This is a genomic window from Mycobacterium intermedium (assembly GCF_002086275.1).
Classification (GTDB): domain Bacteria; phylum Actinomycetota; class Actinomycetes; order Mycobacteriales; family Mycobacteriaceae; genus Mycobacterium; species Mycobacterium intermedium.
In genome coordinates this window covers 1-57,671 of the sequence record NZ_MVHT01000021.1, presented here as the reverse complement: position 1 = coordinate 57,671, position 57,671 = coordinate 1, and the positions used below count along the sequence as shown (strand labels likewise).

The window sequence follows — 57,671 nt, the reverse complement described above, 5'->3', positions numbered from 1 at the left end:
GCGCAGCAGGGTCGTCTTCCCTGACTTGCTGTCGCCGAACACAATAAGCAACGGATTCTCGGCGAAGTCGAGCACCACCGGCGCCAAGTCCTCTTCGCGCTGTCCGATCACGACCTGGTCGGGACCGCGATACAGCGGACCGACGGCGTCGGGTGCGAGGTTGGTGGGCAGCAACCGCACCCGAGGAGCCGTCACGCCCGGGTAGCGGGCGTTGATCGCGGGAATCTGGTCCAGCTCGGGTTGCGCGAACAGGAAGTGCTCGGCCGCCATGGTCAGGCCGCGGCCCGGCTGGTCTGGCGGGACGGCGTCGGCCGGCCGGCGCAACGCACCGACCACCCGGACGTTGCTGTCCCGCGCATCGTGCAGCCGCAGCTCAAGGCGCAGCCCGAGCCCGTCGCGCATCGCCAGCGGCACTTCCAACCAGCTCGGCGTCGTGATGACCACGTGGATGCCGTAGGCCAGGCCCACGTTGACCAGTTCGGTTACCTTTGCCAGCAACGGGTTACGGGTGTTGAACTGATCGGTGTTGTCGCGGCCGAAGGCATACAGGTTGTCGATGACCAGGAAGACCTCGCCGTAACCGTCATCGGGCGTGTTGCCGTTGGTGTGCCCGTTCGAAGAGCCGTTGCCCGGCCGGTCGCGAAACACCTCGCGCTGCTGCCGCGACAGCAACAGCTGTTCCAACTCGCCGAAGGTGCGCCGGATGCGTTCGGGCTCCAGCGCCGATGCGACGCTGCCGACGTGCGCCAGGTGCTCCAGCGCGCGCAGTTGGCCGCCGCCGTAGTCCAGGCAGTAGAACGTGACGTCGCGCGGCGAGTGCAGATTCGCGGCCGAGAGGATGAACGTCTGCAGCGCAGTCGATTTGCCGGACTTGGGTCCACCGTGGATCACCAGGTTGCCGGCCGACGACGTGGCGTCGAACACCAGCGGGTCGCGGCGCATCTCGAACGGCTTGTCGATCTCACCGAGCGGCCAACGCCACTGATGTTGCGGTACGCCGGAGCGGGCGAGCACGGCGCTCAGCGGAATCGGCTCGTCCAGCGGCGGCAGCCACAACTGCGGCGCCTGCGGACCGTAGCGAGCCAACTGCTCGCCGATGGTCGCGATCAACTTCTTCGGCGGTCCAGCCAGTTCCTCTTCCTCGGCCTCGGCGATCACGGTGCCCGGATCGGGTTCCACCGCACCCGCGCTGAACAGCTTCGGTTCTGGAATGGACGGCACGACAAGGGCTTTGGCAACCTGCGGCGGTTCGTAGATGCCATCCACATAGGTGCTGCGGAACTTGATCGGCGTGGCACCTGGCGCGGGCACCAGGAAGCCGATGCCCTTGTGCTCCTTGCCCGATTCGATGTGGTACGCGTCCTCGACACCGATGATCTGGCGAGAAACGCCGGGGCTGGCCACCTTCAACCCGATCCGGTAGGAGGTGTTCTTGTCGATGTCCTTGATCTTGCCGACGTCGAGGGTCTGCGACGCGAACAAGATGTGGATGCGGAACGAACGCCCCTTGCGCGCCACATAGTCGAACAGCTCGGCGTATTCGGGATGGTCGGCCAACATCAAGGTGAACTCGTCGGCAACCACGAACAGCGTTGGGATCGGCGGCAAATCGTGTCCGGCCGCCCGGGCGTTCTCGTATTCCAGCACCGAGTTGAACGCACTGCCCTGAACCTGACGGCCGGCCTCGCGCAGCAGGATCTCGCGCCGGGCCACCTCGCCACGCAGCGTGTCGGCGAAGCGGTCGGCCAGCGACTTCTTCTCTGCCATATTCGAGATGACCGCGACGACCTGCGGGAAGTTGCGGAAGCTGTCGGCGCCCGCCTCACCCTTGAAGTCGGCGTAGATGACAATCAGCCGGTCGGCCGAGTGAGTGGTCAACAGCGACAGCAGAATCGACATCAACGTCTGCGACTTGCCGGAACCGGTCATACCGATCATCAGGCCGTGCGGTCCCATCCCGCCCTCGGCTTCGTCCTTGAGGTCGAACATCAAGGGCTCACCGGTGGCGGTGACACCGATCGGAACGCGCAACTCGTCGTCACGCCGCCGTGGCGCCCACAATGCGGGCACATCCAGCCGGGACGCGTCCGGAATCCCCAGCAGGGTGGTGAAACTCGCGCCACGGGTGGCCGCAGAGCGCAATCCGGTGTGCGTGGGGTTGGAGTCCCACCGGGACAGCCGGCGAGCGAGGTGTGCGGCTTCGTCCGCGCCGAACTGGTCGGCGGCGTCGATGTAGGGCTGCCAACCGCCGGTCTGCCAGCGTTCGATGGCACCGTCGCTGATGCGCAGGATCGGCTTTTCCGGGTCCGAATACTGTTCCCGGTGCGGCTCGGTCGCTGACAGGTGGATGACGGTGACACCCGCCCGCCCCACGGCCAGCGGGGACACCTGCAGGTCATAGTTCGGGTCGTCGACGATGATCAGCAAGTGCCGCAAGGCATCTGCGGGTTCGCCGGTAAACGCCGGTCGATCGACCAGGGCCGAGCCCAGCAGCTCGATCAGCTCGTCGGTGTCGGTGGACAGGTAACGCGCCGGGCCGACGCCGTCGACCTGGCCGGGAATGTCGACGTGCGGCAACCACTTCAGCCACGACCAGTCCGGGCTCTCCAGATCTCGACTGGCCAGCGCCACACCCAGCACCGTGGGGTCGTGCCAGGTCACCGCCTGGGCGATCCAGGCGCGCAACGCGGCCCGCGCTTCGTCTTGAGTGCTTCCAGCGCCGGGCAGGAGAGTGATCCGGGCCAGCTTGGTCACGTCAATTCCGGTCGGCACGTCCCGGACCGTGCGCTGGGTGTCGAGCAGGCTACGTAATGCGCTGTGCGACACCGGCTCCAAGTCGATCTCGTCGGCCGTGTCGTTGACCCGCAGCGGCGTGGCCAAGGGTGCGTCGTGCCGGCCGGCCCGCAGCACCAAGAAGTCGGGGTCGTGCGGGTCGCGTTCCCACTGCCGACGCGAGCCCGGTACGGCGGCCAGGGCGGCCGGTTCGGGGTGGGACCACTCCGCGGCCACCCGCTGCTCGGCAGCGGCGGCCCGGACGTTGTCCCGAACGACCGACAGGTAGCGCAGGTAGTCGGCCCGTTCGGCGTCGACCTCCTCGGTGCGCATCTTGTTGTCGTTGCCGCGGTAGAGGGCCGTCGCTGCCAACAGCAACACGAAGGGGAAGAACAACGTCTGCGGCGAGATCACCCGCATCCCGGTCGCGACCAGCGCAACGATCATGCCGACGATGAGGATCCCGATCAGGTAGGGCAGCGCCCGTCGCAGCAACGACGGCGGAATCACCCGGGGCAATTCCGGCGGGGCCTCGATCGTGATGGTGCCCTTGCGGACAGCGGGCGGCGCCAGTCTGCGGCGCGCTTCGAATACCAGTCTGCTCATCGTGGCGCTCCCTCAGCCGATACCGGACGACCGGGCTTGCTGTCAGCCGGCAGGCCGTCGTGAGCTAGCAACGCGTCGGCGCGCGACAGGGTCGGGCCGGACGCGAACAAGGACAAAATCGACCACGGGATGGCCACCGGTGGACCCTGAAGACCAAGGGCCTCAACGGTTTTGCCGTTCCCACCGGCTACGGATCCATCCGCCTCGGTGTCGATGCCGTACCGCACCCCGGTGTCGGACACCCAGAACAGTGACCCGGTGGGCGGTGCGGACGGGCCGCCGCCCACGGTCTGGGCAAAGTAGCCGGTGCCCGGCGCCAGCGCGACCCGGGAGGCCGTGCCGTTGTTGCCGCCGCCGACCAAGTCCACGGCGTGGATCGACTCGGGCACCGGCAGCGCCGAACCGGACAACAAGCTCAGCGAACTGGTGGCCGCCCCCGCCGGCTTGCTCCAATGGGCGCACGTGACGGGATCGCGGCCGGCATCGACGAGGGTCAGCTGCTGCCCGGGGTACCGCGCGGTGTCCAGCAACCGGGATACGGGTAGCCGGGCGATCTCGTCGGCGCCCAGTCGCGGCGGCTGTTGCAGGCCATAGGAATTGGTGTTGCGCAGGATCGCGGCCAGCACCGGCGAGATGGGCTGCAGGCCGTCCGGCAATACCGCGTAGTACAAGGAGTGTGCCGCGTCGGCGGACGGGTTGTGGTCGAGCGAGTACGCCGTCACCACCCCTCCGATCGGCGCCGGCACCGCGAAGCCTGCCGGGCTGCCGGCGTTCGGGATCACCGGCGGGGCAAGCGCCGGCGACTCGGGGATTGCGTTGAACAATCCGGCAGCGATCGGCCGCGGGGCGGGTATGTCGGCACCCAGACCGAGGGCGCCGGTGACCGCGTGATCGGCCAGGTCGATCCGGCTGCGCTTGCCGTCCCACAGCAACCACGTGCTGTTACCACCCAGGAACGAGGCGTCGACGAGGACCGCATGTCCGGCGGGTAACGCGCCCGCCCGGGCGCCCTCACTGTCCGGCTTGCCGGCAATGACCGTCACGCCCGTGCTGTGCACCGCACGCCCGCCCGCTCCGCTCACGGGGTCGCATACCGTCCACTCGGCGTCGTGGGTGGTGTTTTGCACCATCCGCTCCGGCGCGCCCGGGATACCAATGAGGCTGCCCCGCGGAAACTTGTCCAGCTCAGCGCTTTTCACCGTCGTCGGGTTAACCGGCTTGCCGGCGATGAGCCGGGCCGAGGTCAGGTTGAGCACCGGGTGCAGCCGGTCGCCGACGCGCACATACAGCGCGGCCGTGGAGCGGTCGGCGAGCACGGTGTTGTTTCCTACCTGCCCGTTGGGCCGGATCAGTGAGAACACGAAGCAGCCCGCCAGCCCGGTGATCAAGATCAGCACACCCATCAACACCGCCCGGGACTGGGTGCGCAACGGGTCGACCAACATCCGGGTGTCGTGCAGGGCAATACCCGAGGCGATGCGGCGCACGACGAACCGCCAGCCGGTGACCTGGTGGCGGGTGACGAAGCCGCGTCGGTATTCGATCTTGTCGGGATTCTGGTTCACCGGGGTCCGAGAGGTGAACGAACGGCGCTCTTCCTCTTGGTAGTCGCTCATGCCGGCACCGACAAACCAAGGCCGCGCAGCAGCGGGTCTACCGATCGGGCGACGTCCTGGGCCGTGATGGTCATCAGCTCCTCATCGGTGAACTCGCCGGTTCCCGCATGCTCGGAGTGGTCCAGCCGGAACTCACGTTCTTCCTCGGAACGTTCGACGATGTTGCGGACAAAGCGGCCGTTGCCGGCGATGTCCAGGCTGCGTCGCGCGACTCCGTTGGAGTCAGGTGTCGTGGACGTCGCCAACTTGGCGAACAATTTCTCCAGGTCTTCGAGGGCGGCCTCTTCGAAGAGGCTGTCTCGCTGTTCGGCCATCTTGTGCGCGATCTCCACCAATTCGTGTGACGTGTACGAGGGAAACTCGATGCTCCGGGTGAACCGTGACCGCAGACCCTCGTTGGTGTCGAGGAACTTGTCCAGGTCGGCGCGGTAGCCGGCGATGATCACCACCAGCCGATCGCGGTCGTTCTCCATCCGGGCCAGCAGCGTGTCGATAGCCACCAAGCCGAAGTCGTTCTTGGCGCCGGTCGACACCAACGCGTAGGCCTCGTCGAGGAAGAGGACCCCGTCCAGTGCGCTGTCGATGATGGCGTTGGTCTTGGCCTCGGTCTCGCCGATGTGCTGGCCGATCAGGTCGGCACGGTGTACCTCCCTGATGTTCTCCCGCTTCAGCAGACCCAGACCGCAATAGATCTTGGCGACCACACGCGCGATCGTGGTCTTGCCGGTGCCGGGTGGGCCGGCGAAGATCAGGTGGTGGGTGCGTTGGGCCACGGCGAGTCCGCGCTGCTTTCGCACCAGTTCCATGGCCACCGAACTCTTCAGCCGCGAGACCTGGTTCTTGACCTCTTCCAACCCGATGAATTCGGCGAGTTGAAGCTCGGCCTCGTGGAGCAGCGCCGCCTTGCGTTCGTGGGCCGCGGGATCGATGAAGTCCTCCGCGGTGGGTTCCGTGGCGGGGTCCCACGGGTCCGTGCGGGCCTCGATCCGTCCCGCGGTGGTGGTGACAATGCCGAAGCTGGGGTCGGAGAGCGCGTGCTCGATCTGTTCGTTCTCGGGGTGGGCCGCATACAGGTCCTGCAGCACTTCGGCTGCCGACTCCTCGTCGACGTGCGCGCGCAGCACCAGCGCCTTGGCCAGCGCACCGTCGACGGCCGCCACGGGCACCGGTCCGTCGGGCTCCTCGAGATACGACAACGCGGGAGCGAACATACCCAGCCGCGCCAGGGCGGTGCCCAGGGCGATCTTGGCCGCGTGCGAGAAGGCCTCGTCGAGGTTGGCGTCGTTGACGATCGGCGTCAGCAGCTTGACGACGTCCGACCAGCGCTCGGCCCGGTAGTTGATGACGACAGAGAGCCACCGCGCTTCGCGCCACCCCGGGCGGCGCTGCGAGATGGCGGAGACGATCTGATGGGCCTTGCCATACTCGGCCGGGCCACCGGCCGAAGCCAACGCCGCCGCGTACGCGAGATGGAAGTCGTCCGGTTCGGTGGCGCGGAACCGCAGGTACAAGCCCGTGTCGTAGAGGAAACCGAGCGCCCCGCTCTTCAGCTCGACGTGACGCTGCAACACGCCGGCCGTCGCCGACGTGCGAGAGACCGCCTCGAGTACCCGAACGGAGGTGTCGCCGGAGGCGGCCAAGCCGGTCCAGGCGTCGCATTGATCGTGCGCGATGCGGGTCAGAGCGGTGAACCCCGATCGCGCGGCCGACAAGTCGGCCGGCCGCTGCCGCTCGTAGACCGCGAGCCCCAAGGCCCGGCAACATGTGGCGAAGCGGCTGACTATGTCAGCGTCTACCTTGCCGTTTACCCGAGTCGCTACCGGCTGACCCGGAAGCACGCTGACATCACTTAGTTCCACGCCCCCGATGTCTCCTGAATCTCGTGCGGTCATTGGCCAAACTCGCCCGGACCTAGGCCAGAACCTAGCCCTGAAGTTAGCATTGCATAAGCTAACTTGTCGAGGCACACGATCCCCGCCAATTCCCTGCCAAATTGCCGTTTTTGCAGCATTGACCAGCGCATTACCGAATCACAGGGATCGACAGCGACCATGTGGTCATACGGACTTCTCCATCCCGGGCAGCGTACTTGACACCGCACCCTATTGAATATGGTTTTCATTATCAAGGTTTTGCTGGCGCCGCGCCGGCCGGACTCACAGAGTCATTGCTGATGCACGCCCCGGCGCGGTAAAAGTGCTCTTTAGGCGGCATAAACGGGGTTTGCCATTAACAGTCGGCACCCGGTCCGAAAAAGTTCCTTCGGGTTGCCGAACTTATTAGATATGCGTGAGCCTAATAGGCCCACATCCGTCTACTAGGGCTTGACGGCGGTGACCAGGGTGATGCGATCGAGCATGGAAGCGGGCTCGGAACCCGGATCGGGCAGTGCCCGACCTACCCCTGTTATGTAGTCCGTCAGCGGCGTACCGACCGCCGTCCAGCCCCGCGCGCCGAACCAGTCGGTGGCCGGCGCGTGCTGCTCGTTGTAGACCAATTGGAAGAACGGGCGTTGGTCGCCGTCGGGTGCGGCACGTTCCTCCTCGACCTTGGCGGCGAACTCGTCGGCGGGAAGTGGGGTGCCGTCCTCCACGGCCACGTGACTGCCGCGAGAGGCCAGACCATCGATTCCGCGGAAAAGTTGCTCCTGCGCCGCGGCCGGAAGATAGATCAGCAGCCCTTCGGCAATCCACGCCGACGGCTGAGCGGGATCGAAACCGCTATCCCGTAATGCCCGCGGCCAGTCGTCGCGCAGGTCGACGGCGATCTCGCGGCGCTCGGCGCGCGGCTGCACGCGGTGGGCGGCGAGGACCTCACTCTTGAAATCGAGTACCTGCGGGCGGTCCAGTTCGAAAACGGTGGTCCCGTCCGGCCACGGCAGCCGGAAGGCGCGCGAGTCCAAACCCGCTGCCACCACGACCACCTGTCGGGCGCCGGCATCGGCGGCGCGCTGGAAATAGGCGTCGAAGTATCTGGTGCGAGCGCCCTGGAAAGTGACGAAGTGGGCCCCGAAGTCCTCGCTCAGCAATTCGTGGTCGGGGGCCGTGCCGTCGAGCACGTCTGCCCAGGAACCCCCGACCGCGCGGCAGAACAGCTCTGCATACGGATCTACGGCCAGCGGATCGGGCTTCTGGGCTTCCAACGCGCGTGCCGTCGCCACGAAGAGCGCTGTCGATCCGACGCTCGTCGTGATGTCCCAGGTGTCACCTTCGCTGCGCACCCTGCCGACAGTACGCCGGGTTTTATCCGTCGCCGGGGGGTTCCGGCTTCCAGTTTCCTGGGAGCATGGGCAGCACCGGACCGCCGCCGAACTCGTTGTCGCGCATCGTGGTCAACCCGCCGGCCGTCGGCGCCGCTTCCTGCACCAGGGTGCCGGCGAAGCCGAGCTGTCGCGCACCTTGATCCGAGGCCGCCGACGCCAGCGCCGGTTCCCGGTCCGGCGGCATGGCCCAGTCCGGGTTCACGTCGACATCCATGAACTCGTGGTTGCGCTCCTCGACGGTCGAGCGCCTGCGTCGGCGACGACGGGCTTGTTCGCGCGCCGCAGCTGCCGCGCCCGCGGCGACCGCATCGGGCTCCGGTGCCTTCCGCTTGGCGCTGGCACTCGCGCCGGCGCTCATTCCCGAGCCGAACCCGATGCCCGGCGGGCCCACCAGGAAGGGGAAACCGAATCCCGCCGCCGGAGCGGGGGGCGGTGGGGGCGCTGCCGGCGCAGGGCCGGCAACCGTGCTGGTCACGGTGGTCGGGGCGGGGGCCGCCACGGTGGTTGCGACCGCGCCGACGCCGCCGGGTGCTGTCCCCGCGACGGCGGGCAGCGCGGGCGGTGCGGCGACCGGCGGTGCGAGGGCCGGTACGACGGCGGGCTGGATGGCGGCCAGGCCGGAGAGTCCGGCCAAGCCGGTGACGGCGCCCAGGTTGGCGATGGCGACGCCGAGCGCGGCCGTGACCAGCTGCGGCACCTGAACCACCTGCAGGGCCTGCGCTACGTGGGTCGGCCAGTCGAACTCGGCAAGCTCCACGACGTATTCGAACGCTGCGGCGGGGTTCGTGAAGAGCTGTTGGACAAAGGTTTCAAACTGCTGGCCGAATTCCAGCGAGCGTGCGACCCACCAGATCGGTTGCGATGCGTCCGTGATGTCGTGCATGGGCACACCATTCAGGGTGCCTTCCAGGGGGTCCCAGTTGATCTGCCCGTTGGTGAGCACGCGCAGCAGATTCGCGACGAGGTAGTCCAGCTGTGTCGGGTCCCCGTGGTCGTGGTCCTCGTGGCCTGCTTCATGTTCTTCGTGGTCGTGATCGTCCTCGGCGTGCACGATCTGGGGCGCCGGGGAGGTCTGCGGTGTCGCGGCGACGGCCGCATCGGAGACGGCTTCGTAGGTGGCCATCGCGGTGGCCGCCGCCACCCACATCCGCACGTAGTCGGCCTCGTTGACCGCAATGGGGATGGTGTTGATCCCGAAGAAGTTCGTCGCCACCAACACCCCGTGGATGACGTGGTTTGCGGCAAGCTCCGGCAGCGTGGGCATGGCCGCCAACGCGGTGGTGTACGCGGCGGCCGCGGTCTGGTGCTGCGCCGCCGCCTGGGCACTGGTCACGCTGGCCTGCGTCAGCCACATCAGGTACGGGACGTGGGCCGCCACATACTGTTCGGCACTGGGCCCCGCCCAGGCCCCGCCCTGCACCGCGCCCAGCAGTGCGGCAAGTTCGTCTGCCGCCGCGGTGTATTCGTTGCTGAGCGCGGACCACGCCGTCGCCGCCGCCAACAACGGGCCGGGCCCCGGGCCGCTGCTCAACAGCGCCGAGTGGACCTCCGGCGGCGACGCCATCCAGACCGGGGCCATCACGGCCGCCAGTCCGTCCGGCCAGCGAGGCGCCACCACATCCGAACCACTCCTCCGCCCGCGGTCACCAGCTTTGGAGGTTACTGAATGTGATAATCGTTTTCAATATCAGCAGGTGCTGCGCCCCGTCCGCTTACCGCCCGACCGTCCGTGACCCCGTAGCCGACGGTCGGACGCGCGAGTTGCATAATCACGTTTGCGGGGCCGGCCGGCAGGCCAGCCCATAGCCCGGGGTGTCCCCGAGGCGGCTCCGATGCTTCCTGCGTTGCGCTCGGGGCGGGTCGGATATGCCGCGTTTCGACATGCGGAACGGGCCGGTAGTCCGTCCGTTGCAACGTCATACCCCACCCTTTCGCAGCCCGCAAATTGTGAGAACGTGTGTTTCCTGATATTGTCGGGGCGTTGCTCAGGTGCCAAGATGGTCCCCATGGCTAATTCATCCGGGTTGGCTGGGAGTTCGAGCGCGCGGCCCTATCGAGGGGTTGAGGCCGCCGAACGACTCGCGGATCGCCGCCGGCGGCTTCTGGCCGCCGGCCTGGACATCTTGGGTTCTGAGCAGCAAGACATCTCTGCGCTGACCGTGCGCGCCGTATGTCGGGACGCAGGACTGGCATCTCGATACTTCTACGAAAGCTTCGCGGACAAAGACGAATTCATTGCGGGCGTTTTCGACTGGGTGATCGCCAAACTCGCCGTCAGCACGCAGGCGACGGTGGCGTCCTACCCAGCGCACGAGAAGGCCCGCGCCGGCATGGCCAAGGTCGTGCAGATCATTGCCGACGACGCTCGGATCGGGCGCATCCTGTTCAGCACGCAACTGGCCGACCCGGTGATTGTGCGTAAGCGAGCCGAGTCGACGGCGCTGTTCGCCATGCTGTCCGGACAGCTTGCGGTCGACGCTCTTCACGCCCCGGCAAATGACGCCCTCAAGGCGGCGGCACACTTCGTGGTCGGCGGCGTCGGTCAGACGATCAGCGCGTGGTTGGCCGGCGATGTCGACTTGCCACCGGAGGACCTTGTTGACCTGCTTGCGGCGGTTGTCGGCGGCCTGTCGGAACCGGCGCGACTGCTGTCCGGCGTCACGGGAGCGCTCACGGAAGAAGAGGTAGTTGCCATAGCCGCATCCCGGGATGCAAGAGCCACAGACGCTGCAGGGTAAGTCGCATGATGCGCTGCGCGCCGGTGATCAGCAGGATCGCCAGCGGCACCTCGATAAGCAAGGCGGTCCCCACCGACAGCCAGAAATCGGTGGGCCCGGCGGTCATCAGATCGAACCAGGCGTCGCAGATCAACAACACCCCACTGGTGAACGCCGTGAGGAGCAATAACTGGCGGCGCAAGTAGCCCAGCACAGCGGTGGCCGCCATGAATCCGACCAGCAGGATGTCGAAGCCGACCCAGGTGGCACGCCAATTGTGCGCAACATAGTTCGGCGGCAGAGTCAGCGCCAAATAGCCGATCCACGGGATCAGGGCAATAGATCCCGTGATGATCAAACCCAACCGGATGCGGCGCACCCGCGCGAATTCTGCCGGGTCGACAAGTTCGTCCAACGGTCGTTCCAGCCTCGCGATCAGGTCGCGTCGTTGCTCTTCGGAAAGCGCGGCGATCTGATCGTCGGTCAGGATCCCGTGGGTCACTCCCGGCCTAGCTGCTCGCGGCCGCCGCGGGTCGCCGGTCGGCCGCGGTGCGGGGCACAACCTGTGTGTCACTCTCGGTGAATTCCTTTACCCAGCAGGCAAACTCGAGCGTTATGCCGTCAGGATCCTGGAAGTAGAAAGAGCGCACGTACACCCCGGGATGCACGGTTGCCGAAACCTGTAGTTCGCTTTCGTCGTGATTGAGCACCGGGCCGACCCGAACGCCTTTGTCCTTCAACCGCTGCCGGTATTCGTCGAACTTCTCCGGCGGGACATGGAAGGCGAGGTGGTTGAGGCTGCTGACCGCGCTGGTGATATCGCCGATGCCCGGGATGGCGCCCGGCGACGAGATGCCCGGGACTCGGTCGGGGGCGTCCCTGAACCAGAAGAACGCGACGCAGTCACCGTTGCCCGCGTCGAAGAAGAAGTGCTGACCCTGGCCGAACGGCAGGTCAAGCGATTTGACCAGCGGCATCCCGAGGATGTTGGTGTAGAAGTCGACCGTTCGCTCCATGTCCGAACACACCAACGCGACGTGATTGATACCGCCGAGTTCGAATTCTTTGTTGGTGTTGTGCGGCTTGATCATTGCGACTCCCCTCGCAGCATGTGCAGCGGCCCCTAGGTTAAGATCTGAATCTAACATCAGATTCAAGTTTGTTCCAGGAGGTGCCGTTGACATCGGCATCTGAGGCGCCTGAGACACCTCCTGAGTCCGGGCTTGCCGGCCAAGTACCCACCTACCCGACCCACCGGGGCCGTCAGACCCAAGCGGCCATCGACGCCGCCGCGCGAACGGTCATCGCACGCAAAGGCATCCTGGCCACGACCATCGCCGACATCGCGGCCGAAGCGGGCCGCTCGGCGGCGTCCTTCTACAACTACTACGACTCCAAAGAGGCGATGGTCCGGCAATGGGCGCTGCGTTTCCGCGATGAGGCCAACGAGCGGGCCCGCGGCGCCATCCGCCACGGCCTGACGGATCGCGAGCGGGCGTACGAGGCCGCCGCCGCGCACTGGCACACCTACCGCCATCGACTCGCCGAGGTGATCAGCGTGTCGCAGTTGGCGATGATCAACGATGACTTCGCGCAGTACTGGGCCGAGATGTGTGCCATTCCCATCTCTTTCATCGCCGAATCGGTCCGGCGCGCCCAGGCGCGAGGCTTCTGCCCCGGCGACGATCCGCAGCTAGTGGCTCAAGCTATCGTGGCGATGTTCAACCAGTTCTGCTATATCCAGCTGAGCGGGTCGGACGAGCCCGACGATCAAGCCTGCATCCGAACCCTGGCCAACATCTACTACCGAGCCATCTACGGCGAGAAGGATCACTGAATTGACCAGCGTCACAAGAGAGTTCGTAGGTCTGCCGTCACCCACCGCCGCGCGCGCCGGCGCGGGCGGTCATCCCTGCCAAGGGCTCTACCACCGAGGCGCGGGGCACCAGCCCAAGGTGGCGATGATCGCGACGCACTACCAGATCGATTTCTCCGAGCACTATCTCGCCGACTTCATGGCCGCCCGCGGTATCGGCTTCCTCGGCTGGAACACTCGGTTTCGCGGCTTCGAAACCGATTTCGTTCTCGATCACGCCTTGGTCGACATCGGTGTCGGAATGCGCTGGCTCCGCGAGACGCAAGGCGTGGAAACGGTTGTGCTGTTGGGCAATTCCGGCGGTGGTTCGTTGATGGCCGCCTACCAGTCGCAGGCGGTCGAGCCGAATGTGACGCCGCTGGAAGGGATGCGACCGGCGGCGGGAGCCGACGAGCTTCTCCCCGCCGACGGGTATGTCGCCACCGCTGCCCACCTCGGGCGCCCAGATGTGCTGACCGCGTGGATGGACGGTGCCGTCGTCGACGAAACCGACCCCGTCGCAACTGATCCCGACCTCGACCTGTTCAATGAACGCAACGGCCCGCCCTATTCGGACGAGTTCGTCAGCCGCTACCGCGCTGCGCAGATCGCCCGCAACCACGCCATTACCGACTGGGCCGAGGCCGAGCTCAAACGCATTCGCGCCGCCGGTTTTTCGGATCGCCCGTTCTCGGTGATGCGGACCTGGGCCGATCCCCGCATGGTGGACCCCAGCCTGGAGCCCACCAACCGAACGCCCAACCTGTGCTATGCGGGCACGCCGGCGAAGGCCAACCGTTCCGCCCGCGGCATCGCGGCGGCGTGCACGCTGCGCAACTGGTTGGGAATGTGGAGCTTACGGGTGGCGCAAACGAGGGCAGAGCCGCACCTGGCCCGCATCACCTGCCCGGCGCTGGTGATCAACGCCGACGCCGACACGGGAGTTTTCCCGTCCGATGCCCAGCGCATCTACGACGGTCTCGCCAGCACCGACAAGGCACAGACCTCGGTCGACACCGACCATTACTTCACCACGCCGGGTGCGCGCGACGAGCAGGCCGACATCATCGCCGACTGGATAGCCAAGCGGTGGGCCTGAGGGTTCTCGCGCACTTTGTGCCCCGGGCGAAGGTGCTGGATTTTCTTGCCCCGGAAGCGGATTGGCTCGACGTTCGATGGTGCGCCGAAGACGACGACGCGACTTTCTATCGGGAGTTGCCCGACGCGGAGGTGATCTGGCACGTGCTGCGCCCGCTGACGGGTTCCGACCTGCGGTTGGGCACGCGGCTGCGGCTGGTACACAAGCTCGGCGCCGGGGTGAACACCATCGACGTGGCTGCCGCGACCGAATGCGGCATCGCGGTGGCCAACATGCCCGGCGCGAACGCACCATCGGTTGCCGAGGGGACGGTGTTGCTGATGCTCGCCGCGCTGCGCCGGCTCAGACAACTCGACCACGCCGTCCGGCGCGGACGCGGCTGGCCGGTCGACCCTGATCTCGGCGAGTAGGTACGCGATCTCGGTGCCTGCACGGTCGGACTGGTCGGCTACGGGAACATCGCCAAGCGTGTCGCCGCGATCGTTTCCGCGATGGGCGCCACCGTGTTGCACACCAGCACCGGCGACGACGGACTGCCCGGGTGGCGGCCGTTCGACGTGCTGCTGGCGGAAAGCGACGTCGTGTCGCTGCACCTGCCGTTGACCGCGGACACGCACCACCTGCTCGACGCCAACGCCCTGGCCCGGATGAAATCCAGTGCGGTGCTGGTAAATACGTCGCGTGGCGCCATCGTCGATGAGAACGCGCTGGTCGACGCGCTACGGGTGGGACGGCTGGCGGCTGCGGGCCTCGACGTGTTCGAAGTGGAGCCGGTGGCTCCCGACAACCGGCTGCTGGATCTGGACAACGTGGTGCTGACGCCGCACGTGAGCTGGTACACCGCCGACACCATGCGGCGCTACCTCATCGAGGCCGTCGCCAACTGCCGGCGACTGCGCGACGGCGAACCGCTGGCCAACCTAGTAGGCCCGGTCGTCCACCAACCACCCGGTTGTTAGCTTGGAAGGGACCGGCCCCCCGGCAGGGAAGGCAAGGGAAGGTAAGGGAAGGCGAACAATGCCGATCGCGGTAATTCCTGAACATCAAGACCTGGCCGATTCGGTCCGCTCGCTGGTCGCGCGGGTCGCCCCCGCCGAGGTGCTGCACCAGGCTCTGGAAACCCCCTTGGAGAACCCGCCGCCGTACTGGCAGGCCGCGGCCGACCAGGGCTTGCAGGGCGTTCATCTCGCCGAATCCGTCGGCGGACAAGGCTTTGGAATCCTCGAACTGGCCATCGTGCTCGCCGAGTTCGGCTACGGGGCGGTACCCGGCCCGTTCGTGCCGTCGGCCATCGCCAGCGCGCTGATCGCCGCGCACGACCCGGAAGCCAAGGTGCTGGCCGAGCTGGCGTCTGGTGCCATGATCGCCGCCTACGCGCTGGGTTCCGGGCTGACCGCGACTCGCCACGGCGACGTGCTGGTGATCCGCGGCGAGGCTCGCGCCGTTCCCGCGGCCGCTCAGGCGTCCGTTCTGGTGCTGCCCGTAGCGATCGACAGCGGCGAGGAATGGGTGGTGCTGCAGGCCGACGAGCTCGAGATCGAGCCGGTGACCAGCATCGATCCGCTGCGGCCGATCGCCGACGTGCGGGCCAACGCCGTCGAGGTCGGCGACGACGCGGTGCTGAGCAACCTGAGCCAGGCCAACGCTCACGCGCTGATCACCACCCTGCTGTCGGCAGAGGCGGTGGGCGTGGCGCGGTGGGCCACCGATACGGCAGCCGCATACGCCAAGATCCGCGAGCAGTTCGGCCGGCCGATCGGGCAGTTCCAGGCCATCAAGCACAAGTGCGCCGAGATGATCGCCGATACCGAGCGCGCCACGGCCGCGGTGTGGGACGCCGCACGCGCGCTCGACGAGGACAGCCCGAAGGAGGGCGACGTCGACTTCGCGGCGGCGGTGGCGGCCACCCTGGCACCGGCGGCCGCGCAACGCTGCACGCAGGACTGCATTCAGGTGCACGGCGGCATCGGCTTCACCTGGGAGCACGACACCAACGTCTACTACCGCCGCGCGCTGATCCTGACCGCCGGCTTCGGCCGCTCGTCGGAGTACCCGCAAAAGGTCGTCGACACGGCCACGACCACGGGCCTGCGGGCGGTGGACGTCGACCTGGATCCCGAGACCGACAAGCTGCGGGCCGAGATCCGGGCCGAGGTGGCCGCGTTGAAGGCGTTGCCGCGCGAGGAACGCCCTGCCGCCATCGCCGAAGGCGGCTGGGGACTGCCGTATCTGCCCAAGCCGTGGGGACGCGCGGCCAGCCCGGTCGAGCAGATTATCATCGCGCAGGAATTCGACCACGGACGGGTCAAGCGGCCGCAGCTGGCCATCGCCGCATGGATCGTCCCGTCGATCGTCGCGTTCGGAACCGAGGAGCAAAAGCAGCGCTTCCTGCCGCCGACCTTCCGTGGCGAAATCTTCTGGTGCCAGTTGTTCTCCGAGCCCGGCGCCGGTTCCGACCTGGCGGGCCTCTCCACCAAGGCCACCAAGGTGGACGGCGGCTGGCGCATCACCGGCCAGAAGATCTGGACCACCGCCGCCCAGTACTCGCAGTGGGGTGCGTTGCTGGCCAGAACGGACCCGTCGGCGCCAAAGCACAACGGCATCACATACTTCCTGCTGGACATGAAAAGCGAAGGCGTGCAGGTAAAGCCGCTGCGCGAACTGACCGGCAACGCGATGTTCAACACCGTCTACCTCGACGACGTGTTCGTGCCCGACGACTGCGTCTTGGGCGACGTCAACCGGGGCTGGGAGGTCAGCCGCAACACCCTGACCGCCGAGCGGGTGTCGATAGGCAGCAGCGACGCGAACTTCCTGGCCAGCCTGCCGCAGTTCGTCGAGTTCGTCCGGGACGGGCAATTCGACCAGGTGGCCAGGCACCGGGCCGGGCAACTGATCGCCGAAGGTCATGCCGCCAAATTGCTCAACCTGCGCTCGACGCTGTTGACGCTGGCAGGTGGCGACCCAATGCCCTCGGCTGCGATCTCCAAGCTGTTGTCGATGCGCACCGGGCAGGGTTACGCCGAGTTCGCGGTCGCCTCCTTAGGCAGCGACGCCGCGATCGGCGACACCAAGCAACTGCCGGGCAAATGGGGTGAGTACCTGTTGGCGAGCCGGGCCACGACGATCTACGGCGGGACGTCGGAGGTGCAGCTCAACATCATCGCCGAACGGCTGCTGGGCCTGCCCCGCGACCCGTAACCTTCACCGGCGAGCAGACGCAAACTCGTATCAAATCGGTTGATTTTGTACGAGTTTGCGTCTGCTCGGCGGGTGATCGGCGGCTCACCACCACCAGTGCCACCAGCGCCGGTGGCCCCACCCGTGACCCCAGCCGTGGCCAAAGCCACCGCGGTGCCAGCCGCCGTGACCACCCCAGCCATGCCCATGACCCCAGCCGTGGCCGGCGGGGACGACGTGGGCGGGACTTTCGGGAATGCCCGCGCCGCCATGCGGCCCGGCCATCGCGACGCCGGCGACGGGAGACGGGGGCGCGGCCTGCGCGCTGGGCACGGCACCGAACAGCATCGCCGCGCTGAGCGCGCCGGAACCCAGCGCGACTGTGGCCGCGCGGCGAATCGACCGCGGTGACAGCAACTTCGGGAACATCGACAACTCCTTTCAAGACTTCGTTCGACACCACAAACGCTATTCAGAAATTGCTATCTACACCATGGAAATAGCATTGGATTCGGCTGTATATTCGCCCTGGAAATTTGCCTCTACGTATTTGCTGTCAGTAAATGAGACTAGTATCGTCGCAGGTCAATGCCGCCTACTGAGCTACTGAGGTCCGTACCCAAGTATTTCTGCCAATAAGTGGTCAGCGACTTTATGAAACACCGCGTCGTCGGGTTTGCTGGCGACAGTGAAATTCTCGCGAATCGGCGTACAGGAAAGGTTCAGGTAGCGAACCTACACTGACTTACGGATCGCTCCGGGAGGACCTCACATGGCACACAGCATCGGCCCATTCCGCGCGCACACGGGTGCCGCGGGCCCCCCGCTGGACGGTGCATCGACCGAACGTTTCGCGCTCGCCCGCCAACCACACGTGCCGGCCAGGCCGAATCCGCCCGCGCGAAATCAACGCACCCGGCGCACGGTTGACCTCTCTCCCGCCACGCATCGAGCCCTGGACATCTGGCAGCGCCAGGCCGCCGATCGGCTCGGCGTCGCGCGCGTCACCGGCCAAGAAGTCATCAGCGCGCTCATCGAGCAGTTGTTGATCGACCCCAGGCTCGCAGCCCAGATCACCCACGTCGTCCAGGCGCGACGCACCGGCGGGTGAGCAGACGGAGCTAGCCGGCGGCCTCGTCGGAGCCCTTGTCCTCGGAACCCGTGTCCTCGGAGCCCTTGTCGGAAGTCTTCTTGGAGTCCTTGCCCAGGTCCTTGGCTTTGTCCTTCGCCTTGTCCTTGTCATCGACATCCAACTCGCGCAGCTCGCGCTTGAGGATCTTGCCGGTCGGGTTGCGGGGCAACTCGTCGAGGAAGATCACTTCGCGCGGCACCTTGTAACGCGCCAGGTGATCGCGGACATAGTGCTTGATCGCGTCCTCGTCGAGGTCGGAGCCCTCCTTCTTGACCACGAAGGCACGCAGCCGGTGGCCCCATTCCTTGTCGTCGACCCCGATCGCGGTGGCCTCTATGACGTCCTCGTGGCCGCTGATCAGGTCCTCGACCTCGGCGGGGAACACGTTCTCACCGCCGGACACAATCATCTCGTCGTCGCGGCCGCTGACGTAGAGCAGGCCGTCCTCGTCGAAGTAGCCGACGTCGCCCGAAGACATCAAGCCGTCGACGATCTCCTTGTGGCCGCCGCCGGTGTAGCCCTCGAACGGGAAGGCGTTGCCGACGAAGATCCGTCCGACCTCGCCCTGCGGTTTCTCCTTGCCGTTGTCGTCGAGGATCTTGACCTTCACGCCCTTGACCACCGGGCCGACCGTGGCCGGGTTCTTTTCCAGGTCCTTGGGCCCGGCGATGGTCGCGAACGCGATCTCGGTGGATCCGTACATGTTGTAGATGACCGGGCCGAAGTCTTTCAGCGCCCGCTGCGCCAGCTCGGCACCCAGCTGCGACCCGGAGACGAAGATGATCTTCAGGTGCGAGAGGTCGGGCTTCTTGTCCATCTTCTCGATCGTGTCCAGCAACCGCGACAGCATCACCGGCACCACCACCATGGCGGTCGCCTTGTGCTTTTCCAGGTCTTCGAGCACCAGCGCCGGCTTGAACTTGCGGCGCAACACCAGCGTGGAGCCGAGGAACATCGCGATGGTGGCGTGCAGGTAGCCCAGCGCGTGGAACATGGGCGCCGGTAGCGAGGTGATCTCGTTGGCCTTGAACGGCACGTGCGACAGGATGCCGCCGACCGGCGCCAGGGTGGGCGGCGTGCTGCGGTTGGCGCCCTTGGGGGTGCCGGTGGTACCGCTGGTCAGGATGATGATCGAGGCGTGCTTGCTCGCCTTCGGCGCAGGCTCTTTGCTGCTGCGCTCGATCAGCTCGGCCAGCGTCTCGTGATCGCTGCCCGAATCCTCGTCGCTGTCCGGGTTGTGGCCCAGCGCGCGCAGGAAACCCAGTTCCGGCTCGGCTTTGCTGACGGACTTGGTGTATTCGTCGTCGTAGATGATCAGCTTGGCGCCCTCGCGCTCCGACACCTCCTTGATCTGCGGGCCGGAGAATTCGCTGTTGAGCAGGATGATGCGGGCGCCGGCGCGGGCGGCGCCATAGTTGGCGATGACAAACCACCGGGTGTTGCGGGCCAGGATTGCGACGCCGTCGCCGGGCTTGATGCCCTTCTCGATCAGGCCGTTAGCCACCGCGTGCGCGGCTTCGTCGAGTTCTTTGTAGGTGATGTGGCCTTCCTCGTCGATGACGGCCCGCGCGTCGGGATGGCGCCGGGCGTTCAACGACGGCAGCATGCCGAATTCGCCCCACTTCGCGAGCTCGGCCGCCATGGCTGCGGTCTTGAGCGGCGACTCGAGCCGGAAGGCTCCCGCTTCGAAGATCTTGCGCACATAGTGCAGTTCGGCTGCGCCGCGTTCGACGTATTGCTGGATCTTTCCGACGCCGGGTACTTCGCTCAGGCTAGGCATGTTCCTCACCATATGTGACGGAGGTCGCAATGCGACCTGTAGATTTCACCCGAATTACCATCGACATCGATGCCCAAACCAATGACGCTGTCGGTGGCTGGGCGCGAGGTCACCATCACCCACCCGGACAAGGAAATTTTTCCGGGGCCTCCCACCTACACCAAGCTGGACCTGGTCCGGTACTACCTGGCAGTTGCCGACGGGGCGCTGCGGGGTGCGGCAGACCGGCCGATGATCCTCAAGCGATTCGTCAAGGGCATCTCGGAAGAGGCGATATTTCAGAAGCGCGCCCCGCAGAACCGACCCGACTACGTCGGCGTCGCCGAATTGCGCTACGCGTCGGGCACTTCGGCCAAGGAGGCCGTCATCCACGACGCCGCCGGGCTGGCCTGGGTGATCAATCTCGGCTGCGTCGACCTCAATCCGCACGCGGTCCACGCGGCCGACCTCGACCATCCCGACGAGCTGCGGATCGACCTTGACCCGATGCCCGGGGTCACGTGGCGACACATCATCGAGGTAGCGCTGGTGGCACGGGAGGTCCTCGAGGAGTACGGGCTGACAGCCTGGCCGAAGACCTCCGGTTCCAGGGGATTTCACGTGTACTCCCGGATCGCCCCGCAGTGGACGTTCAAGCAGGTGCGGTTGGCCGCTCAGACCGTGGCGCGGGAAGTCGAGCGGCGCATACCTGAGTCGGCGACCAGTCGCTGGTGGAAGGAAGAACGCGAAGGCGTCTTCGTCGACTTCAACCAAAACGCCAAGGACCGCACGGTGGCGTCGGCCTATTCGGTGCGCGCCACCGCGGACGCCCGGGTGTCGACCCCGTTGCGCTGGGACGAGGTTCCCGACTGCAACCCGGAGGAGTTCACCATCGACACGGTTCCCCGCCGGTTCGCCGAAATCGGCGACCCGTGGGCGGGGATGGACGACGCCGTGGGCACGCTCGATCGGCTGCTCGTGTTGGCCGAGGAACTCGGTCCGCCGGAGCGCGCGCCGAAGGGCGCGAAAAAGGGCGTCGGCGGCCGGCGGCAGTCGTCCAAGCCGCTCATCGAGATCGCCCGCACCAAGACCAAGGACGAAGCGATGGCCGCGCTGGACACCTGGCGCAATCGCCACCCGGTCGTGGCCGAGCTACTGCAACCGGTGGATGTCCTGGTAGACGGCATGCGCGGGCCGAGTTCGATCTGGTACCGGATCCGCATCAATCTGCAGCATGTGCCACCCGACCAGCGTCCACCGCAAGAGGAGCTGATCGCCGACTACAGCCCGTGGGACAGATACATACCCGGAGGCTGACGCAGCGACACGCTAGTCTCACGCTGTGCAGCAGGGATGGAGTCGACGGCAATTCGTCCAGATTGCCGGGACCGCATGTCTTCTCGCCGGCGGCGCGGCATCCCTGGCGGGGTGTTCCAAACCCAAGCCGCCGCCGGGTACCCCGGGCGGCGGTGCGGTGACCATCAAGCACCTGTTCGGCGAGACCGTCGTCAAGGAACCGCCCAAGCGCGTGGTCAGCGCCGGTTACACCGAACAGGATGACCTGCTGGCGGTGGGCGTGGTGCCCATCGCAGTGACCAATTGGTTCGGCGACCAGCCGTTCGCGGTCTGGCCATGGGCTCAGCCCAAGCTCGGCACGGCGCAACCGGTGGTGTTGAACCTGGACAACGGAATTCCCGTCGACCAGATCGCCGGACTCAAGCCCGACCTGATCGTGGCCGTCAACGCCGGCGTCGACGAGGACACGTATCAGAAGCTGTCCGCGATCGCACCCACCATTGCCCAGTCCGACGGCGACGCGTTCTTCGAGCCGTGGAAGGACCAGGCGGCTGCGATCGGTCAGGCGGTGTTTCAGGCCGACCAGATGAAGTCACTGGTCAACGCCGTCGACCAGAAGTTCGCCGCGGTGGCGCAGCAGCACCCCCAGTGGAAGGACAAGAGGGCGCTGCTGCTCGAGGGCAGGCTGGCGCAAGGCGCCGTGGTGGCCACGACGGGCTGGCAGACCGAGTTCCTGACCCAGATGGGACTGGTCATCGCCGACAGCATCAACGAGTTCGGCCACGATCACCGGGCGGTCATCCCGCGCGAGCGGATCACATCGGTGCTCGACTCCGCCGACGTGCTGATCTGGACCACGGAAAGTCCCGAGGAGCAGCAGGCGTTGCTGGCCGACCCGGAGGTGGCCCAGTCACAGGCCACCACGCAGAACCGCCACGTCTTCACCAGCAAGGATTTGGCGGGGGCAATAGCCTTCGCGTCGCCCCTGAGTTATCCCGTGGTGGCCGACCAACTGCCCCCGCAACTTGGCAAGATCCTGGGCTGACCACCGGGTGACTGAGCGTTTGCTAAGGCAGCTCTGGCAGTGCTCCATAATCCCTGGCCGGGTCCCCGAATCCGGGGCTACCGTCGAACTATGAGTGTGACGGATCTCTCAGGGCCTTCCATGGATGCCTCGGCCGAAGCGCTGACCTGCTCGATTCTCGACTATGGCGACCAGGCGCTGCTGTTGGAGTGCGACGACATCGCCGGCGTATTGGCATGGACGGAGGCGGTGCGCGCGGCGGCGTGGCCAGGTGTGGTCGACATCGTGCCGGCCGCACGCACCGTGCTGCTCAAGCTCGACGGCCCGCGCTTGCAGGCCATCATGCGCCACCGACTGCGCAAGTTGCGGGTCATGCCTGACGAGTCCACCCCCGCCGAAGACGGTGAGCTGGTGACGATTGACGTCGTCTACGACGGACCCGACCTGGCCGAAGTATCCCGGCACACGGGCCTGACCACCGCGCAAATCATCAACGCCCACACCGGCACCCGGTGGCGGGTGGGTTTCTGCGGATTCGCGCCCGGGTTCGCCTACCTGGTCGGGGGCGACCGACGACTTCAGGTGCCGCGCCGGGCCGAGCCGCGAACGTCGGTTCCGGCCGGTGCGGTGGCGTTGGCGGGCGAATTCAGCGCGATCTATCCGCGCCAGTCGCCCGGTGGGTGGCAGATCATCGGGCGCACAGACGCTGTGCTGTGGGACATCGATCGAGAGAATCCGGCCCTGCTCACGCAGGGCATGTGGGTGCAGTTCCGCGCGAGGAGGCATCGTGACTACCCTGGAAATCTTGCGTAGCGGACCGCTGGCGGTCGTCCAAGACCTCGGACGGGCCGGGCTGGCCCACCTCGGCGTAGGCCGGTCCGGGGCCGCCGACCGTCGCTCGCACACCCTGGCCAACCGACTGGTGGCCAACCCCGACGACTGGGCCACCATCGAGATCACGTTCGGTGGCTTTTCGGCGCGAGTGCGCGGTGGCGACGTCGACATCGCGGTGACCGGTGCCGACACCGACCCAACCGTCGATGGAAATATGTTCGGCAACAACAGCATTCACCACGTTCACGACGGCCAGATCATCTCACTGGGCACTCCGTGGGCTGGGCTGCGCACCTACCTGGCGGTGCGCGGCGGCATTGCCGTCACGCCCGTCCTGGGGTCACGCAGCTACGACGTGATGTCGGCGATCGGCCCCCTTCCCCTGCAGGCGGGTGATGTGGTACCCATCGGCGACCACACCGACGACTTCCCCGAACTCGACCAAGCCCCGGTGGCCGCCATCGAGGAACACATCGTTGAACTGCAGGCGATACCGGGGCCGCGCGACGATTGGCTGCTCGACCCAGATGCCTTGGTGCACACGGTCTGGATGGCGTCCAATAACAGCGATCGGGTGGGCATGCGTCTGGAGGGGCGCCCGCTGCGCTATCGCTGGCCGGATCGGCAGCTCCCCAGCGAGGGCACCACCCGTGGCGCAATCCAGGTGCCGCCCAACGGATTACCCGTCATCCTTGGGCCCGACCATCCGATCACCGGTGGGTACCCGGTCGCCGGCGTGATCATCGACGAGGACATCGACAAGGTCGCACAAATCCGGCCGGGCCAGTATGTCCGGCTGCACTGGGCGCGGCCGCGCAAGCCTGCTGGGGCCCTGCCGTAGCGTGTGCAGCCAAATCCACACGGCTCGGCTGATTCACACCGCCGACCTCGATAGCGACACCCGGCACGGCATCCACGCCATGCTCACCGAAGCCTTTGCGGGCGATTTCACCGAAGCCGACTGGGAGCACGCGCTGGGCGGGATGCATGCCGTGATCTACCACCACGGCGCGATCATTGCCCATGCCGCGGTCATTCAGCGTCGACTCATCTACCGCGACAGCGCGCTTCGCTGCGGCTACGTGGAAGGTGTTGCGGTACGGGAGGATTGGCGCGGCCAAGGTCTGGTGCGCGCGCTGCTGGACGGGGTCGAACAGGTGATGCGCGGTGCCTACCAGCTCGGGGCGCTCAGCTCGACGGTGCAGGCGCGGCGACTCTACGCATCGCGGGGCTGGTTGCCTTGGCGCGGACCCACGTCCGTGCTCAGCCCCACCGGTCCCGTCCGAACACCCGACGACGACGGAACGGTGTTCGTCCTGCCGATCGAGGTCCAGCTGAACACCGAAGAAGAACTGATGTGCGACTGGCGAAACGGAGACGTCTGGTAATTCCGGGGCGCTGACGCCGCGTCGTTGTGGTGCATGCCACAAGAATTCGTCTCACACTGCGCTCGTTGGGCAGTGATCCGAATTTCACGCTCGGGTCACCACCTGAAGCGCCGGGGCAACAAAGGGTTCCTACCGTGCAGGTAACGCCAATAACGATAGGAGCCTTTCGTGGGCCGTTCACACCTGATCACAGATTGGGACCCGGAAGACGTCGCCGCATGGGAAGCAGGCAATAAGAAGATCGCACGCCGCAACCTGATTTGGTCGGTGATCGCCGAACACATCGGGTTTTCGATCTGGTCCCTCTGGTCGGTGATGGTTCTCTTCATGCCCGCATCGGTATACGGCTTCTCGGCGAGCGACAAGTTCCTGCTCGGCGCCACCGCGACGCTGATCGGTGCGTGCCTACGCTTTCCCTACACCTTTGCCACCGCGAAATTCGGTGGCCGCAACTGGACCATCTTTTCCGCCGCGGTGTTGTTCATTCCCACTGTCGGGACCATTTGGCTGCTGGCCCACCCGGGTCTACCGCTGTGGCCGTACCTGGCCTGCGCCGCGCTGACCGGTCTGGGAGGAGGCAATTTCGCCTCCTCGATGACGAACATCAATGCGTTTTTCCCGCAGCGATTGAAGGGCTGGGCGTTGGCGCTCAACGCCGGTGGCGGCAATCTGGGGGTTCCCATGGTTCAGCTGGTCGGCCTGCTGGTGATCGCGACTGCCGGCAACCGGCAACCCTACTGGGTGTGCGCGGTATACCTGGTCCTGCTGGCGGTGGCCGGCGTCGGCGCCGCGCTGTACATGGACAACCTGCGGGACTACCGCATCGAGCTGCACACCATGCGCGCCGTACTCGCCGAGCCGCACACCTGGGTGATCTCGCTGCTCTACATCGGCACCTTCGGATCGTTCATCGGGTTCTCCTTCGCGTTCGGTCAGGTGCTCCAGATCAACTTCATTGCCAGCGGCCAGAGCGCCGCGCACGCTTCACTGCACGCCGCCCAAATAGCCTTCCTCGGGCCACTATTGGGCTCACTGTCCCGGGTGTACGGCGGCAAGATCGCCGACCGCATCGGTGGCGGCCGCGTCACCTTGGCCGCATTCGTATTGATGATCCTGGGCGCCGGAATACTGTTGACGGCCAGTGTGTTCGGCGCACATGCCCACGGACCTGCGCCCGCCGCAACCATGGTCGGCTATGTCGTCGGGTTTGTCCTGCTGTTCATCCTGTCCGGCATCGGCAACGGCTCTGTCTACAAGATGATTCCGTCGATCTTCGAGGCACGCAGCTATGCACTGCAGAAGACCGAGGAAGAGCGTAGGCAATGGTCGCGCTCCATGTCTGGCGCCCTCATCGGATGGACCGGCGCGGTTGGCGCCTTGGGCGGGGTGGGCGTCAATCTTGCTCTGCGGCAGTCGTATCTGAGCAGCGGAACCGCGACGTCGGCGTTCTGGGTTTTCGCGGTGTTCTATGTCGCAGCCTCGCTGCTGACCTGGGCGGTATACGTGCGGCGCCCACTGCCGGCCATCGGCCAGCTGCCAGAAGGTGCCACCGGCTTGGCTTACGTCTAGCGCGTACGCAAAGCAGCCACTTCGGTTTTCAGCGGTCTACCAGACAACTGGTGCCCAACTTTCAGCCGATTACCGCCCTTCTGAGTTGACGCGCTCCGTCGCCGATGTGAGCATCGAAACGGACTGCGGCGCATGCCTGCTCCGAATTCGGGGGCGCCCACATCGGAAGGGAAAGAACTATGGGGCGCCACCGTCGGCTGTCAGATTGGAATCCGGAAGACATCGCGGCTTCGGAGTCCGGGAATAGCAAGATCGCCCGACGCAACCTGCTTTGCACAGTCGCCGGTGATCACGTGGCCTTCTCCATCTGGTCGCTGTGGTCGGTGATGACGCTGTTCATGCCGGCGTCCGTGTACGGCTTCTCCGCCGGCGACAAGCTCTTGCTTGGCGCGGTGGCCACCCTGGTGGGTGGCTGCGTGCGGATCCCCTACACGCTGGGCATCGCCAGGTTCGGCGGCCGCACCTGGACAGCGCTCTCGGCGTTCGTGCTGCTGATTCCTACCGTCGGCACCATCGCGCTGCTGGCCAATCCCGGACTGCCCCTGTGGCCCTATGTGGTGTGTGCGGCGCTGACCGGACTGGGCGGAGGAAACTATGCGGCATCCCTGGCCAACGTCAACGCGTTTTACCCGCAGCGTCTCAAGGGCGGTGCTCTGGCGTTCAATGCGGGCGTGGGCAATCTCGGTGTCGCGGTGGTCCAATTGATCGGTCTGCTGGTGCTGTCCACCGCGGGACACGAAGCGCCGTATTGGGTGTGCGCAATCTACCTCGTGCTGCTGACCTTGGTCGGCATCGCCGCAGCGCTGTTCATGGACGATCTTGATCACGGTGTCGAGCTGAACACCATGCGTTCCATAGCGTTTGACCGCGACACCTGGGTGGTTTGCCTGCTGTACATCTGCACCTTCGGCTCCTGGATCGGCTTCGCTTTCGCGTTCGGCCAGGTGTTGCAGGTCAACTTCGAGGCCAGCGGCGAGAGCGTCAAACACGCATCCTTGCATGCTGCGCAGATCGCCTTTGTCGGACCACTTTTGGGCTCACTCGCCCGTATCTACGGCGGACGGTTGGCCGACCGCCTCGGCGGCAGCCGGGTCACGCTGGGTGTTCTGAGCGGCATGATTCTGAGCGCGGGACTGTTGGTGGGAATCAGCACAATCGACGACGCGCATGCCAGCACGACGTCGTCGATGTTGGTCGGCTACGTCATCGGCTTCGTGGCTCTGTTCATCCTCGCCGGTATGGGAAATGGCTCGCTGTTCAAGCTGATTCCGTCGATCTTCGAAGCACGCAGTCGCTCACTGGATGTCAGCGACCCCGAGCGGCGGCATTGGTCTCGAGCCATGTCCGGGTCGCTGATCGGCATCTGTTCGGCCGTTGGCGCGCTTGGTGGTGTGGGCATCAATCTGGCGCTGCGCCAGTCCTATCTGACCACCGGCACGGAGACGCCCGCCTACTGGATCTTCCTGGCTTCCTATGTCGTCGCCGCGATTCTGACCTGGCTGATGTATGTGCGCCGACCTGTGCCGACGGCGCCCCTGACGGACCCCCGAAACGAGCCAAAATCAGCCGACACAGTGCGGGTTTAATGAAGTGCCAAAAGGGCAATGCGACAGCAATTACGTGGTAACGATTCAGAAATTTCGCAGGCATACAAACGTCATATGGCTCTGCCAAACTCTGCGCCTCTCGCAGGTTATCGGGTCGCGGTGACTTCAGCGCGCCGCGCCGAAGAGCTGTGCGCGCTGCTGAGCCGACATGGCGCGGAGATTTTCGCCGCACCCGCGATCAACATGATCGCGCTGCCGGACGACGACGAATTGCACTACAACACTGAGGCGCTGATCACAAACCCGCCGGACATTCTGGTGGCTCACACTGGCATCGGCTTCCGCGGCTGGGTGGCCGCAGCCGAGGGGTGGGGACTGGCCACCGAGCTCCTCGATGCGTTGTCCTCGGCCCGGGTGGTATCCCGCGGACCGAAGGCGACCGGCGCCTTGCGGGCCGCCGGGCTCCGGGAGGAATGGTCGCCCGAATCGGAATCTTCGTACGAAGTCCTGGAATATCTTCTTGATTCCGGTGTCGAGGGCATGCGAATCGCCATCCAGCTGCACGGCGCCGCCGATGCATGGGATCCATTCCCGGAGTTCCTCAATGGGCTGCGGGCTGCGGGAGCCGAAGTGATTCCGCTCCGCGTCTACCGTTGGAAGCCAACGCCATTGGGTGGTGACTTCGATCATCTGGTCACCGGCATCGCTCGTCGGCAATTCGATGCGGTGAGTTTCACCTCCGCCCCCGCGGCCGCGGCAGTTCTGGAACGCGCCCGGGAGCTGGACATCGAGGACCAGGTGGTCGAAGCGTTGCGCACCGGCGTACACGCGATGTGCGTCGGCCCGGTGACCTCGCGACCCCTGATTCGCCGAGGGATACCGACGTCAGCGCCGGAGCGGATGCGATTGGGGGCCCTGGCCAGGCACATCGCCGAGGAACTGCCACTGCTGGGGTCCTTCAGCGTCAAGGCCGCCGGCCACGTGATCGACATCCGCGGCACGTGCGTGCTGGTCGACGGCGAGGTCAAGACGATATCGGGCTCGGGGATGGCGATCCTGCGGGCGTTGGCACAGCGACCTGGGGACGTCGTCGCGCGTACGGAATTGCTGCGGGTGCTGCCCGGCAACGGCGATGACACCCACGCCGTTGACACTGCGGTGCTCCGACTGCGAACGGCGTTGGGCGACAAGAACATCATCGCAACGGTGGTCAAGCGCGGCTACCGGCTGGCCATCGATGCCGCCGAGGCCGACCGGTGAGCCTGATCCTGGCGGCACACGGCACCCGGCTACCCTCCGGTGTCGCCATGGTTGGCGACCTGGCGGCTCAGGTCAGTGCGCTGCTCGAGGGCACCGTGCAGGTGGCATTTGTCGACGTGTTGGGCCCCACGCCCAGCGAAGTGCTTGCCAGGCTGTCGCGGCCTTCGTGCGACGAGAAGTCCACAGAGCCCGCAATTGTGGTGCCCGCCTTCCTGTCCCGCGGATACCACGTTCGCGCCGATCTACCGGCTCATATCGCGGCCAGCGGCCATCCAAATGTCACCGTCACACCCGCGCTGGGTCCGAGTTGGGAGCTCGCCCGCATAATCAAGCGCCAGCTGATCGAATTCGGTTGTCGACCTGATGATTCGGTGATTTTGGCCGCCGCGGGCACGTCGGATCGTCGGGCGCTCGCCGACCTGCGCAGCGCTGCCACGTCGTTGTCTATGCTGACCGGCGCCCGAGTTGAGCTGGGATTTGCGGCCACTGGGAGTCCCGACGTGCGGACCGCGGTCGCCACTGCACGGCGCCGGGGTGCGCGTCGCGTCGTCGTCGCGTCCTATCTGCTGGCCGACGGTCTGTTCCAACAACGGTTGCACGACAGTGGCGCCGACCTGGTCACCCCGCCGCTGGGCACCCATCCGGGATTAGCCCGGCTGGTCGCCAACCGATTCCGCAATGCGCTGCCGCACCGCTTCGCCAGTCATTCAATGCAACACGTGCCGAATTTCGTTGGACGCAAGGGTTCGCTGCTCAGCCACGCGGCTACCGGCGGCGCTTGATCTTTGCTCGTATCCAAGTAATCCTGGCAACATGGCCAGGAACGAAGAGCCCTCACGCGGGCTCCTCGACGATGTGGCGAAAATGCTGCGCCTGCCCTTCAGTACACCGGAGTTCATCGACCGCATCGTGACCGGCAGCGTCAACCAGGTTGGCCGGCGCACGCTGTACGTGCTGATCACCACGTGGGACGCCGCGGCCGGAGGGCCCTTTGCCGCCAGCGCCATCGCGTCTACCGGGCTGGCGAAGACCGCCGAAATCGTGCAGGGCATGTTCATTGGCCCAGTGTTCAACCCACTGCTCAAGATGCTGGGCGCCGACAAGGTCGCCATCCGTGCGTCACTGTGCGCTTCGCAGTTGGTCGGTCTGGGCATCATGCGCTATGGCGTTCGATCCGAACCGATGCATTCGATGACGGTTGAGCAACTCGTCGACGCCATCGGCCCGACGATGCAGCGCTACCTGGTCGGCAAGATCGACTAGCCCCCGCCCGCGGCGGGTCACCGCCGAAAGGTTATGCGGCCATGCGGGCGGCGAAGCGCCCGACGTGCACACGGCCGTCGACACTGACGCGCACCGGGTACACCGGCACCGACACCTGCGGGGCGTCCAGGCAGGTCCCGTCGTCGAGCGCGAAAGCCTGCTTCAGGATCGGCGACTGCACCGTGACGCGGCCGGCGCGGTCGCCGACGATGCCACGCGACAGCACCGCCGCGCCGGAAAACGGATCGATGTTGCCGATCGCGCGCACCGAGCCGTCGTCAAGCCGGAACAAGGCCGCCTGGCTGCCGTCGTCGAGCAGCACGCCGACACCGCGGCCCGGGATGAGGTGGTCGTAGTCGCAGGCCACCGTCCAAACCTGAGTGTCATTCAGAAGCGTCATGATGTTCCCTCCCTGCTAGTTACGGATCCGCGGAATGCCAATGGGCACCGGTACTTTGCGCCCGGCGCGTTCGGTGAAAGCCACCGTCGGGTCGATTTCGCCGGGGGCGTTGACGAAGGAGACGAACCGCGACAACTTGTCCGGATCTTCCAGCACGCCCTTCCATTCGCACTTGTAGTTCGCCACGTGGCGGTCCATGGCGGCCTCGAATTCCTCGGCCAGACCCAGCGAGTCCTCGCAGACGACTTCGCGCACGTGGTCGAGCCCGAGGGATTCCACCCACGGGGCCGTGCGCTGCAGCCGGTCGGCCGTGCGGATGTAGTACATGAGGAACCGGTCGACGTAGCGGGTCAGGGTCTCCGTGTCCAGGTCGCTGGCCAGCAGCTGCGCGTGTTTGGGCGTCATGCCGCCGTTGCCGCCGACGTAGAGGTTCCACCCCTTCTCGGTGGCGATCACGCCGACGTCCTTGCTGCGTGCCTCGGCGCATTCGCGCGCGCATCCCGAGACGCCCAGCTTGATCTTGTGTGGGGCGCGCAGCCCCCGGTAGCGCAATTCCAGGTCGATGGCCAGCTGTACGGAATCCTGCTGTCCGTAGCGGCACCAGTCGCTGCCGACGCAGCTCTTCACCGTGCGCAGCGCCTTGCCGTAGGCGTGGCCCGATTCCATGCCGGCGTCGACCAGGCGCTTCCAGATGGCCGGCAGCTGATCCACCCGAGCCCCGAACATGTCGATGCGCTGACCACCGGTGATCTTGGTGTAAAGGCCGAACTCCTGTGCGATCTGCCCGATCAGGATCAGGTGCTCGGGCTTGATGTCTCCGCCGGGAACCCGCGGCACCACCGAGTAGCTGCCGTTCTTCTGAATGTTCGCCAGGAAGTGGTCGTTCGAGTCCTGCAGCGATGCCTGCTCGCCGTCGAGGATGTGGTCGGAGCCAGTGGACGCCAGGATGGAAGCGACCACGGGTTTGCAGATGTCACAACCCTTTCCGCGCCCGAACCGCTCGATCAGCCCCGAGAACGTGCGGATCTCGGTGGCCGAGATGATCTGGAAGAGTTCGGCCCTCGACTGGCTGAAGTGCTCGCACAGCGCCTTGGACTGCTCCACCCCCTCGGCCTCCAGCAACTGCTTGAGCAACGGCACGCAGGACCCGCATGACGTCCCGGCGCTGGTGCAGGACTTGAGGGCAGGAACGTCGGCACAGCCGTCGGCGATCGCGCACTTCAGGTCGCCCTTGGTGACGTTGTTGCAGGAGCAGATCTGCGCCGAGTCAGGCAGCGCCCCAATGCCTAGGGCACCGGTACCGTCACCGGACCCGGCCGGTGCGATCAGCGCCAGCGGATCACCGGGCAGCTCGCTCCCGACCATCGGGCGCAGCACCCCGTAGCAGGAGGCGTCGCCCACCAGCACGCCGCCGAGCAGCGTCTTGGCGTCGTCGGACAGCACCAGCTTGGCGTAGGTGCGATTGACCGCGTCGTTGATGACGACCTCGAGGCAGTTCTCGGTGGTCCCCATCGCGTCGCCGAAACTGGCGACGTCGACGCCGAGCAGCTTGAGCTTCGTCGAGAGGTCGGCCTCGGGAAATTCCGCCCCGCCGTCCAACAACCGGTCGGCCACCACTTCGGCGCTGGTGTAGCCGGGCCCGACCAGGCCATAGCACCTGCCCTCGATAGCGGCCACCTCGCCGACGGCAAAGATGTCCGGATCACTTGTCCGGCAGGACAAGTCGGTGAGGACGCCGCCACGCTCGGCAATCTCCAATCCGGCCGCCCGGGCCAGCTCGTCGCGCGGTCGGATACCGGCGGCGAAGATCACCACCCCCGCATCGACGGTCGCGCCGTCGGTCAGCTTGACGCGCATTGACTCGGCGCCGTCCGGACCAGCCACTGGCTCAATCGATTCGGTGCCGGTGCCGACATGGACGGCGATGCCGAGGTCGGCAACCATCCTGGCCAGCAGCGCGGCGCCCGCCTCGTCGATCTGCTGGGCCATCAAGCGCGGCATCATCTCGACGACGTGTGTTTGCAACCCGAACTGCCGCAACGCGTTAGCGGCCTCAAGGCCGAGCAGGCCCCCGCCGATCACCACTCCGGCACCACCTCGGCCCGCCACCGCGGCGCGTTCGGCACCCGCGCGGATGGCGTCGAGGTCATCGAGCGTGCGGTAGACGTGGCATCCGGGCAGGTCGTGGCCGGGCACCGGTGGAACGAAAGCGTAGGACCCGGTGGCCAGCACCAGCGCGTCGTAGTGGTGCCGCTCGCCATCGGCGGTCAGGACCGACTTTGTCGCCCGGTCAATTTCCACCACGCGGTTGTTCAGCAGGAGTCGGACCCGCTCGTCGCCGGCGTAGTCGTTACCCGGCAGCGCCAGCAGGCTGCGGTCCCAGCTTTCGGTGTACGAGGTCAGGCCGACGCGGTCGTAGGCGGCATCGGCTTCCTCGGCCAGCACGGTGATCCGCCACAACCCAGCGGTGTCGCGGGCCCGCAGCGCCTCAACCAGCCGGTGGCCCACCATGCCGTGGCCCACCACGATGACGTGGCGGGCAGCATCGCGCGCCCGGTGATTTCCGGCAGAAGACATGAAGGGAAGGTTAAGGGCCGGAAATTACCTGAAATGCGCCTTATGTGACGCCGGGATGACGAGCTGCTCACCGGCTGTGAGTCCACTGTGTGACCGCGTTCGCTGTGAGCGAACAGCCAGGTGGAACTTAAGCGTGATCGACTCAAGTTTTTATGGGTAGCCGGCCCATGGAGCGCCGGGCACAGCTAACTCACAAGGAAGCAGGAGGAGATACTCATGAGCAATCTCGCACTTTGGACGCGTCCGGCGTGGGACACCGACCGCTGGCTGCGGGACTTCTTCGGACCCGCCGCCGCAGCGGACTGGAACAAGCCCATGAACGGCGCTTTCAGCCCCGCAGCGGAGATCGTCAAGGATGGCGATGACGCCGTCGTCCGCGTCGAACTGCCTGGCGTTGACGTCGAGAAGGACGTGAACGTCGAACTCGAGCGGGGGCGTCTGGTCATCCACGGCGAACACCGCGACGAGTACGCGGAAAACAAAGATGGGCGCACCTTGCGGGAGATCCGCTACGGATCGTTCCGTCGGTCGTTCCAGCTGCCCGAGCACGTCACCAGCGAAGCCATTTCGGCCTCGTACGACGCCGGCGTGCTAACCGTCCGAGTAAAGGGCGCGTACGCCGGATCGCAGAAGCAGCGCATCGCCATCACGAAGTAATCCGCGAAAAGACGCAAAGCCCCGGCACGCCCCACAGCATGTCGGGGGCTTTGCGTCTGTTGGGGTTAATGCCAGCGTTCGAGCAATTCGTTGGCCCGCGCCGCCAGGGCGTACTGCAGGTAGGGGCCGAAGCTGATCCGGGCCACGCCCAGCGCCGCGAACGAGGCGCGATCGCCCTGGTCCGGCAGGGCAATGGCGTTGATGGGCAGCGGCAACTCAGCGGCCAACCGGCGCAACGTATCCGGGTCATGCCGACCCACCGGGTACAACACGTCGGCGCCGGCGTCGGCCGCCTCCGTCAGCCGCGCCACGGCGCGCTCGATACGGTCCGCTTCGTCACCGTCCTGACGCAGAAACAGGTCGGTGCGGGCATTGATCACGACGTGCACCCCGGCGGCGTCGGCCGCCGAGCGCAAGGCCGCCACGAATTCGGCGTGTTCACCGGAAGACCTGAGCCGCTTTCCATCGGAGTGCACGGTGTCTTCGATGTTCAGCCCGACCGCACCCACGCTCAGGAGACCCTCGATCAACCGCGACGCGGGTAGCCCGTAACCCGATTCGATGTCCACCGACACCGGAACGTCCACGGCCGCAGTGATTTGAGCGACTCGCGCCAAGACGTCGTCGAAGTACATGCCCTCGCCGTCCGACTTGCCGATCGAATCGGCCAGCGGGTGGCTGCCCACCGTGAGAGCGGCGAAGCCGGCGGACGTTGCCAACCGTGCCGACCAGGCGTCCCACACCGTCGGCAGGACCACCGGATTACCCGGTTGATGCAGCTCTAGAAAGGCCGAGGCAAGCTCAGCAGTCATGTGATGGGTGCTTTCCGTTTAGCGCGCCGCGAATTGTTTCCGACGCTTGGCTCCGGGTGTGGATACTATCGAGGACGTACTGTGATCCATCACACCTGTCCAGTCAGCGAAGCCCAGGGAGCACACGTTGTCGGCCATTAGTGAACTTGCCGAATTGCACGACCTCATCGGTGGCCTGCGGCGGTGTGCGACCTCGCTGAAGTCGCGCTACGGCGACAACGCGGCGACGCGCCGCATCCTCATCGACATCGACCGGCTGCTCAGCGACGTCCAATTGCTCGACACCGATGTGTCGGAATTGGACCTGAGCCGGGTCACCGAACAGCACTCGGGCGAGAAGATCATCATCCCCGACACCGAGTACGACCGTGATTTCTGGCGCGACGTCGACGACGAGGGTGTCGGAGGTCACAGCAGGTAGCGAGGGGGAAGCCCCGCTAAATTGCGCCCTCTTCTTCTGTGTACCCTTCCACAGACAGCCCGTTCGAAGAGGAACACAGTAAATGAGCGCACCAACGGCGAGCCGTTCTGAGTCTGGCGTCTTTTCAGCTGCCCGGGCCAAGATTCCGGCGAAGACGCTACGCACCGACAAGTGGTGGTTGCAGCCGCTGCGGATCAACCTGGGGTTCGCCGCATTCGTCATCTACGCGACGGCGCGTGCCTTCCAGCAGGACCATTTCTACGTCGAGAAGTACCACTACCTGACGCCGTTCTACTCCCCGTGCGTCAGCAAGGGCTGCGGTGCGGCCAGTGAGTTCTGGCCCCAGATCTTCCCGGATGTCTGGTTCTTGCCGTATGCCGCGCTGTCGCTGCCGTTCCTGCTGCTGTTCCGGCTGACCTGCTACTACTACCGCGGCGCCTACTACCGCACGGTGTGGCAGTCACCAACGGCCTGCGCGGTGGCCGAGCCGCGGGTGCACTACACCGGCGAGACCAAATTCCCGCTGATCATCCAGAACACCCACCGGTACTTCTTCTACATCGCCGCGATCATCTCGGTGATCAACACCTACGACGCGATCCATGCGTTCCACGGGCCCAAGGGATTCGGGTTCGGCCTGGGCAACGTGATCCTGCTCGGCAACGTCATCATGCTGTGGGTCTACACACTGTCCTGCCACTCCTGCCGGCACGTCACCGGCGGGCGGCTCAAGCACTTCTCCAAACACCCTGTGCGGTACTGGTTCTGGGAGCAGATCAGCAAAATCAACACGCGACACAAGCTGTTTGCGTGGATCACGCTGGGCACGCTGATGCTCACCGACTTCTACATCATGTTGGTGTCCATCAACCCGGCTTTGGACGTCAGGTTCTACTGATCCCAGGGCAATTCACAAGTCTTATCGATTGCAGGAAAAATAGCTGAGCGAGCGAGGGTTTCATGGTTGAGGTCGAGCGGCACGCCTACGACGTAGTCGTGATCGGTGCCGGCGGCGCGGGTTTACGTGCGGTCATCGAAGCGCGCGAGCGCGGCCTGAAGGTCGCGGTGGTGTCAAAGTCGTTGTTCGGCAAGGCACACACGGTGATGGCCGAGGGCGGCTGCGCCGCTTCCATGGGCAACGCCAACCCGAAAGACAACTGGCAGACCCACTTTGGCGACACCATGCGGGGCGGCAAGTTCCTCAACAACTGGCGGATGGCCGAACTGCACGCCAAGGAGGCTCCCGACCGCGTCTGGGAGCTGGAAACCTACGGCGCACTTTTCGACCGCACCAAGGACGGCCGAATCAGCCAGCGCAACTTCGGTGGACACACCTATCCACGGCTCGCGCACGTCGGCGACCGCACCGGACTCGAACTCATTCGCACCATGCAGCAGAAGATCGTCTCGCTGCAGCAAGAGGATTTCGCCGAGTTCGGTGACTACGAGGCCCGGATCAGGGTATTCGCCGAGTGCACCATCACCGAACTGATCAAGGACGGTGACGCGATCGCCGGGGCGTTCGGCTACTGGCGGGAAAGCGGCAACTTCATCTTGTTCGAGGCGCCCGCGGTGGTATTGGCCACCGGCGGAATTGGCAAGTCGTTCAAGGTGACCTCGAATTCCTGGGAGTACACCGGCGACGGCCACGCGTTGGCGCTGCGCGCCGGCGCGACCTTGATCAACATGGAGTTCGTCCAGTTCCACCCGACGGGCATGGTGTGGCCGCCCAGCGTCAAGGGGATCCTGGTTACCGAGGGCGTCCGCGGGGACGGCGGCGTGCTGAAGAACTCGGACAACAAGCGCTTCATGTTCGACTACATCCCACCGGTGTTCAAAGGCCAGTACGCCGAAACCGAGCAAGAAGCCGACGCCTGGCTCAAGGACAACGACTCGGCCCGTCGCACACCAGATCTGCTGCCTCGCGACGAGGTTGCCCGCGCGATCAACTCCGAGGTCAAGGCCGGCCGCGGCAGCCCGCACGGGGGCGTCTACCTCGACATCGCTTCGCGGCTTACGCCGGAGGAGATCAAGCGCCGGTTGCCGTCGATGTACCACCAGTTCAAGGAGCTGGCCGGGGTCGACATCACCAAGGAGCCGATGGAAGTCGGACCAACCTGCCACTACGTGATGGGCGGTGTGGAGGTCGACGCCGACACCGGTGCGGCCAAGGTCCCCGGGCTGTTCGCCGCCGGTGAGTGCTCGGGCGGCATGCACGGGTCCAACCGGCTGGGCGGCAACTCGCTGTCCGACCTGCTGGTCTTCGGGCGCCGCGCGGGCCTGGGCGCCGCGGACTACGTGCGCGGGCTGAGCAGCCGGCCTTCGGTCTCGGAGGAAGCCGTCGAAGCCGCCGCCGAACTTGCCCTCAAGCCGTTCCAGGGGCCCACCGACGGCTCGGCCCCGGAGAACCCCTACACGCTGCAGTCGGACCTCCAGCACGTGATGAACGACCTGGTCGGCATCATCCGCAAGGAAGAGGAGATCACCCAGGCGCTGGCGCAGCTGAAGGAACTTCGGGAGCGCTACAAGCGAGTGGCGGTCGAGGGAGGTGGACGCCGCTACAACCCCGCCTGGAACCTCGCCATCGACCTGCGCAACATGCTGCTGGTCAGCGAATGTGTGGCCAAGGCGGCGCTGGAGCGCACTGAGAGCCGCGGCGGTCACACCCGTGACGATCACCCCGGCATGGATCCGTCCTGGCGCAAGACCCTGCTGGTGTGCCGGCTCGCCAAGGACAGCAGCGACGGTTCCCAGGTGGAAATCACCCACGAACCGCAAATTCCGATGCGGCCCGACTTGCTGGAGCTTTTCAAGCTCTCTGAGCTGGAGAAGTACTTCACCGCCGAAGAGCTGGCCGACCATTCCGAACGGAGAGCGTGATGGGCTACAACGCGAGCTTGCGCGTCTGGCGCGGCGACGAAACCGGGGGCGGGCTAGAAGATTTCACCGTCGAGGTGAACGAGGGCGAGGTGGTGCTCGACGTCATCCACCGCTTGCAGCAGACGCAGTCACCCGACCTCGCGGTGCGCTGGAACTGCAAGGCCGGCAAGTGTGGATCGTGTTCGGCGGAGATCAACGGCAAGCCGCGCCTGATGTGCATGACCCGGATGTCGACGTTCGCCGAGGACGAGGTCGTGACGGTCACTCCGATCCGGACGTTCCCGGTGATTCGTGACCTGGTGACCGACGTGTCGTTCAACTACGAGAAGGCGCGCGAGATCCCGTCTTTCACCCCACCCAAGGACCTTCAGCCCGGCGAATACCGGATGGCCCAGGTGGATGTGCAGCGGTCGCAGGAGTTCCGCAAGTGCATCGAATGCTTCTTGTGTCAGAACGTCTGCCACGTCATCCGCGACCACGACGAGAACAAGCAGGCCTTCGCGGGTCCGCGCTTCTTGATGCGGATCGCCGAGCTCGAGATGCACCCGCTGGACACGCTGGACCGGCGCGACCAGGCTCAGGAAGAGCACGGGCTCGGCTACTGCAACATCACCAAGTGCTGCACCGAGGTGTGCCCGGAGAACATCAAGATCACCGACAATGCGTTGATCCCGATGAAAGAGCGGGTTGCCGACCGCAAGTACGACCCGATCGTGTGGCTGGGCAACAAGCTGTTCCGACGCTGAGTCCAGTTCTCAGGTCAACCGGTTAGCCGGTCAACTCGGTGGGCGTGGGCCGAACAGTCCGCTGGCATTGCCGCCGGATGCGTTAAGCCCGCGGGGACTCCGGGTACTCACATCGGATGCTAGATCCCACCAGCATCGACGACATCAAACATGCGATCCACGAACTCTCGGTCCGTGCGGAACTGGCACGCAAGGAAGACCGCCAGGACGATGTGGACGAGTTGAATCGGCGCATCCAGGGCCTTCGCGAGAAGCTGAGCCAGCGCTCGCCGACGTAGCCTAGACGCCGAGCCGGCGAAACTCGCTCCGGTGGAAGACGATCGGGGCGACATCTGAATCGACCGTGACCTGTTGGACCCTCAGCACCACGATCGTGTGGTCGCCGGCCGGGATCAGTTGCTCGATCGCGCTTTCCAGCCACAGCCCGGTGCCCTTGATGAAGACGGCGCCCGTCTCGCTGGACACGGTTTCCAGACCGGCGAACCTGTCGCCGGTCTTGGCCGCCAGGGTGCGCACGGCCGCGTCGTGGGCCTCGCCCAACACGCTGATGCCCAGCATCGGCACGCTTTTCAGCTTCGGCCAGGTCGTCGAGGTGTTCTGTACGCAGAACGACACCAGCGGCGGTTCCAGGGACACGGGGACAAAGGTGCTGGCCGCCAGCCCCTCGCGTACCCCATTGACCTGGCCGCGATGGCCACCACCCCGGTGGGAAAGTGGCCAAAAGCCTCGCGCAGTGACGACGGCGTCAGATTGTTGTTCGAGTTCACGGAGTTGATCGCCCCTTGAGACGAGAACGGGATTCTCCCCTGACCCTACCTTGCCCCTAACCTGCCGAATATCCGTGGGCGGAGGCCACATCCGGATGCGCACGCAGCCGGCTTTTCCAGGCATTGCGACCGTAGACAGAGAAGATCGGGTCCGACGGGTCGTCCGCGCGCGTACCCCGACTGACCGCGCGGGAGGCCAGGTCCTCGGGCAGCGTCAGCACCGGTATTTGGGCGTCCAACCGAGGATTGAAGAAGTACGGGACCGAGATCCGCTCGCCGGACGCCTCGTGCAGCGTCACCCGATGCTCGGTGGCCCTGAGGTAACCGCCCGTCGCAACCTCAAGCAACTCACCGATGTTGACGACGAATGCCTCCGGGATCGGCGCGACGTCGACCCATTCGTCGGTGTCAGGCGGACGTACCTGCAAGCCGCGGCTGCCCGGCTCGGCCAACAGCAGCGTCAGCACGCCGGAATCGCGGTGCGCACCGACGCCCTGGGGACTGGCCGCGCGGGCCGGATACCGCACGATCTTGATCAACGTTGCGGGAGCGTCCGCGAAAGCCGCGTCGAAGACATCCGCTGGGCTGCCCAACGATGCCGCCCAATGGCGCAGCAGGGTGCGGGCCACCTTGGCGAGGGCGGCGTCCCACTCGGCGACGATGCCGGGTAGCTCAGGGAATCCGGCCGGCCACTGGTTGGGGCCCTGCAACCACAGGTAATCGGGCTTGTCGGGGCCACCGACCGGTGCACGCTCGGGCCCGATGTCGATCTGCTCGCGCCAGTCCACTTTCCCCTGGGTCAGCTCTCCGCCTAACCGGGTGTAGCCGCGGAAATGGGGACTGTGAATCATCGCGATGGCGTCTTTCTCCGACTGCGGCAGCGCGAACAGTCGACGCGCGGCCGCGAACACCTTCGCGGCGAGCTGGTCGGGCACCCCGTGACCTACCAGATAGAAGAACCCGACCTCGTGGGCCGCCTCGCGAAGGGTCTCGCGCAGTTGGCCGGGCGCGACCCCCAGGTCGACCACCGGGAGGGTGGTGATCCGACGCACAGTCGTCATTTGTCCATCATCGCCGCAGCTCAGCGGGCTTGCCAGGGATGCGATCAGCCCTATCCCAACCGGTTGGTTAGTTAGCTAGTGGAATGTAGCTCACACTTGCTTGCGTTGAAGTTACTGGTCGGTATATTTTTAGCACTGTTACTGGTGGGTAACTTAAGCAAGAAGTACCCAACCACAAGGTGGCATTCTCAACGAGGAGGAACGTAGTGAGCCACTACAAGAGCAACGTCCGCGACCAGGAATTCAACCTGTTCGAACTTTTCGGCGTTGACAAGGCACTCGGCCAAGGCGAATTCAGCGACCTGGACGTCGACACTGCCCGCGAAATGCTGTCCGAGGTTGCCCGGCTGGCCGAGGGACCTGTGGCCGCATCGTTCGTCGAGGGTGACCGCAATCCGCCGGTCTTCGACCCCAAGACCTTCTCGGTGACGATTCCGGAGGGCTTCAAGAAGTCCGTGCACGCCGTGATGGAAGCCGGTTGGGACAAGGCCGGCCTCGACGAGGCGCTCGGCGGCATGCCCATGCCCCGCGCGCTGATGTGGGCCCTGCACGAGCACATCCTGGGCGCCAACCCCGCAGTGTGGATGTACACCGGCGGCGCAGGCTTCGCCCAGATCCTCTACCACCTCGGCACCGAGGAGCAGAAGAAGTGGGCCGTGATCGCCGCCGAGCGTGGCTGGGGATCGACCATGGTGCTCACCGAGCCGGACGCCGGCTCGGACGTGGGCGCCGGCCGGACCAAGGCCATCCAGCAGGAAGACGGTTCGTGGCACATCGAGGGTGTCAAGCGGTTCATCACCTCCGCTGACTCCGGCGACATGTTCGAGAACATCTTCCACCTGGTGCTGGCCCGCCCCGAGGGCGCTGGTCCCGGCACCAAAGGCCTGTCCCTGTTCTTCGTGCCGAAGTTCCACTTCGACCCCGAGACCGGCGAGCTGGGCGAGCGTAACGGTGTGTTCGTCACCAACGTCGAGCACAAGATGGGTCTGAAGGTATCGACCACCTGCGAACTGTCCCTGGGCCAGCACGACGTGCCCGCCAAGGGCTGGCTGGTCGGCGAGGTCCACGACGGCATTGCGCAGATGTTCGAGGTCATCGAGCAGGCCCGCATGATGGTCGGCACCAAGGCCATCGCCACCCTGTCCACCGGCTACCTCAACGCGCTGGAATACGCCAAGTCACGCATCCAGGGCGCCGACCTGACCCAGATGACCGACAAGACCGCGCCGCGGGTGACCATCACCCACCACCCGGACGTACGCCGGTCGCTGATGACCCAGAAGGCTTACGCCGAGGGTCTGCGCGCCCTCTACCTCTACACCGCGACCTTCCAGGACGCGCCGGTGGCCGAGGCTGTGCACGGCGTCAACGCCGAGTTGGCGGCCAGGATCAACGACCTGCTGCTCCCGATCGTCAAGGGTGTCGGCTCCGAGCAGGCGTACGCCAAGCTCACCGAGAGCCTGCAGACCTTCGGTGGGTCCGGCTTCTTGCAGGACTACCCGATCGAGCAGTACATCCGTGACTCCAAGATCGACTCGCTGTACGAGGGCACCACCGCCATCCAGGCGCAGGACTTCTTCTTCCGGAAGATCGTCCGCGACAAGGGTGTGGCGCTGGCCCACGTGTCGAATGAGATTCAGCAGTTCGTCGACAGCGAATCCGGCAACGGGCGGCTGAAGAGCGAGCGCGCTCTGCTGGCCAAGGCATTGACCGATGTCCAGGCGATGGCGGCCAGCCTCACCGGCTACCTGATGGCCGCTCAGGAGGACGTCACCAGCCTCTACAAGGTGGGCCTGGGCTCGGTGCGGTTCCTGATGAGCGTCGGTGACCTGGTCATCGGCTGGTTGCTGCAGCGTCAGGCCGCAGTGGCCATCGAGGCGCTGGACGCCGGCGCCACCGGTAGCGAGCGGTCGTTCTACGAGGGCAAGATCGCGGTGGCGTCGTTCTTCGCGAAGAACTTCCTGCCTCTGCTGACCAGCACTCGTGAGGTGATCGAGACGCTCGACAACGAGATCATGGAGCTGGACGAGGCCGCCTTCTAGGGCTACTCAGAACCAAGCAAAGATCCCCCGTTTCCACGTTGAAACGGGGGATCTTTGCGTTATCGGCTAAACCGAAAAGACCGCCGCTGGATCCCCTCACTCCAGCGGCGGTCAGATCTAGGGATTGCCCCGCGTTGCCGTCGGGGTCGGGGGGTCAGACCACAACACGGGGCTATCCGGCCTGACGACTACCCACACACTCGAATCGCAAACCACCAATTCTGAAAACTTTCCTGTGAGCGCGGTCACGCTTCGAGGATCGCCGCGACGCCCTGACCACCTGCGGCACAGATCGAGATCAGACCCCGCACAGGTTTGTCGCCCTGCTGCTGCGCCTTCTTCTCGGCGATCTGCTTGGCCGTCTGAGCCAGAATGCGCCCGCCGGTAGCCGCGAAGGGGTGGCCGGCGGCCAACGACGAACCGTTGACGTTGAGCTTGGACCGGTCGATGGAGCCGAGCGCGGCGTCCAGGCCCAGCCGTTCCTTGCAGTAGTCCTCGGACTCCCAGGCCTGCAGGTGCGCCAGGACGACCGACGCAAAAGCCTCGTGGATCTCGTAGAAGTCGAAGTCCTGCAGGGTCAGGCCGTTGCGGGCCAGCAGCCGCGGCACCGCGTAGGTGGGTGCCATGAGCAGCCCGTCGCGCCCGTTGACGTAGTCCACCGCTGCCGTCTCGGAATCCACGAAGTAGGCCAGCGGCGTCAGCGAATGTGCCTCCGCCCACTCCTCGGTGGCCAGCAGCGCCACCGAGGCGCCGTCGGTCAGAGGAGTGGAGTTCCCCGCCGTCATGGTCGCGTCGCCGTTCTTCACTCCGAACACCGGGCGCAGCGTTGCGAGCTTCTCCACGCTGGCGTCGGGACGCAGGTTGTCGTCGCGGTACAGGCCCAGGAACGGCGTGACCAGGTCGTCGAAGAACCCCCGGTCGTAGGCGGCGGCCATGTTGCGGTGGCTGGCGACGGCCAATTCGTCTTGGTCGACGCGCTTGATGCCCATTTCCTTGGCGGTGATGGCGGCGTGCTCACCCATCGACAGCCCGGTACGCGGTTCGCTGTTGGCCGGGGCGTCAATGCCGATGTTGGCGGGCAGCGTGCCCACCAGCTTGAGGCGCTGCGCGTTGGACTTCGTGCGGCGCAGCTTCAGCAGCGTGCGGCGCAGGTCGTCGCCCAGCGCGATCGGCGCGTCGGAGGTGGTGTCCACCCCGCCGGCCGCGACCACGTCGAAACGGCCGGTTGCGATGCCGTCGGCGCCGATGGCCGCCGCCTGCAGACCGGTGCCGCAGGCTTGCTGGATGTCAAAGGCCGGGGTGTACGACGAGAGCTCGGAGCCCAGGACGCATTCCCGGATCAGGTTGAAGTCGCGGCTGTGCTTGAGCACGGCACCGCCGATCACCGCGTCGAGTCGCTCGCCGGCCAACCCGAAGCGGTCCACCAGGCCGCTCAGCGCGGCGGTGAACATGTCCTGGTTAGACGCCTCGGCATAGGCGCGGTCGGATCGTCCAAATGGGATCCGGTTGCCGCCGAGGACGGCGACTCTGCGCTTGGACGGGCTGTTCTGGGAACTTGCAGGGCTCAATTTCTCTCTCCGTTTGTCGCCGCTAGTTCGGGGGCTAATTTTGGGGTACCCGCCTCTGCACGCAATACTACTCACGGTTCTTACTCTGAAGTAAGTTCGTCCCTGACACGGAAGGCAACCCAGTGCCCACCAAACGCTCACCTGACCTGTTCTCCCAGGTGGTCAACTCCGGACCCGGATCGTTCCTGGCCAAGCAGCTCGGGCTTCCCCAACCCGAGCCACTGCGCCGGTACAGCCCCGACGAGCCGCCCTTGACCGGCTCGCTGCTGATCGGCGGCGAGGGTCGAGTGGTCGAGCCGCTGCGCGCCGCCCTGCACGACTACGACCAGGTGGCCAACAACCTGGGCGGCCGCTGGGCCGATTCGTTCGGCGGCCTGGTGTTCGACGCCACCGCCATCACCGAGCCGACCGGACTCAAGGCGTTGCACGACTTCTTCACACCCCTGCTGCGCAACCTGAACCACTGCGCGCGTCTGGTGGTTGTGGGTACCACGCCCGAAGCGGCGAGCAGCACCCACGAGCGGATCGCCCAGCGAGCGCTGGAAGGGTTCACCCGCTCGCTGGGCAAGGAAGTGCGCCGCGGTTCCACCGTGCAACTGGTGTACCTCGCCCCGGACGCCAAGCCGGCCGCGACCGGTCTGGAGTCGACGATGCGGTTCATCCTGTCGGCCAAGTCCGCGTTCGTCGACGGCCAGGTGTTCTACGTCGGCGCCGAAGACGCCACCCCGCCGGCCGACTGGGACCGGCCGTTGGACGGCAAGGTCGCCATCGTGACCGGGGCCGCCCGCGGCATCGGCAAGACAATCGCCGAGGTGTTCGCCCGCGACGGCGCTGCCGTCGTCGCGATCGACGTCGAGTCCGCAGAGGACGCCCTGGCCGAGACCGCCAACAACGTGGGCGGCACGCCGTTGTGGCTGGACGTCACCGCCGAGGATGCCGTCGACAAGATCACCGAGCATCTGCGCGACCACCACGGCGGCAAGGCCGACATCCTGGTCAACAACGCCGGGATTACCCGCGACAAACTGCTGGCCAACATGGACGACGCCCGGTGGAACTCGGTGCTGGCCGTGAACCTGCTTGCGCCCCTGCGCCTTACCGAGGGCTTGGTGGGCAACGGCACCATCGGCGAAGGCGGCCGGGTGATCGGGCTGTCCTCCATCGCCGGCATCGCCGGCAACCGTGGCCAGACCAACTACGCCACCACCAAAGCGGGCATGATCGGCATCACCCAAGCGCTGGCACCGGAACTGGCCAAGAAGAAGATCACCATCAACGCCGTCGCACCGGGCTTCATCGAGACCCAGATGACCGCAGCCATCCCGCTGGCCACCCGCGAGGCGGCCCGCCGGATGAGTTCGTTGTTGCAGGGCGGGCAGCCCGTCGACGTCGCAGAAACCATCGCGTACTTCGCCAGCCCCGCGTCGAACGCGCTGACCGGCAACGTGATTCGGGTCTGCGGCCAGGGCATGATCGGCGCATAACGGGGTAGGGAGAGTGCTGTGAATCAACCAAGCGGCCTGCGGAACATGCTGCGCGCAGCGGCGGGCGCATTGCCCCTGGTGCCCCGCAGCGACACGCTGCCCAACCGCACGGTCACCGTCGAGGAACTGCCGATCGACCACACGAACGTGGCGGCCTACGCGGCGGTCACCGGGCTGCGCTTCGGCAACAACGTCCCACTGACCTACCCGTTCGCGTTGACCTTCCCGTCGGTGATGTCACTGGTGACCAGTTTCGACTTCCCTTTCGCCGCAATGGGTGCGGTGCACATGGAGAACCACATCACCCAGTACCGGCCGATTGCCGTCACCGACACCGTGGGTGTGCGCGTGCATGCGGAAAACCTTCGTGAGCATCGCAAAGGCTTGCTGGTCGACATTGTGACCGACGTGAGCGTGGGCAAAGAGGACGCCTGGCACCAGGTGACGACGTTCCTGCATCAGCAACGGACCAGCCTGTCCGACGAGCCCAAGCCCCCGCCACAGAAGCAACCCAAGCCACCGCCACCCACGACGGTCCTGAAAATCACGCCCAGCCGGATCCGGCGCTACGCCTCGGTCAGTGGGGATCACAACCCGATCCACACCAATCCGATCGCGGCCAAGTTGTTCGGGTTTCCCACTGTGATTGCGCACGGAATGTTCAGCGCCGCCGCCGTATTGGCCAATATCGAGGGCCGGTTGCCGGATGCGGTGAAGTACTCGGTGCGGTTCGCCAAACCCGTCGTCCTGCCCGCGACCGCGGGCCTCTACGTCGACGAAAAAGAAGGCGGGTGGGATCTCACGCTGCGCCACGTCGGCAAGGGCTATCCGCACCTGACCGCGACGGTACGCCCGCTCTGAGGTTCAGAACGCTATGGGGAAGGTAATAGGGGCCCCAGCAACCACCTCAGAAAACAACAACGAGAATCGCGCAAAGGCGAACACCTGAACAATCAGGAAGGCGAGTAGCACCAGCGCTGAAAAAGCAAGATAGATGACCAGCGAGGCAGCGAAGGTATTCGCGGCGGTCGTGTAGTACGGCCCCACCGCATTCGACGCCGCCTGCAACAACCAGGCGAGCACCTCCTCGGCGCTGTCGTACGACGATGCGCTCGCAGTCAGCCTTTGCACGAACTGCTCTTGAAACGCCGCGGCGTCTCGGGCCACCGCCTGATAGGCCTGAGCGTGCTGGGAGAACAACTGCGCAATACCTGTTGACACCTCATCGGCGGCCGCGGGACTCACCGCAAGGGTCGCCGGCGCCGCGAGTCGATGTGCCTCGTCGAGCGAGTTCGCGATGTTGTTCAGGTCTCCCGCGGCCGCCAACAGGCTGTCCGGCGCCACGCTTAGGTGTGACATGTACCGAGCGTCACACCAGCCGGTGCGGCCGGCTGCAGTAGTGGACTACCTAATTCGCTCTCAACCCGCCCGGTGATCCAGTAGCGCTGGCCGACGCCCACTGACCAGCAGCTTCAACCAGTGCGCCCCGACCGCGGTGACCATGAACACGAACAGCATCCGGAGCGGCGGATGGGCGAGCTCCCAGACGAAGAGCGACGCCCATATCGGTGAACCCTGGGTGACGGCGAGTACTCCGGCGGCCGCGCACAGCGAGTTCACCGGCCCGTGCATGTGGGTGCCGAACGCGGCGTTGCTCGCCAATACCACCAGGGTTCCGGCGGCAGCGCCGGTAGCCAGTGACGGAGTGAGCAGGCCGCCCGCGCCGCCCGCCCGTAGAAACAGCGCGGTGAGCAGTGGTTTCAGGATCAGGAGCACGGCTGCCGACGATAGGGTCATGCCGGCGGTTCCCAGCGCGAGGCTGATCGTCAGGATGCTCTTGCCGTTGCCGGGCAGCTGGGGCCACCAGTGCGAACAGATGCCGGTGAGCAGACCCGCACCGGCCAGCGCTGGAATCAGCACCCAGGACCGGATCAGGGTGGCCGGGCGGGCCGCCGCCATGATCCGGTTGAATGCCCATCCGACCGCGAAAGCCAGCGGGGCAAGTGTCAGCGCCCGCGCGCTGAACAGATAGATCGATTCCGCACTGGGCCAAGATAATTCCGGCTCGTTGTGGGTGAGCACCGAACCGACCGCGGTGGCCAGGCTGGACGTGATCAACGCCGCGCCCACCGCGCGCAGCCGCCAGGTGTTCAGCAGGATCCGGAGGGTGAAAAGCGCCCCGGCCAGCGGGACCGCGTACACCGCGGCCAGACCGGCGCCCGCGGCGCACGCCAGCAGGATCTCCCGGTCTTCGGGCGTCAGCCGCTTCTGCCATGCGGTCGCCAAATCGCCTAGCACGGCCGCGAATTGGCGCGGTGCCCCTTCCCTGCCCAGCGAGGCGCCGGAGCCCACCAGAACCACCTGCAGCAGGGCGTCGATGCTCCAGGCCAGCCGTGGCACCCGCTCGTGCCGGGCGATGGTCCCGGCCAAGGGCGGCACGTTGGTCCGGCGCCGCAGCAGCCACCAGCCCAGCCCCGCTGACGCGGCACCGATCATGGGAGCCACCGCGCGCCGAACCGGACTGCTGCCGGCAATCCCCTCCAGCAGGGACCCGAACGAGTAGTGATAGGTGAAGTGCTCGACATAGCGCAGCAGGACCGTCGTCGCCAATCCGGCGACCCCCGCCAGCAGGCCGACGATGACTACCGCACAGAAGAAGTCGAGGTTGTGGCGCGGCGGTCGGGGCACTGGTTGAATCTAGCCCTATGCCCAGGCCCACCGGTATGGCACGCTGCGTCCTGGCGGTCCTGGTGGCCATGGCCGCGACTTGCGCTGGGCCCGTATATGTCACTGCGGCGCAGCCGGATTCCGTTGCGCCGGTTGACTTTGTGGCACTGGACGAGCTTGACCCCACGATCCTGCAGGACATTCGATACTTCACCGCGCACAATTTCACCGGGGATAGCGTGGCGGGCTACCGCGAGCCGATATGCATCCTCACCCGGGCTGCGGCCGAGGCACTGAGTCGGGCGCAGCGGCAGGCGCTTGAGCGCGGATACTCGTTGAAGGTCTACGACTGTTACCGGCCCCAGCGGGCGGTCGATGAATTCATTACGTGGGCAACCGATTTGGGTGATCAACGGATGAAAGCCGAGTTCTACCCCGACACCTATTTCGACTTCCCGGTCGAGCGGCGCGTCATCGCGCGGAGCTGACGTCCCGATCCGCGGGCGAGCCCTTGAGGCCGCGCCAGAACAGATTGATCATCATCTCTGCCGCCTCGTCGACGTCGGTCTCCCCGGTGCTGAGCCGGTTGGCCACCGCCTCGCCCGCGCCCACCAAAGCCACTGCCGTCATTTCGATCTCGGCGTCCGTCATCGGCTCCCGAGTGCCGGACCGCACCAAGCCCGCGACCAGCTCGATGATCTGCTCGCGGCCCTCGCGCACCGTTTGGGCGAACGCTTGGGAGCTGGTGGCCTGGGTGTACATGACGATCCACGACGCCCGGTTCTCGTCGATGTAACGCAAGAACGAGACGATGGTGTTGCGCAGCAGGTCCCTTGGGCTCTGGGTGACGTCGATGCTGTCGCGCACCGCCTCGATGAACCGGCTCATCTCCCGGTTCAGGCAAGCACCGAACAAGTCCTCCTTGGAGCCGTAGTACAGGTACAGCATCGGTTTGGAGATCTGCGCCTGCGCGGCGATCGCGTCCATCGAGGTCTCGTGATAGCCGTTGACCGAGAACATCTGCACCGCGGCGTCGAGCATCTGCTGCTCGCGGATGGCACGCGGTAGCCGCTTGGTACCACCTGCCATCACTGTCCCCTTTTTGGCCCGGCTGGGCGCCCTTTAGCTCGGCTATCTGAACCTAGGGTAAGCAATGCCGGAGCTGCGCACATGCGTTAGTGGGGGCAGGCTGCGCTGTTGCGTTTCATGGTCGCCACCCGAACCACCGAACGGTCGACGGCCTCGACCGGCAATTCACCGGCAGTCACCGCCTGTTCCAGCCGGTCCAACACCGCGGGCACCTCCTTGGTGCTCACCCACAGCGCGATGTCGCTGCCGGCCTGCAGGGTGCGCAACACCGCGTCGGTCACGCCGAACCGATCGGAGATCGCGGCCATGCTGGACACGTCGTCGCTGAAGACGGTGCCGTCAAACGCCGGCCCACCGTATCCGGTGCCGGTGCGCAGCAGGTCGATGGCGGGTCTACTCAGGCTGGCGGGGTCCGAACCGGTCAACCCGGGCACCTGCATGTGGCCGATCATCACCGCGACCGGGGTCTGGGTCAGCAGCGTCTTATAGGGCACCAGGTCGACGGCTATCAGGTCACTCAGCGGGGGCGTGGTGACACCCCCTTTGTGCGAGTCGCCGGAGCCGTGCCCGTGGCCGGGGAAATGCTTCAGCACCGGCAGCACGCCCGCCTCACGCAGGCCCTGCGCGTAGGCACCCGCGTAGGCGGTGACCTTTTCCGCCGTCGACCCGAAGGAGCGGTCCCCGATCACGGTGTCGTCGGGGTCGTCGGTGACGTCGACCACCGGCGCGAAATCGATGGTGATGCCCAGCTTGCGCATGGCCTCGCCGCGCTGGTGCGCCAGCGCTCGGACCTCGTCGACGCTCAGGGTGTTGGCCAGCACCCGCGGCGACGGCGACGTCCCGATCAGGGTCTTCAGTCGGGACACCCGCCCGCCTTCTTCGTCGACGCTGACCGCCAGCGGCAGCGGACCGGGGGTGTTGGTGATTTCGGTCAGCGCGCCGTTCTTGAGCATTTCCAGGTCGGTCCAACTGCCGATCATGATCCCGCCGATGTGGTGGTTGGTGGCCACAGCCTTGGCGTCGTCGGCGTTTTCCACCCCCACCATCAGCAACTGCGCGAGCTTGTCGCGCAGGTTCAGCGTCGCCGGGACCGCCCCCGGGTCGCCACAGAACGGCGCCCCACCGGCCGCGGTGGGCGTCGCGCTGGTCGCCGGCGGCTTGGACTCGCTCGTCGAGGAGGCGCCGGGTTTGGTGCCGCCGTCACTGCACGCTGCTACCAAAGCCGATGCGGCCGCTCCTGCAGCTAGAGCGAGTGCAAGTCTGCGCGGGAAGGACATTCGGTCATGCTGTCACGATGGTGCTCGGCGTTGAGCAGCAACCCGACCATCTGGCTCTTCTGCTAGGTTGACGCTTATGAATCGGATCGTCGCGCCCGTCGGAGCCAGCGTGGTCATCGGGCTGTTGCTGGGGGCGTTCGCGATCTTCGGGATCACCCTGCTGGTGGAACAGAACGAGAAGCCGCACGTTCCCCCGGGCGACCCGTCGTCGTCCATACTCAACCGGACCGAGTACGGCAGCCGCAGCTAGCCCGACGACGCAGGCACCTACGACGGAAGCTGCGCAAGACTCGAGGGCCTCAGGGACTATGCCGGTGTCCCGACGCTGGCTGTTGCTCGTCTTTGCGGTTGCTCTGACGCTGAGCTTCGCCCAAACACCCGGGCAGGTCTCCCCCGACACGAAACTCGACCTCACCGCCAACCCGCTGCGCTTCCTGGCCCGGGCGACCAACCTGTGGAACAGCGAACTACCGTTCGGCCAATCGCAGAACCAGGCCTACGGATACCTGTTTCCGCACGGCACGTTCTTCGCGGCAGGCCATCTGCTCGGCCTGCCCGGGTGGGTCATCCAGCGACTGTGGTGGGCGGTGCTGCTCGCGGCGGGTTTCTGGGGCGTGCTGCGGGTCGCCGAAGCCCTGGGGATAGGGACCGCGTCCTCGCGCGTGCTGGGCGCGGCGGCGTTTGCGCTGTCCCCGCGGGTGCTGACCACGCTGGGGTCGATCTCGTCCGAGACACTGCCGATGATGTTGGCGCCCTGGGTGCTGCTGCCGACGATCCTGGCGTTACGGGGAGGGTCGGGCCGCTCGGTGCGGGCGCTGGCTGCGCAGGCCGGCCTGGCGGTGGCGCTGATGGGCGCGGTGAACGCCATCGCGACGCTGGCCGGGTGCCTGCCTGCGGTGATCTGGTGGGCCTGCCATCGGCCCAATCGGTTGTGGTGGCGGTACACCGCGTGGTGGCTGTTGGCGCTGGTTCTGGCGATGCTGTGGTGGGTGGTCGCGCTGCTGATGCTGCGCGGGGTGAGCCCTCCGTTCCTGGACTTCATCGAGTCCTCCGGCGTCACGACGCAATGGTCGTCGCTGGTGGAGACGCTGCGTGGCGCCGACAGCTGGACACCGTTCGTGGCGCCCAACGCGACCGCGGGCGCGCCGCTGGTCACCGGATCGGTGGCGATCCTGGGGACCTGCCTGGTCGCGGCGGCCGGATTGGCCGGGCTGGCCAGCGCCGGGATGCCGGCCCGCGGCCGGTTGGTGACGATGCTCTTCGTCGGCGTGGTGCTGCTGGCCGTCGGCTACGGCGGCGGGCTGGGATCGCCGGTGGCCCACCAGGTCCAGCAGTTCCTGGACGCCGCCGGCACTCCCCTGCGCAACGTGCACAAGGTCGGTCCCGTGGTGCGGCTCCCGCTGGCGCTGGGCTTCGCGCAGTTGTTGGGCCGCGTGCCGCTGCCGGGGAGCGCACCGAGGTCGGTGTGGCTGAACGCGTTCGCCCACCCAGAGCGGGACAGGCGCGTAGCGGTCGGCATCGTCGCGCTCACCGCGCTGCTGGTCAGCACCTCGCTGGCCTGGAGCGGCCGGCTCACCCCACCCGGGACGTTCAGGGCGATTCCGGACTACTGGCACCAGGCCGCCGACTGGCTCACCGAACACAACACGGGCACGCCGGCACCGGGGCGGGTGTTGGTGGTGCCGGGCGCCCCGTTCGCCACCCAGATCTGGGGCAACAGCCACGACGAACCCCTGCAGGTGCTCGGCTCCAGCCCGTGGGGGGTGCGCGACTCGATCCCGCTGACCCCGCCGCAAACCATCCGGGCGCTGGATTCGGTGCAACGGCTGTTCGCCGCCGGGCGCCCATCACCCGGCTTGGCCGACACCCTTGCCCGCCAAGGGATTTCCTACCTGGTGCTACGCAATGACCTGGATCCGGAGACGTCGCGTTCGGCGCGGCCGATCCTGGTGCACCGGACCATCAGCGGTTCGCCGGGGCTGCTGAAGGTGGCCGAGTTCGGCGAACCCGTAGGCCCCGGTTCGCTCGAAGGCTTTGTCAACGACAGCGGTTTGCGGCCGCGCTATCCGGCAGTGGAGATCTACCGCGTCGACACCACCACCAACCCCGGCGCGCCGTACTTTGCCGACACCGACCAGCTGGCCCGGGTCACCGGGGGGCCGGAGGTGCTGCTGCGGCTGGACGAACGGCGACGGCTACTGCGCCAGCCGCCCCTGGGTCCGGTGGTGATGGCCGCCGACGCCCGCGCGGCCGGACTTCCTGCACCGCTGGTGACCGTTACCGATACCCCGGTGGCCCGCGAAACCGACTACGGCCGGGTCGACCAGCACTCGTCGGCCATCCGCGCGCCCGGCGACGCCCGGCATACCTTCAACCGCGTCCCGGACTATCCGGTCCCGGGCGCTGAGCTCGTGTACGGCGCTTGGAGCGGCGGCCGCATCACCGCGTCGAGTTCGTCATCGGATTCCATCACCATGCCCGACGTCGCACCGGCCACCTCTCCCACCGCCGCGATCGACGGCGACTCGGCGACCGCCTGGGTATCCAACGCCCTGCAAGCCGCCGTCGGACAGTGGCTGCACATCGACTTCGACCGCCCGGTGGCCGATGCCGTCATCACCCTGACCCCCAGCGCCACCGCCGTCGGCGCGCAGGTCAGCCGCATCGAGGTCGAGACCGCCAACGGCAGCACCACGCTGCGGGTCGACGAACCCGGAGAGCCGCTCACCGCCCCGCTGCCCTACGGAGAAAGTTCTTGGGTGCGGATCACCGCGGTCGCCACCGACGACGGGTCGGCGGGTGTGCAGTTTGCCATCACCGACCTGGCGATCACGCAGTACGACGCGTCCGGATTCGCCCATCCCGTCCAACTGCGGCACACCGTGCGGGTCCCCGGGCCGCCTGCGCAGGCGGCGATCTCGGGCTGGGATCTGGGCTCGGAACTACTAGGCCGGCCGGGGTGTGTGGCGGGGCCGGACAGCATGCGCTGCGCGGCGTCGATGGCGCTGGCCGCCGAAGAATCGGTCAACCTCAGCCGCACACTGACCGTGCCAGCCCCGGTGTCGGTGACCCCGACGGTATGGGTGCGTCCGCGTCAGGGCCCCAAGCTGGCCGACCTGATCGCGCAGCCGGGCACCACCCGCGCAAGCGGGGATTCCGACCTGATCGAAGTGCTGGGTTCGGCGTATGCGGCCACCGATGGCGACCCGGCGACCTCCTGGACGGCGCCGCAGCGGGTGGTGCAGCACAAGACCCCGCCGACGCTGACCCTGACGCTGCCGCGGGCCACCGAGGTCACCGGGCTGCGTCTGGTTCCGAGCCGTTCGCCGGTGCCGGCCCGTCCGACCATGGTGGCCATCGACCTGGGTGACGGGCCGCAGGTGCGTGAGTTGCGAGACGACGGGGTGCAGACCCTGGCGCTACATCCCCGGGTCACCGACACCGTCACCGTCAGCCTGCTCGACTGGAAGGACATCATCGACCGCAACGCGCTGGGCTTCGACCAGCTCAAGCCGCCGGGACTGGCCGAAATCAGCGCACTGGGGGCGGACGGCAAACCGGTCGCGGCAGCCGATGCCGCCCGCAACCGGGGGCGTGAGGTGTTCGTGGACTGCGACCACGGCCCGGTCATCGCCGCGGCCGGCAGGTTCGTGCACACCTCGATCCGGACCACCGCCGGAGCGCTGCTGGACGGTGAACCGGTCGCCGCGACCGTTTGCGAAAAGGAGCCGATCGCGCTGCCGGAAGGCCAGCAGGAGTTGCTGATCAGCCCCGGACCCGCCTTCATCGTCGACGGGGCCCAGCTGACCGTGCTGGGAAGCCCCGAATTGCCCAGCGCGACACCGCTTCCCGCATCGACCGGCGACTGGGGGCCGGCCCGACGCGAAATCCGCGCGCCGGCGGCGGACCGGTCGCGGGTGCTGGTCATCCCGGAGAGCATCAACCCCGGCTGGGTTGCCCGGACCAGTTCCGGTGCCCGGCTGACACCGGTCGCCGTCAACGGCTGGCAACAGGGGTGGGTGGTACCCGCCGGAGACCCCGGCACCATCACGCTGACGTTCACCTCGAACTCTGTGTATCGGGGCGGTATGGCGGTGGGGTTGGCGCTGCTGCCGCTGCTGGCGTTCCTGGCCTTATGGCGGACGCGGCGTCGGGTCGACGATCCGCCAGCACAGCCCTGGCCCTCCGGGCCCTGGGTTGCGGTCCCACTACTGGGCGCCGGGGCGCTGATCTCCGGCATCGCCGGCGTCGTGGTCGTCGGCGCCGTGCTGGGTCTGCGGTACGCGCTGCGGCACCACCAGCGGCGGCGCGACGGGTGGACGATCGGGCTCAGCGCGGGCGGACTGATCATCTCCGGGGCACTGTTGTCCCGTCACCCCTGGCACTCGGTCGACGGCTACGCCGGGCACTCGCCGATTGTCCAACTGCTGGCCATGATTTCGCTGGCCGCGGTGGGCGCCTCCACCATGCGCATGCCGAGTCGGGATTGATCGGGTATTGGCTACCGGTGCGGTGACTGCTTGACTGGTTAAGCGTGGCATGGATCTCGGCACCCGAATACTGGCTCGGCAGACTGGTGCTCGAACGCGGCGTCGCGGCGATCTATCTGATCGCGTTCATCGCGGCGGCCCGCCAGTTCCGGCCACTGATCGGCGAGCGCGGAATGCTGCCGGTGCCAGGCTATTTGGCGGGCCGGTCGTTCTGGCGGACGCCGAGCATCTTCCATTTCCGCTATTCCGACCGACTGTTCGCGACGGTCTCCTGGTTTGGCGCGGCACTGTCGGCGGCGATGGTGGCCGGTCTGGCCGATTTGGCGCCGTTGTGGGCGGCGATGCTGATGTGGCTGACGCTGTGGGTGCTGTATTTGTCGATCGTCAACGTGGGCCAGACCTGGTACGGGTTCGGGTGGGAGTCACTGCTGCTCGAAGCCGGGTTCCTGATGATGTTTCTGGGCAACTCCGCCGTGGCGCCGCCGCTGTTGACGTTGTTGTTGGCGCGCTGGCTGCTGTTTCGGGTGGAGTTCGGTGCCGGGTTGATCAAGATGCGCGGCGACCGCTGCTGGCGCGATCTGACGTGTCTGTACTACCACCACGAAACCCAGCCGATGCCGGGTCCGTTGAGCTGGTTCTTCCACCATCTGCCCAAGCCGCTGCATCGAATCGAGGTGGCCGGCAACCACTTCGCCCAGCTCGTCGTTCCGTTCGGCCTCTTCGCCCCGCAGCCGGTGGCCGGCATTGCCGCGGCGATCATCGTCGTCACCCAGCTGTGGCTGGTTACGTCAGGCAACTTCTCGTGGCTCAATTGGCTGACCATCTTGCTGGCGTTCAGCGCAATCGATCAGCGGTCGGCCGAAGTGCTGCTGCCGGCGCCGGTACACGTTCCGGTTTTTCCCGGCGCGCCAGCGTGGTTCGCCGTCCTGGTGATCGCCTTCACGGCCTTGATGCTCTTCCTGAGCTACTGGCCGGTGCGCAACATGCTGTCGGCTCGGCAGCGAATGAACATGTCGTTCAACTCCTTTCACCTTTGCAACACCTACGGTGCATTCGGCAGCATCTGCAGAATCCGCCAGGAAGTGGTCATCGAGGGCACCGACGAGGCGGTGATCAGCGACGAGACGGTATGGAAGGAATACGAATTCAAAGGAAAGCCGACCGATGTGCGTCGGATGCCCCGCCAATTCGCGCCCTACCATCTGCGACTGGACTGGCTCATGTGGTTCGCCGCGATCTCGCCCGGCTATGCGTTGTCCTGGATGACGCCGTTTCTGACACGCCTGCTGCGAAATGACCCGGCGACCTTACGGCTGTTGCGGCACAATCCTTTTCCGGACGAGCCGCCGCGGTATGTGCGCGCCCAGTTGTACAAGTACCGCTTCACCACCTTTGCGGAGCTGCGGCGGGATCACGCGTGGTGGCATCGCACCCTGATCGGCAGCTACGTGCCCCCGGTGTCGCTGCGGTCGTCAGCTAGATGAAGAAGCCGCCTGGTCGCTGCTCAGCTTGAATCCACCCGAAAGCATGGGGCTGTATCGAAATACTACTCCCGCAATGCCTTTCATTCACTGTCAGTCGCCCAGGTATCTGGGAGCATGGGCACTGTTGGGCCCGCGCCGAAAACATCGGCGTCCAGGGCGGCCAGCCCTGCTGGACGAACACTGGTCACGCCCAAGGTGCCGGCGAAACCCATTGGCCCCGAGCCTCTTACTTCCGGCTGCACCGAGGGCGCTGCGGCGCGCGATTCCAATTCGCCGTCGACTTCCAGGTATTCGTAGCGACGACCGCGGTCTATGGTCGTTGACTGGCGCCGACCGGGGAGCACCCGTGGCTGCCGAGCCGCCTCCGGCGCGGCGGCCGCGGCGGCCGAATCCGAAGCCTCCTGGTCGGCCGCGATGCGGGCACCCATCTTGGGACCGAAGCCGGAACCGGGACCGCCCACCAGATATGCGAAACCCTCCACCGCGGGCAGCGGCGTGGGCGGGGCGGATGTCGGGACGTGAGTGGGAACGGCCGGTGCGACCGACGGCGTCGGCGTGGGCGTCGGTGACGGGGCCAGCACGGGGGCGGCCAAAACGGCAGCCGGCGGCGGCAATTGCGTCGTCTCGACGCCGGGAGCAGGAACTGATGGCGTGACCGGTTGCACAATGCCGGCCAAACCCGCCAAACCGGCCGTACCCGCCAAATTGGTGACGGCCAGATTGAGAACGGACGGCAGCAGTAGTGGCGCTATCTGAACGATGAAGCGCAGCGTCCGCAGCGTCCAGTTGACGGCACGATAGGTCTGCCATGCCATGAAGTAGGACACCAACACGGGCCAGTTGGCCGGATTCGTCAGCAGTTGCGGGATATTCGATTGCAGGTAGGCCAGTGCTTGTTGGTTGCCGTTGAAGAAGTTGGGCAGATTCTGCAGGTACTGCAGGGGATTCCAGTTGGGTTGTCCCTGACCGGGTATGTTCGCCCCGTCGGCGCCAAAGATCATCGTCCATATTTCGGCCGGCGTGGGCAACGTCCAACAGGAGTGGGAGGGTATCGCCGCCACCAGCTACGC

At 66.2% G+C, this 57,671-nt stretch carries 46 protein-coding genes and 3 pseudogenes (1 of these 49 running past the window's edge); 29 read left to right on the top strand and 20 right to left on the bottom strand.

The window, feature by feature from the left end; all coding sequences use genetic code 11:
* The 5 genes from eccCa to BST27_RS10180 all read right to left on the bottom strand — a co-directional run.
* Window positions 1-3,378, bottom strand: the 5' portion of a protein-coding gene (eccCa, locus tag BST27_RS10200; protein WP_069421253.1) for a type VII secretion protein EccCa. 633 nt of this gene lie to the left of the window's left edge; 3,378 of the gene's 4,011 nt are visible here — the first part of the coding sequence; the start codon lies at window positions 3,376-3,378; its stop codon lies off the left edge, out of view.
* The gene (gene eccB, locus BST27_RS10195; protein WP_069421252.1) at window positions 3,375-4,994 is read right to left on the bottom strand and encodes a type VII secretion protein EccB; all 1,620 of its coding nucleotides are present in this window, start codon (window positions 4,992-4,994) and stop codon (window positions 3,375-3,377) included. Before eccB ends, eccCa begins: the two co-directional genes overlap by 4 nt.
* Window positions 4,991-6,886, bottom strand: a complete 1,896-nt coding sequence (eccA, locus tag BST27_RS10190; protein ID WP_079220000.1) for a type VII secretion AAA-ATPase EccA — start codon at window positions 6,884-6,886, stop codon at window positions 4,991-4,993. Before eccA ends, eccB begins: the two co-directional genes overlap by 4 nt.
* A gap of 425 nt (window positions 6,887-7,311) precedes the next feature.
* Window positions 7,312-8,214, bottom strand: a complete 903-nt coding sequence (locus BST27_RS10185) for a class I SAM-dependent methyltransferase (RefSeq protein WP_069421251.1) — start codon at window positions 8,212-8,214, stop codon at window positions 7,312-7,314.
* 22 nt (window positions 8,215-8,236) lie between these two features.
* Window positions 8,237-9,835, bottom strand: a complete 1,599-nt coding sequence (locus BST27_RS10180; RefSeq protein WP_139805090.1) for a PPE family protein — start codon at window positions 9,833-9,835, stop codon at window positions 8,237-8,239.
* 427 nt (window positions 9,836-10,262) lie between these two features.
* On the opposite strand from BST27_RS10180, the gene BST27_RS10170 reads away from it, so the two are divergent.
* On the top strand, window positions 10,263-10,994 hold the full coding sequence (locus BST27_RS10170) for a TetR/AcrR family transcriptional regulator (RefSeq protein WP_372515515.1): 732 nt from the start codon (window positions 10,263-10,265) through the stop codon (window positions 10,992-10,994).
* Here BST27_RS10170 and BST27_RS10165 read toward each other — a convergent pair.
* Together BST27_RS10165 and BST27_RS10160 are read right to left on the bottom strand one after the other, a co-directional pair.
* Complete coding sequence (locus BST27_RS10165; RefSeq protein ID WP_069421250.1) at window positions 10,927-11,475, bottom strand: hypothetical protein; 549 nt, start codon at window positions 11,473-11,475, stop codon at window positions 10,927-10,929. The two genes, BST27_RS10170 and BST27_RS10165, sit on opposite strands and share 68 nt — an antisense overlap.
* 7 nt (window positions 11,476-11,482) lie before the next feature.
* Window positions 11,483-12,064, bottom strand: coding sequence for a VOC family protein (locus tag BST27_RS10160; RefSeq protein ID WP_069421249.1), 582 nt, complete (start codon window positions 12,062-12,064; stop codon window positions 11,483-11,485).
* 86 nt (window positions 12,065-12,150) lie between these two features.
* Between BST27_RS10160 and BST27_RS10155 the strand changes: the two genes are divergently transcribed.
* The 4 genes and pseudogenes from BST27_RS10155 (at window position 12,151) to BST27_RS10140 (ending at window position 17,128) form a co-directional block, all read left to right on the top strand.
* Window positions 12,151-12,810 carry a TetR/AcrR family transcriptional regulator gene (locus BST27_RS10155; protein ID WP_069421705.1) on the top strand — a complete coding sequence of 220 codons (660 nt, stop codon included), beginning with the start codon at window positions 12,151-12,153 and terminating at the stop codon, window positions 12,808-12,810.
* The gene (locus tag BST27_RS10150) at window positions 12,803-13,927 is read left to right on the top strand and encodes an alpha/beta hydrolase (protein ID WP_069421674.1); all 1,125 of its coding nucleotides are present in this window, start codon (window positions 12,803-12,805) and stop codon (window positions 13,925-13,927) included. The genes BST27_RS10155 and BST27_RS10150 overlap by 8 nt, the downstream gene beginning before the upstream one ends.
* Window positions 13,918-14,886 (top strand): annotated as a pseudogene (locus tag BST27_RS10145) (2-hydroxyacid dehydrogenase). The gene BST27_RS10150 and the pseudogene BST27_RS10145 overlap by 10 nt, the downstream one beginning before the upstream one ends.
* A gap of 58 nt (window positions 14,887-14,944) precedes the next feature.
* Window positions 14,945-17,128, top strand: a complete 2,184-nt coding sequence (locus BST27_RS10140) for an acyl-CoA dehydrogenase family protein (RefSeq protein WP_069421675.1) — start codon at window positions 14,945-14,947, stop codon at window positions 17,126-17,128.
* An 84-nt stretch (window positions 17,129-17,212) separates the two neighbouring features.
* On the opposite strand, the gene BST27_RS33120 is transcribed toward BST27_RS10140, so the two are convergent.
* On the bottom strand, window positions 17,213-17,536 hold the full coding sequence (locus BST27_RS33120) for a hypothetical protein (RefSeq protein ID WP_069421676.1): 324 nt from the start codon (window positions 17,534-17,536) through the stop codon (window positions 17,213-17,215).
* Between the two features lie 343 nt (window positions 17,537-17,879).
* Here BST27_RS33120 and BST27_RS10130 point away from each other — a divergent pair, with 343 nt between their 5' ends.
* Complete coding sequence (locus BST27_RS10130; protein ID WP_069421677.1) at window positions 17,880-18,218, top strand: ATPase; 339 nt, start codon at window positions 17,880-17,882, stop codon at window positions 18,216-18,218.
* Between the two features lie 139 nt (window positions 18,219-18,357).
* Here the strand turns inward: BST27_RS10130 and fadD2 are convergent.
* A pseudogene (fadD2, locus tag BST27_RS10125) lies at window positions 18,358-20,019 on the bottom strand (long-chain-fatty-acid--CoA ligase FadD2); the annotation flags it as partial.
* Between the two features lie 69 nt (window positions 20,020-20,088).
* Between fadD2 and BST27_RS10120 the strand changes: the two are divergent.
* The 10 genes from BST27_RS10120 (at window position 20,089) to BST27_RS10075 (ending at window position 30,179) form a co-directional block, all read left to right on the top strand.
* Window positions 20,089-21,315 (top strand): DNA polymerase domain-containing protein, encoded by a 1,227-nt coding sequence (locus tag BST27_RS10120; protein WP_069421678.1) that lies wholly within the window; start codon window positions 20,089-20,091, stop codon window positions 21,313-21,315.
* Between the two features lie 25 nt (window positions 21,316-21,340).
* Complete coding sequence (locus BST27_RS10115) at window positions 21,341-22,339, top strand: ABC transporter substrate-binding protein (protein ID WP_069421679.1); 999 nt, start codon at window positions 21,341-21,343, stop codon at window positions 22,337-22,339.
* Between the two features lie 90 nt (window positions 22,340-22,429).
* A complete protein-coding gene (locus BST27_RS10110) occupies window positions 22,430-23,131 on the top strand; it encodes a 5-oxoprolinase subunit B family protein (RefSeq protein ID WP_069421680.1) in 702 nt (233 codons plus the stop codon).
* Window positions 23,106-23,993 (top strand): 5-oxoprolinase/urea amidolyase family protein, encoded by an 888-nt coding sequence (locus BST27_RS10105; RefSeq protein WP_069421681.1) that lies wholly within the window; start codon window positions 23,106-23,108, stop codon window positions 23,991-23,993. The genes BST27_RS10110 and BST27_RS10105 overlap by 26 nt, the downstream gene beginning before the upstream one ends.
* Before the next feature lies 1 nt (window position 23,994).
* Window positions 23,995-24,540 (top strand): GNAT family N-acetyltransferase, encoded by a 546-nt coding sequence (locus tag BST27_RS10100; protein WP_069421706.1) that lies wholly within the window; start codon window positions 23,995-23,997, stop codon window positions 24,538-24,540.
* Window positions 24,541-24,708: 168 nt separating this feature from the next.
* Complete coding sequence (locus tag BST27_RS10095) at window positions 24,709-26,109, top strand: nitrate/nitrite transporter (RefSeq protein ID WP_069421682.1); 1,401 nt, start codon at window positions 24,709-24,711, stop codon at window positions 26,107-26,109.
* A 179-nt stretch (window positions 26,110-26,288) separates the two neighbouring features.
* Window positions 26,289-27,695, top strand: a complete 1,407-nt coding sequence (locus tag BST27_RS10090) for a nitrate/nitrite transporter (protein ID WP_069421683.1) — start codon at window positions 26,289-26,291, stop codon at window positions 27,693-27,695.
* 75 nt (window positions 27,696-27,770) lie between these two features.
* On the top strand, window positions 27,771-28,916 hold the full coding sequence (locus BST27_RS10085; RefSeq protein ID WP_069421684.1) for a uroporphyrinogen-III synthase: 1,146 nt from the start codon (window positions 27,771-27,773) through the stop codon (window positions 28,914-28,916).
* Window positions 28,913-29,698, top strand: a complete 786-nt coding sequence (locus tag BST27_RS10080; RefSeq protein WP_079220016.1) for a sirohydrochlorin chelatase — start codon at window positions 28,913-28,915, stop codon at window positions 29,696-29,698. Before BST27_RS10085 ends, BST27_RS10080 begins: the two co-directional genes overlap by 4 nt.
* Window positions 29,699-29,729: 31 nt before the next feature.
* Window positions 29,730-30,179, top strand: coding sequence for a TetR/AcrR family transcriptional regulator (locus tag BST27_RS10075; RefSeq protein ID WP_069421685.1), 450 nt, complete (start codon window positions 29,730-29,732; stop codon window positions 30,177-30,179).
* Window positions 30,180-30,210: 31 nt separating this feature from the next.
* Here BST27_RS10075 and nirD read toward each other — a convergent pair whose 3' ends face one another.
* Window positions 30,211-30,579: a nitrite reductase small subunit NirD gene (nirD, locus tag BST27_RS10070; protein WP_069421686.1), complete on the bottom strand. Its 369-nt coding sequence runs from the start codon at window positions 30,577-30,579 to the stop codon at window positions 30,211-30,213.
* Window positions 30,580-30,594: 15 nt separating this feature from the next.
* Window positions 30,595-33,156 carry a nitrite reductase large subunit NirB gene (gene nirB, locus BST27_RS10065; RefSeq protein WP_079220015.1) on the bottom strand — a complete coding sequence of 854 codons (2,562 nt, stop codon included), beginning with the start codon at window positions 33,154-33,156 and terminating at the stop codon, window positions 30,595-30,597.
* A gap of 216 nt (window positions 33,157-33,372) precedes the next feature.
* Between nirB and BST27_RS10060 the strand changes: the two genes are divergently transcribed.
* A complete protein-coding gene (locus BST27_RS10060) occupies window positions 33,373-33,813 on the top strand; it encodes an Hsp20/alpha crystallin family protein (protein ID WP_069421687.1) in 441 nt (146 codons plus the stop codon).
* 65 nt (window positions 33,814-33,878) lie between these two features.
* Here BST27_RS10060 and BST27_RS10055 read toward each other — a convergent pair whose 3' ends face one another.
* Window positions 33,879-34,625 (bottom strand): isocitrate lyase/PEP mutase family protein, encoded by a 747-nt coding sequence (locus BST27_RS10055; protein ID WP_069421688.1) that lies wholly within the window; start codon window positions 34,623-34,625, stop codon window positions 33,879-33,881.
* A 127-nt stretch (window positions 34,626-34,752) separates the two neighbouring features.
* Here BST27_RS10055 and BST27_RS10050 point away from each other — a divergent pair, with 127 nt between their 5' ends.
* From BST27_RS10050 to BST27_RS32355, 5 genes are all read left to right on the top strand, one after another.
* A complete protein-coding gene (locus BST27_RS10050) occupies window positions 34,753-35,046 on the top strand; it encodes a hypothetical protein (protein WP_069421689.1) in 294 nt (97 codons plus the stop codon).
* A gap of 82 nt (window positions 35,047-35,128) precedes the next feature.
* The gene (locus tag BST27_RS10045) at window positions 35,129-35,944 is read left to right on the top strand and encodes a hypothetical protein (RefSeq protein ID WP_069421690.1); all 816 of its coding nucleotides are present in this window, start codon (window positions 35,129-35,131) and stop codon (window positions 35,942-35,944) included.
* A gap of 62 nt (window positions 35,945-36,006) precedes the next feature.
* Complete coding sequence (locus tag BST27_RS10040) at window positions 36,007-37,926, top strand: fumarate reductase/succinate dehydrogenase flavoprotein subunit (protein ID WP_069421691.1); 1,920 nt, start codon at window positions 36,007-36,009, stop codon at window positions 37,924-37,926.
* The gene (locus BST27_RS10035; protein ID WP_069421692.1) at window positions 37,926-38,672 is read left to right on the top strand and encodes a succinate dehydrogenase/fumarate reductase iron-sulfur subunit; all 747 of its coding nucleotides are present in this window, start codon (window positions 37,926-37,928) and stop codon (window positions 38,670-38,672) included. Before BST27_RS10040 ends, BST27_RS10035 begins: the two co-directional genes overlap by 1 nt.
* Before the next feature lie 116 nt (window positions 38,673-38,788).
* Window positions 38,789-38,950, top strand: a complete 162-nt coding sequence (locus tag BST27_RS32355; protein ID WP_170062295.1) for a hypothetical protein — start codon at window positions 38,789-38,791, stop codon at window positions 38,948-38,950.
* Window position 38,951: 1 nt separating this feature from the next.
* Here BST27_RS32355 and BST27_RS10030 read toward each other — a convergent pair.
* Window positions 38,952-39,439 (bottom strand): annotated as a pseudogene (locus tag BST27_RS10030) (flavin reductase family protein).
* A gap of 56 nt (window positions 39,440-39,495) precedes the next feature.
* Window positions 39,496-40,500 carry an isopenicillin N synthase family dioxygenase gene (locus BST27_RS10025; protein WP_069421693.1) on the bottom strand — a complete coding sequence of 335 codons (1,005 nt, stop codon included), beginning with the start codon at window positions 40,498-40,500 and terminating at the stop codon, window positions 39,496-39,498.
* Window positions 40,501-40,706: 206 nt separating this feature from the next.
* Between BST27_RS10025 and BST27_RS10020 the strand changes: the two genes are divergently transcribed.
* Window positions 40,707-42,542: an acyl-CoA dehydrogenase gene (locus BST27_RS10020; protein ID WP_069421694.1), complete on the top strand. Its 1,836-nt coding sequence runs from the start codon at window positions 40,707-40,709 to the stop codon at window positions 42,540-42,542.
* A 245-nt stretch (window positions 42,543-42,787) separates the two neighbouring features.
* Here BST27_RS10020 and BST27_RS10015 read toward each other — a convergent pair whose 3' ends face one another.
* Entirely contained in the window at window positions 42,788-44,110 is a 1,323-nt protein-coding gene (locus BST27_RS10015; protein WP_069421695.1) for an acetyl-CoA C-acetyltransferase, read from the bottom strand.
* Between the two features lie 122 nt (window positions 44,111-44,232).
* On the opposite strand from BST27_RS10015, the gene BST27_RS10010 reads away from it, so the two are divergent.
* Both BST27_RS10010 and BST27_RS10005 read left to right on the top strand, forming a co-directional pair.
* Complete coding sequence (locus BST27_RS10010) at window positions 44,233-45,594, top strand: 3-oxoacyl-ACP reductase (RefSeq protein WP_069421696.1); 1,362 nt, start codon at window positions 44,233-44,235, stop codon at window positions 45,592-45,594.
* Window positions 45,595-45,612: 18 nt separating this feature from the next.
* Window positions 45,613-46,455 carry a MaoC/PaaZ C-terminal domain-containing protein gene (locus tag BST27_RS10005; protein WP_069421697.1) on the top strand — a complete coding sequence of 281 codons (843 nt, stop codon included), beginning with the start codon at window positions 45,613-45,615 and terminating at the stop codon, window positions 46,453-46,455.
* A 3-nt stretch (window positions 46,456-46,458) separates the two neighbouring features.
* Here BST27_RS10005 and BST27_RS10000 read toward each other — a convergent pair whose 3' ends face one another.
* On the bottom strand, window positions 46,459-46,938 hold the full coding sequence (locus BST27_RS10000; protein ID WP_069421698.1) for a PE family protein: 480 nt from the start codon (window positions 46,936-46,938) through the stop codon (window positions 46,459-46,461).
* A 75-nt stretch (window positions 46,939-47,013) separates the two neighbouring features.
* On the bottom strand, window positions 47,014-48,291 hold the full coding sequence (locus BST27_RS09995) for a chloride channel protein (protein WP_069421699.1): 1,278 nt from the start codon (window positions 48,289-48,291) through the stop codon (window positions 47,014-47,016).
* A gap of 131 nt (window positions 48,292-48,422) precedes the next feature.
* Here BST27_RS09995 and BST27_RS09990 point away from each other — a divergent pair, with 131 nt between their 5' ends.
* The gene (locus tag BST27_RS09990; protein ID WP_372515516.1) at window positions 48,423-48,749 is read left to right on the top strand and encodes a M15 family metallopeptidase; all 327 of its coding nucleotides are present in this window, start codon (window positions 48,423-48,425) and stop codon (window positions 48,747-48,749) included.
* Here BST27_RS09990 and BST27_RS09985 read toward each other — a convergent pair.
* Together BST27_RS09985 and BST27_RS09980 are read right to left on the bottom strand one after the other, a co-directional pair.
* Window positions 48,733-49,350 (bottom strand): TetR/AcrR family transcriptional regulator, encoded by a 618-nt coding sequence (locus BST27_RS09985; RefSeq protein WP_069421708.1) that lies wholly within the window; start codon window positions 49,348-49,350, stop codon window positions 48,733-48,735. The two genes, BST27_RS09990 and BST27_RS09985, sit on opposite strands and share 17 nt — an antisense overlap.
* 86 nt (window positions 49,351-49,436) lie before the next feature.
* A complete protein-coding gene (locus BST27_RS09980) occupies window positions 49,437-50,627 on the bottom strand; it encodes a glycoside hydrolase family 3 N-terminal domain-containing protein (RefSeq protein WP_069421700.1) in 1,191 nt (396 codons plus the stop codon).
* A 76-nt stretch (window positions 50,628-50,703) separates the two neighbouring features.
* On the opposite strand from BST27_RS09980, the gene BST27_RS09975 reads away from it, so the two are divergent.
* Genes BST27_RS09975 through BST27_RS09965 form a run of 3 tightly spaced genes read left to right on the top strand, consistent with a single transcriptional unit; the run spans window position 50,704 to window position 56,601 of the window.
* Window positions 50,704-50,877 (top strand): DUF2613 domain-containing protein, encoded by a 174-nt coding sequence (locus BST27_RS09975; protein WP_069421701.1) that lies wholly within the window; start codon window positions 50,704-50,706, stop codon window positions 50,875-50,877.
* 58 nt (window positions 50,878-50,935) lie between these two features.
* Window positions 50,936-55,117 carry a DUF3367 domain-containing protein gene (locus BST27_RS09970; RefSeq protein WP_069421702.1) on the top strand — a complete coding sequence of 1,394 codons (4,182 nt, stop codon included), beginning with the start codon at window positions 50,936-50,938 and terminating at the stop codon, window positions 55,115-55,117.
* 44 nt (window positions 55,118-55,161) lie between these two features.
* Complete coding sequence (locus tag BST27_RS09965; RefSeq protein WP_069421703.1) at window positions 55,162-56,601, top strand: lipase maturation factor family protein; 1,440 nt, start codon at window positions 55,162-55,164, stop codon at window positions 56,599-56,601.
* A gap of 80 nt (window positions 56,602-56,681) precedes the next feature.
* Here the strand turns inward: BST27_RS09965 and BST27_RS34475 are convergent, their stop codons facing one another.
* Window positions 56,682-57,629, bottom strand: a complete 948-nt coding sequence (locus tag BST27_RS34475; protein WP_139805089.1) for a PPW family C-terminal domain-containing PPE protein — start codon at window positions 57,627-57,629, stop codon at window positions 56,682-56,684.
* Window positions 57,630-57,671: the final 42 nt, after the last annotated feature.

Excerpts from the sequence above, each read along its gene's own strand:
- eccB (WP_069421252.1), bottom strand. The coding sequence starts at position 4,994 with ATGAGCGACTACCAAGAGGAAGAGCGCCGTTCGTTCACCTCTCGGACC.
- eccA (WP_079220000.1), bottom strand. The coding sequence starts at position 6,886 with ATGACCGCACGAGATTCAGGAGACATCGGGGGCGTGGAACTAAGTGAT.
- BST27_RS10180 (WP_139805090.1), bottom strand. The coding sequence starts at position 9,835 with ATGGCCCCGGTCTGGATGGCGTCGCCGCCGGAGGTCCACTCGGCGCTG.
- BST27_RS10170 (WP_372515515.1), top strand. The coding sequence starts at position 10,263 with ATGGCTAATTCATCCGGGTTGGCTGGGAGTTCGAGCGCGCGGCCCTAT.
- BST27_RS10160 (WP_069421249.1), bottom strand. The coding sequence starts at position 12,064 with ATGATCAAGCCGCACAACACCAACAAAGAATTCGAACTCGGCGGTATC.
- BST27_RS10140 (WP_069421675.1), top strand. The coding sequence starts at position 14,945 with ATGCCGATCGCGGTAATTCCTGAACATCAAGACCTGGCCGATTCGGTC.
- BST27_RS33120 (WP_069421676.1), bottom strand. The coding sequence starts at position 17,536 with ATGTTCCCGAAGTTGCTGTCACCGCGGTCGATTCGCCGCGCGGCCACA.
- BST27_RS10130 (WP_069421677.1), top strand. The coding sequence starts at position 17,880 with ATGGCACACAGCATCGGCCCATTCCGCGCGCACACGGGTGCCGCGGGC.
- BST27_RS10120 (WP_069421678.1), top strand. The coding sequence starts at position 20,089 with ATGCCCAAACCAATGACGCTGTCGGTGGCTGGGCGCGAGGTCACCATC.
- BST27_RS10110 (WP_069421680.1), top strand. The coding sequence starts at position 22,430 with ATGAGTGTGACGGATCTCTCAGGGCCTTCCATGGATGCCTCGGCCGAA.
- BST27_RS10090 (WP_069421683.1), top strand. The coding sequence starts at position 26,289 with ATGGGGCGCCACCGTCGGCTGTCAGATTGGAATCCGGAAGACATCGCG.
- BST27_RS10085 (WP_069421684.1), top strand. The coding sequence starts at position 27,771 with ATGGCTCTGCCAAACTCTGCGCCTCTCGCAGGTTATCGGGTCGCGGTG.
- BST27_RS10075 (WP_069421685.1), top strand. The coding sequence starts at position 29,730 with ATGGCCAGGAACGAAGAGCCCTCACGCGGGCTCCTCGACGATGTGGCG.
- nirD (WP_069421686.1), bottom strand. The coding sequence starts at position 30,579 with ATGACGCTTCTGAATGACACTCAGGTTTGGACGGTGGCCTGCGACTAC.
- nirB (WP_079220015.1), bottom strand. The coding sequence starts at position 33,156 with ATGTCTTCTGCCGGAAATCACCGGGCGCGCGATGCTGCCCGCCACGTC.
- BST27_RS10060 (WP_069421687.1), top strand. The coding sequence starts at position 33,373 with ATGAGCAATCTCGCACTTTGGACGCGTCCGGCGTGGGACACCGACCGC.
- BST27_RS10055 (WP_069421688.1), bottom strand. The coding sequence starts at position 34,625 with ATGACTGCTGAGCTTGCCTCGGCCTTTCTAGAGCTGCATCAACCGGGT.
- BST27_RS10045 (WP_069421690.1), top strand. The coding sequence starts at position 35,129 with ATGAGCGCACCAACGGCGAGCCGTTCTGAGTCTGGCGTCTTTTCAGCT.
- BST27_RS10040 (WP_069421691.1), top strand. The coding sequence starts at position 36,007 with ATGGTTGAGGTCGAGCGGCACGCCTACGACGTAGTCGTGATCGGTGCC.
- BST27_RS10035 (WP_069421692.1), top strand. The coding sequence starts at position 37,926 with ATGGGCTACAACGCGAGCTTGCGCGTCTGGCGCGGCGACGAAACCGGG.
- BST27_RS32355 (WP_170062295.1), top strand. The coding sequence starts at position 38,789 with ATGCTAGATCCCACCAGCATCGACGACATCAAACATGCGATCCACGAA.
- BST27_RS10025 (WP_069421693.1), bottom strand. The coding sequence starts at position 40,500 with ATGACGACTGTGCGTCGGATCACCACCCTCCCGGTGGTCGACCTGGGG.
- BST27_RS09985 (WP_069421708.1), bottom strand. The coding sequence starts at position 49,350 with ATGGCAGGTGGTACCAAGCGGCTACCGCGTGCCATCCGCGAGCAGCAG.
- BST27_RS09980 (WP_069421700.1), bottom strand. The coding sequence starts at position 50,627 with ATGTCCTTCCCGCGCAGACTTGCACTCGCTCTAGCTGCAGGAGCGGCC.
- BST27_RS09975 (WP_069421701.1), top strand. The coding sequence starts at position 50,704 with ATGAATCGGATCGTCGCGCCCGTCGGAGCCAGCGTGGTCATCGGGCTG.
- BST27_RS09970 (WP_069421702.1), top strand. The coding sequence starts at position 50,936 with ATGCCGGTGTCCCGACGCTGGCTGTTGCTCGTCTTTGCGGTTGCTCTG.